A 57,671-nucleotide genomic window follows, 5' to 3' on the forward strand; every position below is an offset into this window, starting at 1 on the left:
CTGCACGGCGCACGCTAATCCATTCGCACCAGCCGGAGACGCCATCCTGCTGCGCCAATTCCTGAAACACATTGGTCAGCGCTAGCTTGAGCGTATTGTGCTCCTGCGTACTGCCCTTTTCCCGAAACGCATCATAATCTTGAATCTCAGCGACGATAAAGGCGTACTTCCATTCATCCGCCTGATCCGGTCGTCCGTGCAGATCAGGGAAAATACGCAGCTGCTCCAGCTCCTGCTGCAATTGCTCTGGCGGCTCGCCTTCAATCCAGTTCATGAACAGCCGACGGCGGCGAATGAGCAGATTCTCATGATGCTGGCGCTCATAATCGACCGTTTGCTTCATCAGGCTCTCCAGCGCTTCGTCGATCAGTGCCATTTCGTCCTTGCGCGCGGTTTCGGTGCCTGACAATTGCAGCGATTCGATCCGCTTCATCATCACCTGAATCGGCTTGTAATTTTTGCGAGTAATATAAATAATATAAGCAATCGACACCGCTACGACGAGCACGCCAATCAGCACCCAGATGTAGGAGATGACCGATACCCACGCAAACAATTGACCTGCACGCAGCCCGCTATCCAGATTCCAGTTCAACCGATCAGAATGCAGCTGAGTCAGCGGCTCGTCCTGCTCCGCTTCATCCTGCTCGGTCAGCGCGGGTGGATATACCTGCTGTCCGGCTGCATCGGTAATAGTCAGAAACGACACCTGCGGATTGACCATCGACGCCGCCAGCTGCTGCATTCCGTACACGCTCACATTGATCACAATCATCCCCTGATCGCCAAATGGCAGCGGCAATCGCTTGTGCATACTAATCACCTGACGACTTGGATCGCTGCCCATCTCGGCAAAGGAACGCATCGCCGACCAGCCCTGCTGCTCTGGTTCGGTCAGCGCCTGTTTGACGAATGGCTCATCTCGGAATCCACTTAGCGGCTGTAACCCTTGCACAGTCAGCACACTCTGATCGGCATCCCGATAAATGTAGATCGATTCCAGCAGATCGTTATTGTCCATCAATTGACGCAGACGCTCGACCGTCTGGTAGGTGACTGCCGTATCGCCAGAATCACGATCCGCTAGAAATTCATCATACGCTATCGACGTCTCTGCATCGCGCAGCACATCCATCTCAATTCCTTGCACCGACCGATCCATCGTATCCATCATATAACTGGTCGAGATGCGATCCGCCCGCGCCGTTTCCTGCCGCGAAATCTCATTAATGACGATAAACGACAGAAAGATCAGCATCGAGATCGTTAGCAGAAAAATCGGAAAATACGATAAAAGAAGACGACGATACCAGTTTTTTGACAGCAATGGGCTTCCCCCTCCCGTACACATGATCTGTCCCGCTGCACATTCCCGCCATGTTCTTCGCCGTGCTTTTTTATAACATAGGAGATCGTCATCTTACGTTCTGATTGTTCCATTTCGCCCAATTCCAGCTTCGTCAGGTGATATGATGTAAGGATTTCTCTGATTTTATCCTTTTTGCATATTGTATGTTCATATACCTGACTTCCGTAAATTGCTTACACTGACTTTTATTTTACACTTTTCTGCGTGGACTGTAGAGGGGATAAAGGGATTATATTTTTAAATCGACAAATTTCTCATATATGCAGAGAGGGAGAACTCCAGAAGATGCCTGTTTTACGTGGAAATGGAGTGGCGACTGCGTAGCGCCACATAGCCGAGCAATACCGCTCCCAACCCGGCGCTGATCACGCATGACAGATTCATCATCGCTGCACCGCCTGTTTGCAGCAAATACCCATTCAGCAGATTGCCCGCAATACCTGCGAGACCGACAAATACCATATTAAAAATACTCTGCCCGGTCGCCTGCATATGTTTGGCAGCGATACGGGACACATATTCCACTGCCGAGATGTAAAAGAATCCAAACGACAAGCCATGCAGCAATTGCACCGCTACCATGACCCACGGAACCGGAAACAGATACTGAATGCCCCAGCGCACAATATACGCAAATGCCGCGACCAACAGCATACGCTCATGCCCGAAGCGCCGAATGACACGCGCCGCGATTAGCATCGCCGGAATATTCGCTGCGGATGCGATGAACAGCCCAACACCCGCCATTTTCAGCGTGCCGCCCGCCTCTTGAAATGACAGCACAAAGTACGAGTTGAACGCCGTCAGTGTCTGATTCACCAGCAAACAGCCACCGAGAAAGCAGAGAAACATCCTATTGCCCAGCAGCGTCCGAATGCCCGCCGATAGCGATTGCGATAACACTCGACTCTCATCCGAACGGCGCGGTAACCAGAACGTCAGCGCCGCCGCCAGCAGATTGAACACCAGAAATGGAACCCAGATCAACGACACATCCAACCGACTAATATACAGCCCGCCCAGATAACTTCCCGCCGCCGTGCCAAGACTGCCCAGAAAACGAATCGCTCCATACGTCGTATACGCCTTTTGCGCCGCGACCAATGCATACGAATCCGACATCGGTGCCTGTGTTGCCGCAAACACCATCGATAACGTATATATAACCGTCAATACTAGAAAATACGGACTCTGGTAAAAGACCGACAATACCGCTGGCACTGCAACACTAAGCATTAGCACCAGCCGCATTTGTTGAAATCGGTCAACCAGCATGCCCCACACGGGTTGAATCAGAATCGAGATCAACGTCCCAATCGACATTAGCAGCCCAACCTGCGCACTGCCCTTTCCGCCATGCACCAGCATAGATGACAGATACGGATTGAACATGCCACCCGCCAACCCCGCCAGCAAATAAAACCCACGAATACGCAGCAGCGTCTGCCGCGCCTCGGCATCTACTTCCGGGCGCTCCGCAGCCTGCTTACGCACGCCCGCTTTCTCACCAAACAACGAACCCATTCCCATTTGCTCCTTTATCCAATGGAGTGCCTGCTCGTATTGGCAGGCTTTTTGTCTGTTTTCTGTACTCTGTCTATTTTCTGTAATGTGCCGTTTTGCTGTATTCTGTCTGTTTAGATTCTTATCTGTTTTCAAATGTAGTCTTCTCTATTGTTCTAATGCTTTGTTTATTGTGTGCATACAGTAAGGTTCTCATTCCATGTATCGAATGTTATTCGCTCAGATCTGTTCCCGTGCACCTGCTGTAATCGCGCCATACACTGCCCCTAGTGCTCCGGCTTCATTGCCTAGCTGTGCCGGGACAATCATACAATCAATCGGGATCAATGCTCGCGTCCGCCGCTGTAGCTCTGCCATATAATATGCCGATTCCGACACGCCACCGCCGACAACGATGCACTGCGGATTCAGCAGCGCAATGATATTCGCTAGCCCTGCCGCCATATAATCTAGCGGTTGCTCCATTATCGCCACTGCTTCTGCATGACCAGCCGCTGCCAGCTCCAGTACATGCACCGCCTGCACCTGCTCTACATTGCCGCCCGCTGCCTGCAAGACAGTATCAATACTTGGCGAAGACAAGTCGTGTTCTTGCAACCAGCGCCGCGCGTGCTCACCGATGCCCGTTCCCGATGCCAGCGCTTCAAAACGTCCAAATGCAGTGCTGCTTGCCTGCTGTGTCGCTGGTTCTCCCGGCTGGTGATCCACGACAAAGTACGAAATCTCGCCCGCCGTATAATCCGCTCCATGATACAGTTGCCCATTGATAATTACGGCGCCGCCGATGCCTGTACCGACGGTCACCATGACGAGATGACGACGCTCGGCCCCTGCTCCAAGCCAGCGTTCACCGAGTGCCGCGACATTCACATCGTTGTCGAGATACAGCACACCGTCGTAATGTGGCGCAATCCATTGCTTGAGATTGATTCCATCCAGCGGCAACGCGGGCACATGACGAATTGTGCCTTCTTCCGGGTTAACCGCACCCGGTAAGCCGATACCGATCCCTGCCAGCTGTTGCCGGGTCAATCCCTGCTGCTGCAATACTTCATCCAGCATAGCAAAGAGCCATGTCACAAAATCCGACGGTTCCGCCGTTTGCACCGTCGGTCGTTTACACCTCGCCGCAATCTGCCCGTCACGGCGAGCAAGGATAATCAGCGTCTTGGTTCCGCCAATATCAATGCCTGCATACCAATCAGAGGAAGATGTAGATGCTGGTGGGAGTATGATTCCGTTCTGCTGTTGCTGCATAATTTGCCTCCTATTTGTGTATGGATACGGGGGTACCGACAGCTAGCACGTCCTCGCGAATATGGACAAATGCACGCTGGACACCCGCCCGCGCTGCTCCGCGCATAACGGCACTGCCGCTCAGAGCGGAAGATTTCAACTGCGGCATCGCTGGTACAAACGATTGCAACGATTGCTGAAGCTGCGGAATGAACAGCTCCGCCTGACTGCCAATCGGTCCACCGAATATGATCATTTCCGGTGATAACAGCGCCGTCATCTGACTGAGCGGCAATACGAGTCGTTCCACATACTGCTGCACAATAGACTGCGCCGCTGGCTGTCCCTGTGCTGCCGCATCCAGCAATTGTTCTACTTGCCATCCATCCAGACCAGCATTCGGATGCTGTGCCGCATAATCTGCCATCAGCTCACGTAATCCTTCACTGCCAATCTGCTGCTCCAGTCGACGATGCTGACCCGATGAGCCAGCCGTCAGCGATGTAGCAGATTGTCCGATTTCACCAGCAGCTCCATGCAGTCCACGATACAGCTTATCGTCGATCATTAGCCCGGCGCCGACCCCTTCTCCAAGATACAAGTAGGCAAAATGGGCAGCGGTCTTCGCTACACCATATTGCTTTTCCGCAGCCGCTGCCAGATTGACGTCATTGTCCAGCAGCACTTCCATGCCGAGCTGCTTGGACAGTGACGTTGACGATAGCAAAGACATATATGGATTCAGCTGTGGCAATAACGTTTGAATCCGACCAGTGACCGGATCAACAACCGCCGGAATACCCGCACTGGCAAAACGAATATGCTGCGGCGTAATACTCAGCTGCTCGGCGCACTGGTGCATACGGGACAATAACAGCGATGCCAGATGCTGCTCATCGGGATTATCACCACACTCTGTCCATAACACCGGCTCACCCGCTACGACATGACCAGACAGATCAGCGATGCCAGTCGCGATGCCTTCCGGTCCAATATCTAGCACAAACAAATAAAACACATTCGCATTAAATTCCAGCACTTGCCCTTTGCGCCCTTGCTGATTGCTGTCCAGCCCAGTTTCACATATCAACTGACGATCCAACAATTGCTGTACCGCCGCTGATACCGTCGGTTTGCTAATCCCAGTACGACGGCTAATCTCTGCCCGCGACAGACCCGGGTACTGCACGATCAATTCCAGAATCAGATACTCGTTAAAATGACGAATCATCTGCGGATTTCCGATAGATGTTGGCATAGTTCCTCCTCCGTTTTCGTTTTCGTTTTCGTTTTCGTTTTCGTTTTCGTTTTCGTTTCAAATGAACATCATTCATCACAAAGAATAGCACCAAAACAAATGATTGTTTGCTGCATCGGAAGTGTGAGATCGCTATGTTTTTTTATATTAGTAAACTTTGTTTACTAATTCGGTTGGGTTTAGTATACGCCCGCTCTTTTGCGCTGTCTATTGTTATTTTCCATAAATCGTTTTTATTTTGATAGCAACGGAATCGGATGCTGAATTGGATGGGTGTTCTACTCCGGTCATTGGATCAGCTGCACCGCTTCGGGATTCGCTTGCATCACCCTTCAGGATAATGAGACAATATCATGTGCAATCCCAATGAACGATCTATTGATGCATAGGATAAACGACCATTTCGACATAAGCTACATACAGAGGAGGACTAACCTTGCAACTTCACAAAGGCGATACCTTATTCCGTCAGGGCGAAGACGGTCCACTATATCGGATCAACAGCGGATTGTTCAAAATCGTCCGGCTGCACGAGGACGGCAGTTTGTTGTTGTTCAATATTATCGTGCCCGGCGAGATGATTCCGCACCATTCGCTGATCAGTCCAACTAGCTATCACGGCACAGCTATTGCCCTGACCAACGCCGAAGTAGAAGTAGTTCACGCCGCTGATTGGTACTACCGACTAGAGCACGAGCCCGCTCTGTACCGCGAAGTAGCGACACTGATTCAGGACAAGCTGCGCATGATGCAGCAGCGCATCGACCAGCTCACTCGCACCACCCCGGCGGAAAAGCTAGAGCAGCTTCAGCACTGGTTTGCTACTTATCTCAACGATATCAGCCTCACCGATATTCTCACTCAGGACGAGATCGGTCAATTGATCGGTCTACGCCGGGAAACAGTCAATCGTTTGCTACGCGCGCAGACTCGGCAGCAATAGAACTAGGCTGCATAGAATCCTAAATAGAAACAAATTCGGCTCGTAAGCATTACGGAATGGTACTCAACTCAGCTAAACTGCTCCAATTTTATTTGAGCCAGACGATTATTTTATAAAATCAACCCTCACTTGCTCACGAAAAAAGTGGAACTCGAACACAAAAAAGCAGGCTTTCGGTTGAAAGCCTGCTTTTTCTTTACGGTTGGATTCACTATGGTTCGATTCAGCAAACCGTCTATATCGCAGTCTCTCACAATGTTGCGGAGACTCCGACTGCATACGCTGCCTCTCTCCCATCAGCTATCCAGTCCTGCGCTTAACGCACTTCCATATGCAGATCGCCCGGCTTTGCCCAGCCGATCTTTTTCAATACGCCGTACAGCGCCAGTGTAATCATCGCTGGCAATACCATCCCGATCAGCACGTATACCGTAAATGCACCCGCACCCTGAATCGCCAAAATATTCAACGGCGCAATCAACGAGTTCAATCCCAGACCTGCCAATTCGTAAGATGCTTGGAAATGGAACAGCAGCGTTGCAATCGGGGCGCAAATAATCGCGGAGATAAAGGTCGGAATGACCAAGCGCGGATTTTTGACCAGATTCGGGAATTGCACTTTCGGTGTGACCAGAAACTGAGCGATAAAGCCGCCCGCGTCATTTTGCCGTACCGACATCAGGGTAAACCCGACAAATTGCACAGTACAACCGATCAATGCCGCTGCACTGGATACCGGGTCTAATTTGAGAGCAATCGCAATCGCTGCCGACGATGCCGGAGACATGAGCAAAATACTCCACACGAGCGAGATCGCCATCGGTGCCAGCAGTGGATGACCTTGTACCGACGTCGTAATCGCCGCGCTGATCGTCGTCAGTAGCGGCGTCACCACTGCCGCTAATCCCGCACCGACCAGACCGCCGACAAAGACCGCACCTAGCGGAATCGCCATCATATCAAGCTTCGTGCGTCCGGTAATTCGTTTCCCTACGTATGTAGCTGCCGCAGCTGCCAGCACCGCGCTGATCGGCTGCCCGGTTACGAGCGTCATGCCGCCATCTGAATTTATATGCAGAGCTGCGCCGCCAATCGTACTTGCCGCCATTGCACTGAACAGGACGAGCGAGTTGCCGCCCAGCTGGTATGCAATGCCCGCGCCCAGTGCCGGTGCTAATAGCAACTTGGTTACTGTACCGATGGACACCAACGTATCCCAGCCCAAAAATTTGCCAAACGTTTCAAACAACAACCCGATCCCCAGCGTCACGAGAACCGCGTTTGCCATGCCTGCCGATGCCTTATACATGCGGCTGATGAGATACTCCTTCATTTTACCGTTTCCCCTTTATGCCAGTTCTACATGATGCAATTCCTTCCATTCCGATCCAACGGTGACATCAAGGAAATACATTTGCGTTCTGTAATCCTACATCAGCGATTTAACGCTGTAAACTATCATTTTTCAGAAAATACAGCAAATACACAAAATTTTCGCAATTTCATGCACATTCACAATTTCGACCAGAAAATACAAAAAAGCCGTCCCCAAGATGGACGGCTGATCAGACTTGCATGCATCAAGCCTGCTTCATGTTGCATCTTCCGTTGGCAAGCCGGTTCCAGGCGCCCAAGTGTTTCACCTCGAATCGGCTTGTCTGACGGATATGCAATTAAACGCTCGCGCTAAATAGGCTTCCGATGCCCATTTGTGCAAAGCTACGTTCTCTGGCTTCTTGTTGCTCTTGCTCTTTCGCCTTTTTGGCTTCACTGTTTTGCATTTTTTTCATAGCATCCAGTGTTGCTTCTTCGGTCGATTTCGGCTCATCCGTTGCGCTCGTTTGCTCGGTGGATGTGCTGTCTGTTGTGCCGTCGGACGAGCTGCTGCTGGAACCGGAACTTGCTTTTGCCTGTGCGATCTGGCGTTCAATCTGTTGAATTTGCTGCTGAATCTGCTTGATCTGTTGCTCCGTATCCGAACTTGTTTTGTCTGTGCCGGATTGAAGCTTGGTCAATTGGGTTTGCAGCGTTGCTTTTTGTTTTTCCAGCGCGGCCGTGTTGCTGGAAGATTGGGTCGATGAATAGGCCGACGCCGTTGTTGACGAGGTGGATGAAATGTTCATGGGAAAACTCCTCTGCTCCGTAGAATAACCCTCGTCTTGTTCCAGAATTCCCACTTTATTTATCGGCAGAATATGGTTGTTTATGTATATGAGGTTGGTTGAAAATCGGAAATTGGTGCAACAGTCGCTGCGGAAAGGAATAAGGGGACGTCCTCGGGTGGAGCCGCGGGAATCTTTGAATGGAGGAGAGAATGAAGATTCCCGCCCCTCCAAAATCGTCCTTTCCCCTTATTTCCTTTCCTCCGCTTTGTGCTGAAGCCAATATTCGATTTTAGCAGGGGAATTTGGCAGGGAGAGAATGGGAGTGGGAGTTCATGCATGCGGAAATTTTTACTTTTTTGAGTCGAGTAGGAGAAGTAATTAGGTGGGGATTGTTAATGTTTTGGTTTTAAGTTGTGGGTGTAGGTTACGTAAGGGTTAGGAATGTATATTGAGTTGGGAGGGTGTTTGGGATGAGTGGATTTGTTGAGGGTTTGCGGGAGGTTTATTTTGAGGATGATGGGGTTATTCCGAATTCGGGATTGCCTGTTTTGATGTATAGAGAGGTTTTGAAGGATCGGTTGGGGGATGTGGAGGCGGTTTTTAATGGGAATGGATGGTTGAATAGTTGGGTCAATGGGGTGTTTGGATATCATCATTATCACAGCAATTCGCATGAGGTGCTGGGGGTTGTGAGTGGCGAAGTGACGGTGCAGTTGGGCGGCGAGCAGGGGCAGGCGTTTACGCTGGTTGCTGGGGATGTGGTAGTGCTGCCAGCGGGAACGGGGCATAAGCGGTTGGAGGCTAGTGAGGATTTTCGGATTGTAGGGGCTTATCCGGGTGGGATGTCGTACAATACGCGTACTGGTGAGACAGGGGAATATGAGCAGGCGTTGGGAGAGATTCCGCAGGTGCCTTTGCCGGATACCGACCCGGTGTTTGGAGTAGATGGACCGTTGGTTCGGTTGTGGCGTGGGGAGAATTGAGGGTACAATTCGTGGGAGTCGTTATGGTGTAAGGAACCGCTCAGCATGGATGAGCAGGAATCCTTATATAGTGTACGTATAAAATAAAGACCCGATAGAGTTTGGACTCTGTCGGGTCTTTGGCGTTAGATCATGTGGAACCTTTTATTAAAACTTGAATTTGTCGACCATACCGCTGAGGCGTTCGGCGCTTTCGTTGGTCTTCTCGACTTCGGTGGATACGTTGCCTGCTTTTTCGAGAATGGCTTGGGCGGCTTCGGCAATTTCTTCGGTGGCGTTGGCGGATTCGTTATTGGACAGGGCGATTTCGTGGATCGCCTGTGCCAGATTTTGTACGGATGCGCTCAATTGTTCACTTGTCGCGCTGAATTCGCTCACCATGCGGTCGATGTCGCTCGCGTCTTGCATATAATAGTCGCTCGTCTTCTGCATCATATCGTAGTCGGCTGCGATCTCGGTAGTCAGCAGACCGATCAGGCGACCAGTGTATTGTTGCAGATTGTTGACAGAATCAACCACTTCTTCGGTGATGCCTTGAATTTGACCGACGGTATCGCGTGATGCGTCGGCAAGCAGGCGGATTTCGTTCGCTACGACAGAGAAGCCTCTGCCCGCTTCACCAGCACGTGCAGCTTCGATAGAAGCGTTCAGTGCAAGCAGGTTGGTCTGCTTCGTAATTTGCAAAATGGATTCGCTCAATGTTTTGATCATTTCGACCGATTTGGATTGCTCCATCGCTTCTTCTAGTCCCGATTTGATCTCATTGTAAGCTGTACCTGTATTGGCAATAGACGTCGTCAACTTCTCTTTCAATTCGGTAGCACGCAGATTGATCGCGTTGGCGTTCTCGGCTCCTTCTTGTGCACCACGGGCAATCGTTTCAATCGCCGTCTCAAACTCACGGGTGGATGCACTGATCTCCTGCGTCGATGCGGCAGTTTCTTCCATGCCTGCGGACATATTTTGCGTCGTTGCCGATACATCCTGAATGCTAGTAGACATGTCGTTAAATACACTGTTCGTATGCGCGTTGACAGAGCGCAATTGCTCTACTTCGCCGGAGACAGCCGTAATCATCGCACGAGTCGATTGCTGCATCTGATTCATCGCTTGCAGCAGTTGACCCGTTTCGCCGTTCAGATGCTTGTATTTCTCCGGAATTTCGGTGGAATAGTCACCTGCGGACATACGTTTCAGACCGGAAGATGCCAGTTGTACTGGGCGGATAATACCGCGTACAAGCAGGAACATGATGGTCAGTGCTACGATCAGGCTGATCACAGTTACGAGAATCATCAGCACGATCATCTCGTGAACGCGTTCCATATAGATGCTAACCGGCTGCATGGTCACGACGGTCAAACCAAGATCGCCGTCTTTTTGGAATACAGCCATATAACGCATGCCATTGATCGTTACAAAGCCGTTGCCGCTAGTGTTGGATTGAACCTGCGCATACATGCCTTCGGTATCGACTTTGCTCAGATTCAGCTTCATGACTTGCGATTCGTCTGGAGAAGCAACGACATCGCCATTGGCATTCAATACGATCGTATTCAGCGTATCGCCATCGCCTTTACGGACAACATCCTGTAACAGGACGTTGACATTCAGCGGAGATGCGAATACGGTTGGTTGGTTGTTGGTCGTGCCATTGGCTGCCGCAACGACATTTCCGATTACGATCACGGACGAGCCGGATACCGGAGATGTCATAATATCGCTAATGAATGGACCCGGATTTTGTTGTACTTTGGGATACCATGGGTCTTTTTCGGCTGTCGGTGTATAACCGACCGAACTGCCGCCGATTCCATCTACGTACAGCGCACCGTTATGCATGAAAAAGATATTCTCATACAAACCGCCGGAATCTTGCAATTTCTTCGTTATGTTCTCGCGAATGCGACTCAATTCTTCTGTATTCGGTGTACCTGTGCGATCCAGATTGTTGAAGAAGTCTACGTTGTACGGATCGTTCACAACGGATTCTGCTGCATTTTGTTGGGATTTGATGATGATGTTTAGTTCTTTAACTTTTTCGCTAACAACACTGGATAGTGACTGCATGTTGGATTGCTCATACGATTCGGTCATCCGGTAACCGACGATCAGCATAACCGCGATCATTGGAATTACGATACAGAGAGCCGAAATCCCCAGTATCCTCACGAAAAGACTGCCTGACCATTGCTTGAATGTACTCATAATATTGATGTTCTCCTTTGTATCTTCTATCTAAAATATGCTGTATACTTTCCGCCTATGCGTCGTCCGTCACAGAAACAATGAATATAGTCACTAGTATATGTTCAAGATTGTAACCTTGGTAGTGGTTCTTTAAGACTATATATCTGTTTATATCCTAAATAGCTTGCATTGAATCATTATTTCGATTTTAAGTAATTAAATTTTATAAAACATATTAATTTTCATGCTAAATAAGTCTATATATACATAAATAATCCGTTGTCAGCTGAAGGTAACCTTAAAATTAGCTAAAATATATTATTTTTCGCGTTTTTTTGCGTCTGAACAGAAACCGCTGGGGAAACCAATCGTATACACACGGTAAGATTACTGAAGGAGGTTATTCATATGGGTCTGATCAAGAGTATTATCAAACAAGTCATGAATTCCAAATCTTCCAAAAAACATAGTCATCGTTCCTATAGCAGCAGCGACCGCTATCGTCGTGGTGGTCACCACAACCAGTATAATCACAATCATTACAAGCGTCGTGGCAAAGGTAGCTCCTACAGCAGCAGTTAACGGATTGCATCTTTTGCTCTATAGACCGCATCCCACAACACAACATGGCATGACAAAAAAGCAGCCTCTCCCTCATCCAAAGGAGAAGCTGCTTTTTTTATATAGTCTACTTTGTACTTCACACTTCATTTCACTTCACTTCACTTCACTTCACTTCACTTCACTTCACTTCACACTTCGCACCAGCATGTCGATTGGCGACGTGCTGGTATGCTCCAACCAGCTGTATATTTTTACAACACTATTCTTCACGTATCCGCATCTAGTAAAGACAATGCCTGCCGCAGATCTGCCTGTATGTCTTCCAGCCGATCATACGGCGTATCCGCTTGAAGCAGCCGCCGAATCAACTGGTGAGTATAGGGATGAATGTCCAATTGCTGTTCCCAGCTGGCATTGTCCAGTAGTGGCTCTGATTCCGGTCTGCCTGTTCCATGACGATGTGTATTATCTTCCCCCTGCGCAACCGTTACCAATCGCTGCTCGTCAAAGCTGCTATACAACATATATAGCAGCAGATGACCCATCCCGTAAAAGTCGCTACGTACATGCAGTGAACGGCGAATCACTTTCTCCTGCTCATCTCCACTGACCAGCTCGTCCAACTGCTGCACAAGCGCTGGTGGCTCATCCTGATGCCATGTGAGCCCGAAGTCGATCAATTGAATCCGTCCTTTATCCCACAGCACATTGGACAGACTAATATCGCGATGCACCATCTGGCGCTCATGCATTTGCTGTACCAGTTGAGACAACTCCAGCATGAATTGCAGCGATTCCCGTTCTGTAAAAGAATGTTCTTGCTCAAATAGCAACTCGCCCATGTTATACCCGTTCATAAACGACATAACCAAACAACGCTGCTTACGATACACAAAATGATCCAGCAGTCGCGGCATCTGCGGATGATCCAGCGCCTGCATGGCACGTAGCTCGCGGTCATAGATCAGCTGCGCCCGATGATCGCCGCCGCGCAGAGGCTGGATCGTTTTCAGTACCACGTTTTTGCTATTATCAGACAGATCAAGGCACATATACGTAACGCCGTAGCTGCCCGTACCGAGCCGCCCTTCCACCTCATAACGCCCGTGAATGACCATGCCCGGCATAAAATGTCGCTCCTGCAACCAGCGGGACAGATGCCCAACCATTCGCTGTAATGCTCTCAACGCTCAACCAGCCTTTCTCTTTTGCAACATACGACCGTTTATTTCGGCAGCTTGCCCTTGTCCGTCTTCGTGCGGAACTTGCGATACAGCTTGCTGATGCTCTCCGGGGTCACGTCAATACCGCGCTCATACGCATACTTGACCGAATAACCTAGCGCCAGCGTGACCGATCCAGCGATACCGGCAGCGGCAACCGTCCCTGCGCCTGGGAACAGCTTCACCACCTGTGCAAACAACGTCCGTCCCAGATTCCCAACGATGGAAGCGATAACGATCTCCTTCGCCGCCTCGCGACTAAGTGGACGCTCATACAGCGTTGCCAATCGTGTAAGCAGCCCGATCTGGATCGCTGTCAGCGGAATAATGTCTGCACCCGGCAACGGAGCCGCGCCAATCGCTCCTGCGGACGTAGCTGCGCCGATGATCCATTTGTTGGCGACCGATGATTTTTCTTTGATCGTGCGGGCGAAGACGATGTCCTTACTTTTTTTTTTGAGCAAATCGAGAATGGCGTAGCGTAACTTCTCAATATTCTCGCCCGTGCGCGACGATACCGGAATCACCTCATAACGGTCGCCCGTTTCTTGCCGAATCCGGCGAACCAGTCGGTCGATCTCTTCGGCAGCGTCGATTTTGTTCAAGACGATCAGGATATCGCTGTTGATCTTCTCCAACGCTTCCAGCGACTTCTTCTCCGCTTCAGAAAAGACCGTGCCTGCGGCATTAAGGAAAAATAGCACCACATCCGTTTTGCGATAATATTCGCGCGTGCGCTCGGAATTGGCTGTATTCACATCGTTCAAGCCGGGCGTGTCGATCAGGATGATTTTGTCGCGATATGGATATTCCCGAATTTGAGTCGTCTCGCCCGGCTCCGCGCCGACACCGGCAACCTCGTCACCGATAATACGGTTAATGGTGGACGATTTGCCTGCATTCACATCACCGACCAGCGCGATCAGCACCTGCTGCTCCATCTGGCGGTTAATCTCATCCATTTCCTGATCAAATGCTTGATCCGCCCGGCGTCCGATATCCGCCTTGAGCTGCTTGTCCTTGAGATTCACGATGACTCCTCCGTCCGTTAAATAACTGAATTGGCTATAATTGATGCAAGACGATATGATGCAGAACGATATAGTGTGTGAAGCAATGGATCACATCTCAAACCGATTTTCTTCACTCTCGCTCATTTACTCCCAGTTTTCCAGTACCAGCTTACCAATCGTACTGCCGGATTCTAGCTGGGCATGGGCTTCGCGCAGATTAGCAGCGTTGATCGGTTCCAGTCGCTCCGATTCGGTACTGTGGAATATACCTTCATCCACCAGCAAAGCTACCTTTTGCAAAATACGCTGTTGCTCCTGCATATCCGCTGTTTCGTACTTGGCACGGGTGAACATGAACTCCCATGCAAATGAAGCACTTTTATCCTTGAGCAATCCAAGATCGACCGGCTCTGCCGTCTCCACAATCGAGCAGATACGTCCCTGCGGCGCAATGACTTCCGCCATGCCCTGCCAGTGCTGATCCGTATGATTCAGACAGAAAATATAATCCACTTCGCCGATGCCTAGCTCCTTCAGCTGTGGCAAGAACGCCTCGCGGTGACTGATCACATGCTCCGCACCGTGCGCCAGCGCCCATTCTTCCGTTTCCGAGCGTGATGCAGTGCCGATGACGGTTAAGCCCGCCTGACGCGCAATCTGGGTAGCAATGGAGCCAACACCACCGGCGGCGTTGATAATCAGAATGCTTTTACCTGTATTGTGCGCCGGATTTTCCGCTATACCAAGCCGATCATGAATGCCTTCCCATGCGGTAATTGCTGTTAAAGGCAATGCAGCTGCCGCGGCAAAATCCAGTCGCTTCGGCTTGTGCGCCGCAATCCGGTAATCGACCAGATGATACTGACTGTTGCCGCCCGGACGTGTCACACTACCGGCATAATACACTTCATCTCCCGGCTGAAATCCTTCCACTCCACTGCCTACCTGCTCTACGATACCAGCAACGTCCCAGCCGAGAATACGCGGCTGTTCCTCTACTTTATCCTTAGGCGCACGTAGCTTCGTATCGACCGGATTCACCGAGATCGCCTTCACCTGTACAAGCAGATCATGATCACCGGCAACCGGCTTGTCCACCTGCACATCCTGCAAGCTCTCTTCGTTCTCAATCGGCAAATACTGGGTGAGCCCTACCGCTTTCATTACAGTCATCATGGTATCCTCCTCTAATTTCCGTTCTATCTATGTGTAGCGGCATATACGCCAATGCATACTATCTATTTTCATTGTAAAAGAATAGCGACCCGCCAAACAATACAGTACGTTGTATAATACCCTTTTTTGCTATGGATGATGCCAACTTTTCCAAACTGGTACTTGGAATGGTGATACTGTTCTGACATTGTTCATTTTGCGATGCGGCTTATCTGTGATTCCACTGTTGCTGCGCAGGTCTGTGTTCCGCTGATCTCACATGCTACAATGCCAGTGTTTACAGGCGGTCTGATAACGACCACATTCCAAGGGACAGGAGTTGAAGTAGCCATGATCAAGTTATCCGTATTTACCGTATGTACGCCGGAGCTGACACCGGAGCAGCTCATCCAAGCAGCAGAAGCAGCAGGCATCCAAGGCATCGAATGGCGATATGCAGGTATTCCGCAAGAGGCTACGAAGGAAGCACCTTCCTTTTGGCGAAATAACCGCTGCTCCATCGATCCGCAAGGCGATGCGGCCATAGTAGATACCATTCGACAGCAAACAGACAAGCATCGCATACGTTCCATTGCACTCGTGCCATATGTAAAATGCGGCGATCTGGATGCGGCGGCACAGGCATTTGCTACTGCCAAACAGCTGGATGTGCAGATGATGCGAGTTGGCGTGCCATCCTACAATGGGGAGCGGCATATAGAGGATTTGCAAGAGGAAGCGGTGCGTTATCTGGATGCGATTCAGGATATGGCGCAACAGTACGGCATCAAGGCGCTGGTGGAAACGCATCACGGCACAATTGCCCCAAGTGCTTCGCTCGCATTGCGATTAGTAGAGCGCTTCAATCCGGCGCACATCGGCGTACTGTACGATCCGGGCAATCTCGTACACGAAGGGTATGAGCATCATCGCATGGGTCTGGAAATGCTCGGTCCGTATTTGGCGCATGTCCATGTCAAAAATTCCGCCTGGCAGCAGCAGAATGGACAATGGCAAAGTGACTGGGCACCGCTAAACGAAGGCATCGTGCGCTGGGCGCCTATCGTACGACATTTGCAACAGCTTGGGTACGATGGCTATCTTGGTGTGGAGGATTTTAGCGGTCAATGGGCGGGTGAGACGATGTTGCGCCATTTTACCGATACATTTCTGGCGCTACTACGGCAGGATCACGAACAGGAGGCGTTATTATGATGCAACCATCTGTAAGAGTCGGCGTGATCGGCATTGGTAATATGGGTAGTACACATGCACGCACCTTGCTATCCGGTGCGATTCCAGGTGCAGAGTTGACAGCAGTATGCGATATTCGCGAAAGTATGCGCACATGGACACAAGAACATCTATCGGAACAGGTTACGTTCTGGAGCGACTCCATCCAGATGATGGAGTCTGGTACGGTGGATGCAGTCATTCTCGCCACTCCGCATGACGATCATGCGCGGCAGGCAGTGATTGCATTTCAACATGGATTGCATGTACTGGTCGAGAAGCCCGCCGGGGTGAGTACAGCGCAGGTACGGGAAATGAACGAAGCGGCGGCGGCACATCCGCAAAGCGTATTCGCCATCATGTACAACCAGCGCACCAACCCGGTCTATGCCAAGCTGCGCGAGCTGATTCAGTCCGGTGAAGTAGGACAGATACGACGCATGAACTGGATCATTACGAACTGGTATCGTCCGCAAAGCTACTATAATTCTGGTGGCTGGCGTGCTACGTGGGGCGGCGAAGGTGGCGGTGTGCTGATCAATCAATGTCCCCATCAACTCGATCTGCTGCAATGGACGACCGGGCTGATACCGGAGCGCATCCGTGCCTTTTGCCGATTCGGACATTATCGCGATATTGAGGTCGAGGACGATGTGACCGCCTATCTGGAATATGCTAACGGAGCGAGCGCCGTCTTCATTACGACAACTGGCGAAGCACCGGGCACGAATCGATTTGAGGTGACTGGCGAACGCGGGAAAATCGTCATCGAAGACGATCAATTGACGTTCTGGCGGCTGCGCGAGCCGGAACCGCAATTCAATGCCCGCTACACTGGTAAATTTGGCAGCCCGGAATGCTGGCAATGCGATATTCCAATCAGCGAACAGGAAACCGGGCATCCCGGCATCATCCGTAATTGGATCGAAGCGATTATTACTGGCAGTTCTCTGTTGTCACCCGGGGTGGAAGGTATTAACGGATTAACGCTGTCCAATGCAATGCTGTTGTCTACATGGACAGACGATTGGGTGCAATTGCCGCTGGATGAGCAAGCCTTTGAGCAACAGCTGGAGCAGCGACGTCAGCAATCGGTATATCAGCCCGGACAGATCGTATCGGACGATACCGCTACACCTGCCGATCTAAGCGCGACATACAAATAACCGATTGAGATATGCAACATGCAAGTTCATCAATAGCATTCCATACGGAAAGGAACGATCTGGATGAGCAAGGATGGCATGTTTTACGCACCGACTACGGACTATCATCATGAGCCTGCATGTGCACCCGGCGAATTCGTCTTCGCGGCGGTGGCGTTAGATCACGGACATATTCACGGCATGTGCGCGGAGCTAGTCAATGCAGGGGGGACGCTGAGATGGATCTACGATCCTGATCCACATCGCGCTCAATCGTTGCAAAACAAACACCCGCAAGCGCGTATCGCCCCTTCGCTGGAAGCGGTGCTGCATGACGACGACGTTCTGCTCGTAGCAGCGGCAGCGATCACCTCGGAACGCGGTCCGCTCGGTATGCGTGTAATGCAAGCGGGCAAAGATTATTTTACCGACAAAGCCCCGTTTACCACATTGGAGCAGCTAGTAGAGGCGCGCATTGAAACGGCGCGCACCGGACGCAAATATATGGTCTATTACAGTGAGCGATTACATCAGGAGAGCGCGATCTACGCGCTTCAACTCATCCAGCAGCAAGCGATTGGCAAGGTGGTGCAGATTATGGGCACCGGACCACATCTGCTGGCAGCACAGCGACGACCGGACTGGTTTTTCCGACGGGAGCAATATGGCGGTATTCTGTGCGATATCGGCAGTCACCAGATTGAACAGTTTCTCACGTTCAGCTCGTCGCTGGATGCACAGATTAATTTCAGCCGGGTGGCTAATTTTCATCATCCGCAATATCCCGAACTGGAGGACTTTGGCGAAATCTCGCTGACCGGCAGCAGTGGCGCCTCCGGGTATATGCGTGTCGACTGGTTTACACCGGATGGGCTAGGGACATGGGGCGACGGACGGATGACGATCCTCGGCACAGACGGCTATATCGAGTTGCGCAAATATATCGACGTAGCGCGCGAACCGGGTGGCAATCATGTATATCTGGTGAACCATGAGGGTGAATATCATTTTGACGTATCGGGTAAGGTCGGCTATCCGTTCTTCGGTCAGCTGATCCGCGATGTGCTGGATCGTACCGATCACGCGATGACACAAGAGCATGCGTTCAAAGCGGCGGAAATTTGCCTACTTGCCCAGCAGCGTGCTTGGAATCGTCCCAATCCGATGCAAGGCTTTACCGATATCGAAGCCAATGGAACGATAACTCCACAATCTACGAACTAAAACCAATGGCAAATCCGGCAAAAGGTCTGTTCCTCCTCAGATGACATGCTACAATAGAAGCAAATGTAATCGTTATCATTATGGAGGTGCAGCACTCATGCCGGATGCACTGCGGATGGAGCAAGCAGTCACTCTCGGCTATCGGGAAACGCGTGCGTTTGAACCGGTGGCGGCGGACGGATTTCATTCCCATCTGCATTATGAAATTTACTATTTTCACGAAGGTCTGTGCACGTATATTGTTGGGGAACGCATCTACCAGCTGCATCCGGGCGATGTGCTGCTAATGCATGGTCGCACCTTACATCGTCCGCATCCACAGCCGGGGCATCCGTACGTGCGTTCTACGCTGCATTTTGACCCTGCGCTGCTGCATGAGTATGTACAGACGAGTTATGCTGACAAGCTGTTGTTGCCATTTGAACAATCTGGTGGCATTCGTTTGCAACTGACATTACAGGAGCGCAGCGATCTGGAAGTGCTGTTAGAGCAGCTCAGTCGGTTGTCACATGAGCCGCAGCAAGGTCAGATTCCACTGCCTTTTATGATGAAGCTATGCGATTTGCTGGCACTGCTTGCTGGATGCTGTGAGCGTCAGGAAAGCCCGGTTGTTCGCGAAGGCAAAGAGATGTATGCTCATCATATCGTCGACTATATCGAGCAGCATTATATGCACGATATGACGCTGGAGCAGATCGCCGACCATCTGCATCTGTCACGCTCGTATGCGTCCTCGCTGTTCAAGGAATGGACGGGCATGACGATTTTTAAATATTTGTACCACCGCCGGATCAATCAGGCAAAGCTACTGCTGCAATACCAACACGACCTACCTATCAGCGAAATCAGCCGCCGCTCCGGCTTCAAACAGCCCGCTCATTTTAGCCGCATGTTCCGCGAGGAAGTCGGTTGTTCACCGGAAAGTTATCGTTTGCGGTAGTAGTATGATGCGCTGTATTAGAAATATGTATGAGGCGAAAAGGTCATATTGATGTGCGAAGTCTATACACTTTGGCAGTCTCATTGAAGATGATGTAACACCCATATTGTATAGCAAAAGAGTCGCGTAGACGTTATTCTCCGTCCACGTGACTCTTTTGCTATACTCCAAACCATTCACATTAGCCGTGCTCGCTGTGCAACTCCGCACTTCGTTCCTTCGTATCAATTGTATCGCCTGTTACCCCGCGTTAATCCAGCCCGCTTTTTGCAGTAAACGACGAATCATACTTGCCGCCTGAGCACGAGTCACATGACTTTGCGGCTCAAAGCGTCCTTGATTGCCCTGTACGATTGCGCTTTTCGCAGTAGCAGCAACTGCCTTTTTCGCCCAGTTGGATACTTGTTTGCGGTCGGAGAACCGATTCAACTGCTGCTGCACCTGACTGTCCGACAGCGTAGTTGATTGACCGGTATAGTCCATCGCATGGCTCATAATCATTGCCGCTTCCTCGCGCGTAATATATTGATTCGGACGGAAATTGCCGTCGTTGTATCCTTCGATCAGCCCGTGATTGATCGCTGTTCCTACTACACCGGCATACCAGTCTGACGTATGCACATCTTTGGGCAAATGACTACTCTGCTCATCCGCCAAGCCCAGCGCACGCACCAGCATCGCTGCAAACTCCGCACGCGTCACTTCACGATCCGGTACAAAGTTACCGTCCTCACCGTTCACAATCAGCCGCGATGCCATATCCGTAACATCGTCCTTGCTCCAACTGGATGCTACATCGGGAAACGTCTTGCTGCTCTGCACCAGCGCATACATGCCGTCTGGTACAAAGCCGTGAATAACTACGTCATTAGAGCCGCTCGATGAACCTGCGCCGGATGTCGTTGTAGTAGAAGGATTCGCATTCTCTGTATTGGTGGACTGCCCTGCATGGTTGAGATTGCTTGTGGCAGCGGACTGACTTTTACCGTTGGACGCATTGGTAGTAGTACGATTCACTACAGTAGGTACCGGAATGATACGCTTCTGTACCGGATTCCAGCGAATAGCTGTCGTGATATTGACGTTAGAACTAGACGGATGCAGCGTAAGCTGTCTCCCCTTTTCAGGAACAGAAGGATTCGCATTGCCACTGCTATCTGTACCTGTACCTGTACCTGTACCTGTACCTGTCGCAGCAAACAGCATATTGGGATTGATAGCAACCGGAGCTGACGAACCACCTGTACCGGTTAGCGAAAATTGTACCGGCGTACCAATCGCTTTCATTCCTGCTTGCTGTTCTACCTGCTGCACTGCATTGGCTATATCCTCACTCACAGGCGCGATGCCAATATGAAGCGTAATATGTTGCAGAGAAGACGTGCTACCCGGTAATGACAGCAAAGCGTTGCGGCTCATCCCTGATACCGGTAGCTCATAGTCACCCAGCGGCGATTCCACTCGAATGCCGCCTTGACCGTCATATAACGCCTGCATTACATCCCCGTTCAGTACACAATCCACCGTCGTATAGCCTGATGGAATCACAATCGGCACTATCCGGTCGGAAGAAGATGCCAACTGCTGCACAATACTCTCCTTACGTGGCGTAACCGTCAGTTGACCGGGCGCAGACGATTGAGCGGTATACAGACCATTTCCATCTGGTAATGCCGTTGTACCAGAATTGACAGCACTCGAATCGGAGTTGGGAGTGTTTGAAATATTACTGGAATTGCTGTTGTTGCCTTCACTACTGTTTGCCGAAGATGTTCCTGTATTGCTGCCCGAAGTTGCATTGGTCGTATTGTTAGTCGTTGAACCTGTATTGGAAGTTGTCGATTCCGTTCCTGTTGTCGTATTTGTACCGATAGTCGCACCTTGCTGTGTACCATCCGCGCCAGCTCCATTGATGCTAATGTACGCCAAGCGAAACGCTGTCGACGGATCGTTATACAAACGTAAGGTCAGCCAGCCCTGTGCAGGTGTAAACGGCGTCTCCCCCTCTGCCGCATCATTCCAGACACCATTGCTGCCATCTGTAGAATTGAGACTATATTGCATGGAAGTCATCGTATATTCCAGAGCTGGGAGCGCTGGATCAAGCATAACGGATGCTAGTGACGGCGCCGTATTCACCGCCGGATTGTAAATGGTGTACTGCACCTGATACGATTGCGCCGATGCCAACGGCACAAGTAGCGAGAAAAGCATACATGCCATCAGCAGCATTGCAAATAGTCGCAAGCCGAAGGGAAGGTTGCGCACGTCCCTTACACTACTATTCAAACTACCTGTGCTGGACATTGACGATTGGAATATCCGATTATAGTCATTGTTCATATGATTTCGCTCCTATTTCATCTCGCTTGTTCTACTTCTATATAACGGGTGCTGGATGCAGAATCATAATGCCTGCTGGCGACTTTTGCACGTATCCATCGATGCTGGCAACACTCCACTCTCCGTCGGACTCTTTTTCCATTACATCACTAACGAAAAAGCAGACCGTCAAAGCATCTGATGTAACCATGCTCTCCATCTATCTCATAATTCAAAGCTTTTTTCCAGTCGGTGTTCGGCTGTCTCTTTATTTCCGTGTGTTTGCACATGCTGGAATGGGTATGTACATAACAGTACGTTTATTTCGCTGAATATCCTGATCAATACAATGAATCTGCAATTCTATGCAATATACACATCACGCAATCGAGGAGGATTTCACATGAAAGCAGTTATTATTGAACAATATGGTGACGAGAATCAACTCAAGCTGGCAGACGTACCCGATCCGAAACCGGGTTCCAAGCAGGTTGTCGTGAAGTTAAAAGCTACTTCCATCAACCCGATTGATTGGAAGCTACGCGAAGGGCACCTCAAACAAATGATGGATTGGGAGTTCCCGATCATTCTCGGCTGGGATGCCGCTGGTGTAATCACTGAAGTTGGCGATGACGTCACCGAATGGAAGATTGGCGATCATGTCTTCGCCCGTCCAGATACGACTCGTTTTGGCACATACGCTGAATATGTCGCGGTCGATGACAATCTGCTCGCTCCGTTGCCACCGGGTATCAGCTTTGCCGAAGCAGCTTCGATTCCACTAGCTGGATTGACTGCATGGCAGGCTCTATTTGATCACGGTCAGCTCAAGGAAGGCGAAAAGGTACTGATTCATGCCGGAGCAGGCGGAGTCGGCACACTGGCAATCCAGCTTGCCAAGCACGCAGGCGCACACGTCATCACGACCGCCAGCGCCAAAAATGCGGAATTTTTGAAATCACTTGGCGCGGATGAAGTAATTGACTACAAATCCACGAACTTTGCAGAACAATTGTCCGATATCGATCTTGTGTTTGACACGATGGGTGGGCAGATTCAAAAGGACAGCTTCAAGGTGCTCAAAGAAGGCAGCGGTCGCCTGATCTCCATTTTGGATCAGCCAGACGAGGAACTTGCCAAGCAGCACAATGTAACTGCCAAAGCAATCTGGCTGCAACCGGATGGCAAGCAGTTAGAGGAGTTTGGTAAACTGCTGGAACAACGCAAAGTGAATGCTATCGTCGGCACCGAGCTGCCGTTTTCCGAGGAAGGTCTACGCGAAGCTCACCGTCTCAGTGCAACGCATCATGCCAAAGGTAAAATTGTGATCACTTTTGAAGATGAGGTACAGTAAGGATATTTGCCCGTCATAACGGGAATCTGCGATCCGTACAAATGATAATAGAGATACAAACGCAGGACTGGACGTTCCGGAACGATGATAAACATTGCAAAACAGTAATCTGCATACCACCTGCGTTTACAAACTTGACGATTTTGCCCGCAGCCAATGCAGTATAATGGCTGTAACAAATCCATGTTTTATTAAGGAAGGTGCAGTATGATGTGGCTTATTAATCCGGCGACCGTATTTCCTGATCCACTGTTTCGTATCGTCTGGCTCCTGGAACTCGCCGTGCTGCTGGTGCTGATCATTGCCGCCATGCGGCTGACGCGCCGAGCATGGATCAGCGCTGCTATATTATTTGTTATTGGACTCGGCTCTACCTTGCCGGGCTGGATCTATCAGATGATTCATCCCGATTATATTGGAGCTTTGATTGATATTCCGTTATTGTTGATGTTCCCGCTCATGGCGGTTAGTCTAGTATGGGCGATTGTTGCATGGGTATTTCGCTGGTGGAGCAATCGGCAGGATGGCGAACGCAAAGTGAAACCCGCGTCGCAACCCTGATCGACGCTCATCCGATTCAGCGGATTGACGGATGACTGCATATGAAACATTGTAAATACCAAGAGCAGTCATCCCGGATGTAGCAGGACGCATGTCATCTACGAATGGGGTATCCAGACGTAGATTGTACTAGAAATATCGAAACGAAATGATATGAAAAACCGCCCCGGCGCAGGTGCTTGATCACCAGTCGCCGGGGCGGTTTGTTGTTGAAATATCCATATTATGAATATCGATTGTGCCTATCGAATGGATAGCAGCTATATATTCATCGCCTGCTTCACAGTACAGGTGCTTCAGACGAGCATATGCTGCACCGTGGAAATGGCGATTATTATGATCTACGTGGCAATTGTTATGCTTGCTCGTTCAGCAGTTGACGGATTGCATCGACGGTCGGAGTGAGCGGACGACCGAGTAATGTTTCAAAATCGCTTTGCTCCACGGCAAGCTCGCCTTCACGAATATCGTGCTGAATGCTAACCAGCATCGGGATCAGGAAGTCCGGCAGACCAGCGCCTTTCATAATCTCTGCATACGTAGCATCATCCACATGCTGTACCGGAATGTCTTTGCCCAGTGCTTCGCCCGCAGCTGCTGCTAGCTCGTCCTGTGTTAACAGCGGACCAGACAGCTCGTAAATGGTGTTGTCATGACCTTCACCCGTCAGCACAATTGCTGCCGCCGCAGCGTAATCGTCGCGTGTTGCCCAGCCTGCTTTGCCGGAACCAGCGGAAGTTACCCATGGTGCGCCCGCAGCTGCGGCTTGAATGCTGGACAGTTCATTTTCCAGATACCAGTTGTTGCGCAGGAACGAATACGGAATGCCCGTTGCTGCAATTGCTTCTTCGGTTGCTTTGTGTACTGGTGCGAGGAACAATTGGCTATCTGCCGCATTGCCGACGCTAGTGTAAGCGATAAAGCCGACATTGGCACGCGCTGCCGCTGCTACTGCATCGTTATGCTGACGGATGCGTGTCTCGTTATCGCCGTCTGCCGAGATGATCAGCAAACGATCCACATTAGCGAATGCCGCTTCCAGTGTCTCTGGCTTGTCAAAATCACCGTGACGTACGTCGATACCCTGCTCACGCAGATGTGCTGCTTTCTCCGGGTTACGTACGCTGACTGCCAACTCGCTGGCAGGTACTTTTCTGAGCAATTCATTTACCACTTTAGAGCCAAGATGTCCGGTTGCGCCTGTAATTAATATTGTCATATTCATATCCTCCTATAGTGTGAAAATGTAGGTATCGTAATTGTCGTTATAACCTAAGTGGTTACAACGAATGTATAAAATAAAAGCCTGTGTAGAGGCTCTCATTTCTGTCTGTTCCTGCTGTCTGAATATCCAAGATGATAAAAGATCGTGCGGGCTGCATCAAGATTGGTCTGCTCGTCATCTGCTTGATCGTATCTGGATCTGCTTGTGCTCGCAGCCATACGTTATATGGTTACGAATTGATTACTAAGCTGTGCCAGCGTCGTGCGGGCAAGCCGTTGCTCCATCGCCGTCTGCGCTTCACGTAATTCTTCCTGAAGCACCTGCTCAATATTGCGTCCGACAGGACAAGCGATGCTAGAATGATCGTGAATGCCGAACAGTTTATTCTCCTCCGTTACATGAACGGCGCGGTAAATGTCGAGTAAGGTGATCTGCTCTGGCTGGTGCAGCAAATACGCTCCGCCGATACCAGCGCGCACCTCGATCAGCCCTGACTTTTTCAACATGCCCATAATCCGGCGAATGACGACCGGGTTCGTATTGACACTTGCAGCGATAAAGTCGCCTGTGCATTCCAGCGGACATAGATGGATCAAGGACAGCGTGTGTACCGCCATTGAGAAGCGTGTACTGATTTGTTTCATTTTGTATCACCACCGTTGTAACCAGTATAGTTACACTAATTGCAAAAGTCAACAGCTTTGCAGAGACTACTTTTGATCAATGTTACATTTGCTAAACGGAATGAAGGATGTCATTATGTTACCAGAGTTATCGGATGGATCATAAATGATCATCTGCTACTACAAAGTGCAATCAACAGAAAAACAGTTTGCTGTCCATCGTCAGCAAACTGTTCCTTATGATCGATATGTCATTCATGTGTACATCATTCATGTTAGATAGGGAGTGCCTGCTCCAATTGTTCCGATATTCCTGTCCGCCGATCAACACTACTATTCCATCTCTCACAGCGATGCCGCAGAGTCCAGTTCTTGAGCGTCATGCTGCAATTTCTCCGCAGTTGTACGAATGATCAGCATTAAGGCACGCGTCATCAGATCCATCGGCAGCGACGGCAAGGTCGGCTTGTGTAGCGCCATCTGGGTAGAAGCTGGGAAATGAACGAATCCAGCACGTACGCCCGGGTGTCGCTGCTGCAAATAATCCAGCACACCATACATCGTATTGTTGCAAATAAACGTACCCGCCGTATTGGATACCGCAGCCGGAATTCCATTTTCCAGCAAACGGCACGTCATCTCGCGGATCGGCAAGGTAGAGAAAATACCATCCGGCCCATCCTCACGAATCGGCACATCCTGCGGCCTCGCATTCAGATTATCAGCATACTCTGCGCCCGGCTCAACATGTTTCACATTGACAGCGATTCGCTCCAGACTCACTGCGGTACGTCCAGCAGCCAGCCCACACATAATAATCGCATCCGGCTGAAAATCTTCGGCTTCGCGAATGAGTAACTCCACGCATTCATCATAATGTACCGGTAACAGCAGTGTCCGCAGTTCTACCTGAATATCCGCAAACGAATGGTCCTCGACCGCCTCAAGCAAGTACTCCGTCGGGTTGATATGATGCCCGCCAAACGGCTCAAATCCGGATACCAGTATTCTCATTGTCTCTACCTCCAGTTGGATGAATACAACGTTTGAAACCACATTCCCCATTTTGAATCAACATCATGCAAATAAAAAAAAGAATATTGTAAAGGAATATACTTTACCTTTATAAATATATTACCTCTGCTTTACAATTCGGGATCGTGAGCAAGTATTCCTGTCAACGGCTAACAAATTTTTCAAATGCCGTTTGGAGCAGTCGCGGTTCGGTTTATGAAGATTGGACAGATATTCAAGATGGATTTGACATTCTTCGCTGGGACGTTATAATTAAATTATGTTTTATCAAATATAATTTTGCGTAATGAAAGTGAGGAGATTTTTGTAATGTCTGTACATGACTATTCTGCCCTGACAATCGACAAACAGGAGAAATCATTATCCGACTATAAAGGGAAAACACTGTTAATTGTGAATACCGCGAGCGGCTGCGGCCTGACTCCTCAGTATGAAGGACTGCAAAAACTTTACGATACGTATCAAGATTCCGGCTTTGAAATACTGGGCTTCCCTTGCAACCAGTTCAAAGGACAGGAACCGGGCACCGAAGCCGAGATCAAGGACTTCTGCCAAGTGAATTACAATGTAAGCTTCCCACTGTTTGCCAAAGTCGACGTCAAAGGTGACGACGCTCACCCGCTGTACCGCCATCTCGTTGATGCAGCACCAGAGCCATCTCGTACTGGCGACATCGAATGGAACTTTGCCAAGTTTCTCGTTGACCGTGACGGCAAAGTTGTCAAACAATACCCTTCCCGCCTCGAACCTTCGGAGATCGAAGCCGATCTGCAAAAAGTACTGGCTGGCGAAGCGGTTTCCTGACGATAGTTTCCATATTCAGGGTAAATATAAAAGGATGCATATGCTTTACTACTTCACGATACCAACTACAATTCAGGAGGATGATGAACAATGGCACTGACATTCACAGATATGGTAACGCAAGCAAGAAACAACGTACCGGGCGTAACTTCCCAGGAAGCACGCGAGAAAATCAATGCAAACCCAGATACATTCGTGATTGACGTACAAGATGCCAAAGACGCTGGCGCATGTGGACTCATTCCAAGCAGCACGAACATCTCCCTCGGCATGCTGCCAATCCGCGCCGATCTCGGTCTGCCGGAAGAACTGCGCGACGAGCGTCTGAGTGATCGCAATCGTCCAATCCTCGTTACTTGTGGTGCTGGCGGTCAAGCAGCTCTGGGCGCATACGCGCTGAAGCTGATGGGCTTCACTGATGTAGCATACATCGATGGCGGCACAGCAGCATGGAAACAAGCTGGCTTTGACGTGGAAGAAGCGTAAGTAGCCCCCTCTACTTACGATGATATGCAAGACTGCATGACCTTACCGTGATTACCCCCTTTATACCCCAAAGCGTGATCATAGGATTGCCCTCGGAATCAGTTTCCGGGGGCTTTTTGGTATGTATTGTGCTTCTTCCTGTCAATAGAGTGTGCGCTCAACATGTGCCTCTTTCTACGATCTGCTTCGATGTAAGCCTTTTTATAAAATATTATATATTTATTTTCTCAAATTAGTTGTTATCCGCATTATATGTAGCAACAAATATGTTTAGCTCCGATAACTAAATGGGTAATGTTCTTCACAGCCGCGTGCCGCTGCGACAGATGTGTATGATGAGCATAAAGACTCTCCGTATCTGGCCTGATCGGCAGGTCGTTTGCTTGCATGCAGGAGGGTCATACTCGTATGGCTCTCGTTTGAATGGTCAAACGCTGGAGGTAGCAAATCTATTTTGCGTAGTAATGATTATGTTTCATGGAGCCTCACGTTTGGAGTTCACCATCGCTAGAAAGGGAGATGTATACATGAATCGCAATGTGACAATGATGCAATTTTTTGAGTGGCATGTGGAGGCTGACGGTTCACACTGGAAACGACTGCAAGAGTGGGCACCTGAACTAAAACGCGCAGGAATCGGTACGCTCTGGGTTCCACCAGTAACGAAGAGTAATTCACCGGAGGATACCGGGTACAGCGTATATGATCTGTACGATATTGGTGAATTTGACCAAAAAGGTGGAGTTGGCACCAAATACGGCACCAAAAAAGAACTGCTGGACGCAATTGCCATCTGCCATCGTCTCGGTCTCAACGTCTATATCGATCTGGTCATGAATCATAAAGCCGGTGCAGACGAAACCGAAGTATTTAAAGTAATTGAAGTCGATCGGAACAACCGCACCGAGGAAATCTCGGATGAACCGTTCGAGATTGAAGGCTGGACCAAATTTACGTTCCCTGGGCGCGGCGATACATATTCGCCTATGCAATGGAATTATCGTCACTTTAATGGAACCGATTTCGATAACCGTGAAGGACGAAATGGGATTTTCCGAATTGCGGACGGAGACAAACAATGGAATGAGAACGTAGATAACGAATTTGGCAACTACGATTACTTGATGTTTGCCAATATTGATTACAATATGCCAGAAGTACGCGAGGAAATGGTCAACTGGGGCAAATGGATGATCGATACAACACGCTGCGACGGCTTCCGTCTGGATGCGATCAAGCATATTAACCACGAGTTTGTACGCGAATTCGTGAATGAGATGGTCAACAAACGTGGACAGGACTTCTACATTGTTGGCGAGTTCTGGAATCCAGAGCTGGCGGCTTCACAGGAATTCCTCGATACCGTCGATTACAAAATCGATCTGTTCGACGTCTCCCTGCATTACAAGCTGCACGCCGCTTCCACATCGGGTAACTCGTTCGATCTGTCTACCATTTTCAATGATACGCTAGTACAGACACACCCGACGCATGCCGTAACATTCGTCGACAACCATGACTCCCAGCCGGATGAAGCGCTGGAATCGTGGATCGAAGACTGGTTCAAACCGCTGGCGTACAGCCTTATATTGCTGCGTCAGGACGGGTATCCGTGCGTGTTCTATGGTGATTATTTTGGAATCGGCGGCGAGAACCCGGTGCCAGACAAAAAAGACATGCTGAACTGTCTGCTGTATGCGCGTTACCACAAATCGTACGGTGAACAGGATGATTATTTTGACCATCCGAACACGATTGGCTGGGTACGCCGAGGCAGTGACGATATCGAGCGTTCCGGCTGTGCGGTCGTGTTGACTAACGGCGAGGAAGGCGAGAAACGCATGTTTGTGGGCGAAGAACGCGCTGGGCAAATCTGGATCGATCTAACAGGCAACCGCCGTCATCATGTGCAGATCGAAGAAGACGGCTGGGCAAACTTCCCGGTGAACGGTGGTAGCGTGTCTGTCTGGACATTGCCAGAAACCGATCTGACCGAGGAGCAAGTTGGCGAATATTACGAGTCTGGTCAACCTTGTCTGGCATTGCCAGAAGAAGGCATTTTGGAAGAAGGTTCCGATCTGCTGAATATCGAAGCTGCTGAACCTGTGGAAGAAGATCAGGAAGCTGACAAAGCGTAACAATCGTATGAATGTATATGGAGAATAGGATCACATCGTAGGAATCGTATGATCTGTGTATGATCATTCTATCTTCCCCATGTTGACTAGAGTAACTTGCAACAATTCTATACCTCTTACAAAAACCCGATCGCCGGAAGGAATTCTCCTCTGAGAATGCAACTTCCAGCGATCGGGTTTTCTTATATGCTATCCTACAAGTTCACTCATGAACAACGATGAACAGCCAACCAAAGACAATGTATTCAGGCGGGCACGAATACGATACGCTTCTGCGGATCGACAGGCGCAGTCCATACCTGTTCCACTTCAGATAACGGATAAGATTGCGTTGGAATACGCAGTGTACCAGAGGCGATACAGTCGATCAATGCCGGGAATGCTGCCAGATAACCCGCCGCCGTCACAGATCCTTGACCGCTACCGAGTATACGAAGATTCGCAGAGCGCAGTGCAGCGGAAGGAATCTGCGCCGCGGCACCTGCCATGGATCCGATCTGAATCCAATCCAGCGCACGACTGCGATCTTGGCGTCGGGTCAATATGGACATCACTGCCTGTTCCATCGGCGCGCCCCACAGATAATCGATTACTACATCCACTTCTGCTGCCGCTTTGCCCAGTCGTTCTGCTACATCGGATGCTTCTCCTTCTAGCGAAACGACCACATCGGCACCCAAGTCTGTTAATGCTTCTAGGCGCGCCTGATTACGTCCTGCGCCAATCACTTGCTCTGCTCCGAGCAACTTGGCAATTTGTACCGCCATCTGTCCCGAATTGCCAGTCGCTCCCATAATCAATACCCGACTACCCGGACGAAAATCAATCCGACTGCGCAGCGCCACCCAAGATGACATTGCCGGATTCATCGCTGCCGCAATGTGCACCGGATCAGCATCTGCCGGAATCACGACGCTCCGGCGGATATCGATAATCGTCCGCTCTGCCATCGAGCCAAGTGCAGCATCCTCCATCACAAAATAGACATTTCGCCCATCTTCCAACCTGCCTACACCATCTACACCAGGAATTAGGGGCAACTCCCCAGTGCTCGTATAATGCGAACCATCTGCCTGAGAGCGAACCCGTTGATGTAGCCCGGCGGCAAGCACATCAACATATACTTCATGTGGTTGCTGCAAGCTGCGAAGTTCGAACTCACCGTATTGTGGTGCTTTTGTAAAATCATGAACAATTGCTGCTTTCATTACAATCTCCTCCATATCGGATACGATAATTTGACTCATACAAAACCCGACTTACCTGCATATTTAATTTGTTACACAAACTATTATAGTTTGTCATACCAACAAAATAGATATTGAATATAATATAGTTTGTACCACAAACAAAGTCAATAAAAAGTTTGCATCGCGTACTATATGCATATTTCTATGTTATACTACACTCATCATTATACGTACTCGCTTCTCAGTAAAAGCACGTTTTAACGTAATATCGGTAATGATCATATGATGCAATACCACCTTCATATTTACATTTTGCTAGGATTGGAGTGAATACATATGCAACACCATCTGTCACCACAACCGAGTGAGACGCCACTGGTGGATCATCTTGTTCAGCTTACGTATTTGATACAGACGATTTTGCTGGAGGCGGGTACTGAGCATGATCTATCCTTTGTGCAAATTCGTCTGCTCGGCATATTGCGTGATCGTGAACCGGGTATGCAGGAATTGGCGCGTCATCTGAATCTGGACAAATCGAGCGTTACGGGGCTGATTAATCGCGCTGAGCGCCGCGGCTTGGTAGAGCGCATCCCTTCGCTCACGGATCGCCGAAGCTTCTCGGTTCGTCTAACCGACAGCGGATTGCACATTGTTCATACGGTCGGTGGCGAGATTGAACGGCGGATCGACGAAGCCGCATCCAAGCTGACGCAACAAGAGCGCGCACAGCTGATCAAGATCGCCGCCAAAATGATCCACCGCACCTGAGTCACGACGGCGGGAGTGAAGCTGTTTGGTATTTGGGTATACCGTATAGAAGGAATCTGCGGTAGATCAGGGTGCCGATGCAAATACGAGTCTTTTTCTTTCTTGTAAATGACGACAGGATTTGTCACTATTGTCTGCTATCCTGAATAGTGTACATAGAGAGATTGGAGTGAGCATCAATGGAGACGTTCAAGGAACGATATAGCGAGCATTTTTTGCAGCGATTTGTGGAGATTGTACATGAGCATACAGATGATTTTGACGAGAGACTGTTCCATGAGCAAGTGTATCGCAATGATTGGCAGGAGCTGGCATTCAAGCAGCGTATTCGGCGGATTAGCGAAGCGCTGACGGCGGCTCTACCACTGCCGTATGAGCAGGCGGTACAACTGCTGATGCAGATTGCGCCGCAGTGCCGGGGGGTAGAATATTTATTTTTCCCGGATTATGTAGAGTTGAATGGGTTGGATCACGTCGAGTTGTCGATGAAGGCACTTGAAGTGTTGACTGTGTATTCTAGCGCGGAATTTGCGGTACGTCCATTTATATTGCAATATCCGATCGGTATGCTGAGACAGATGAATATATGGGCACAGGACGATAACGAGCATGTTCGCCGATTGGCAAGTGAAGGTTTCCGTCCGCGATTGCCGTGGTCATTTCAGCTCAAACCATTTATCGCCGATCCTGAACCGACACTTGCGGTGCTGGAACAACTCAAGCGCGATTCGTCGCTATATGTACGCAAAAGTGTCGCCAATCATCTGAACGATATTGCCAAGGATCACCCGGAGCGAATCGCCGAGATCGCCCGCCAGTGGTACGGTCAGCATCTCTATACCGACTGGATCGTCAAGCACGGCTGTCGGACACTTCTCAAGCAGGATCATCCGCAAGTGATGAAATTGTTCGGTTATGTTGCCAGCGAGACAGTTACGATTAGCAATTTGCAGATTGGTGCGCAAACGGTGCCCATCGGCGGCGAGATCGATATATCCTTTATCCTGCATAATGAGGAGGACATTCCGCAAAATGTACGGATCGATTACGAAATGCAGTTTATGAAAGCAAACGGGCAGCAGGCACCAAAGCGATTCCGCTGGGTATCGCGTGACTTCGCACCCGGGCAGCATGAGATGCGCAAAAAGCATTCGTTCAAGCTGATCACAACGCGCAAATATTATGCAGGGCAGCATCATATCCATCTGTATGTAAATGGCGTGCAGGTCGGTGAAGTTTCATTTGAAGTAACGGATGCTCGTTAAATCGTACACAGGGTCGCGATGACGCTTCATGCCCTAATACTGCACACAACAAAACAACCTTCCAGCTCACCATGATCGGTGAATCGGACGGTTGTTTTGTTGTTTCAATCCGGCGCAAGGGCAGAGGGTTAGATGCACATACATAGGTACATCCTTCTCTCCCTTACTACGCTTGCACGTTACCGCCGGATGACATGTATTTGGTCCAATCGATATTAGAATGGGTCGTGTAATTAACGCAAGGTACGAATACGCTCTTCCAGCGGCTTGAATTCTTTGTCGCCCGGAGGTGCAGTCGGTTTACCAAACGGCATCTGCGCAACTAGCGTCCAGCTTTCTGGAATATCCCACTCTGCTTTGATCTTCTCGTCAATCAATGGATTATAATGTTGCAGCGTCGCGCCATAGCCTTCTGCTTCCAGCAGCGTCCAGATCAGATACTGGTGCATGCCGTTTGCTTGCTGCGACCATACCGGGAATTTATCCTGATACGCTTGGAATTGATCCTGCATGCCACGGATTACGGCTTCATCCTCGAAGAACAGGATCGTTCCGTACCCTGCTTTGAAGCTGTCCATTTTTTGCTGAGTCGGCTCAAAGCTGTCGGCTGGTACGATTTCTTTTAAAATATTCGTGGTGTAGTCCCACAATTGATCATGCTTGTCGCCAAACAGGATGATGATGCGGGCGCTTTGTGAGTTAAACGAAGACGGCGTGTGCAGCACAACATGCTCTACGATCTCTTGAACGCGCTCATCCGGTATAACAGCTTCCTTGCTGATGCCATAGATACTTCTTCTGTTCTTTATTGCTTCAAAGATTGCTTCGGTACTCATTACAGAATCCTCCTTTGAAATAAAGATAGAGTCTTGAAACTCTACATCCTTATTTAACCAGACCCACTGCAAAAAAATCAGTGACTATCTATTTTGCCACATGTTCCGAACATATACATTCATAACTGTACGATTCGACAGCAATCGAAAAAGAACCCCAAACCGTTTGGTAACGGCTTGGGGTTCTTGGTATGCTTGCCGTTGTGAAATAGGGCAAGCACACACTGTTTTGGTGCTGGATCAGAATTGATCCTCCTTGCGAGCATTCATCAGTACCTGTGCCGCTTCGGCACGAGTTGTGGATGCGGATGGATCGAAGTGTCCATCGGCGCGTCCGTTTAGTAAACCTTGTTGCTTCAGCGACGCTGCCGCCGCTTGTGCCCACGCCGGAATCTGCTGCTGATCACCAAAGGTGGCGGTCGTTCCCGCCGTCTGTTGTGCGGTCGCAGACGATGCCAACGCATTACTGATCATGACTGCCATCTCGGCACGCGTAATGGACGCGTTCGGACGGAAGGTGCCATTAGCATCGCCCTTGATCCAGCCCAGTTTGTAGGCGGTAGCGATGTCGGCTTTTGCCCAACTGCCGATAGAAGCCTGATCGGCAAAAGGCAGTGTGGCATCACTGACAGTCTGATCACCGGATGGCAATGCGCGCATCAGCATCACCGCGAACTCGGCGCGGGTAACTTTGGCTACCGGATGGAAGGTGCCATCGGCATACCCTTTTGCAATACCGAGTGTTGCCGCTGCACGGATGCTGTCCGCTGCCCAGTGACCAGCAATATCGCTAAAGTTCGTCGTCCCCTTCCCTGCACTACCCTCATTCCCTGTAGTACCATTGGTCGCAGAATTCGTTGGAGCAGTATTGCCCTGATCTGTCGAAGCTGCTTGTACTGCCATGACGGCAAAGCGGGTAAAGTGGTTCACGCTGACGCTAATATCGCTACCCTTCACGTCTCCGCCTTCCACTTGTACCCACGGTGCGCCTTCTGCTGTCTGGTAGAAGACCGCGACCGTTTCGCCAGTTTGGATGGAGGACGGATCGTATTGCAGCGTTAATTTGACCGGAACGCTGAAGTTATCCTGCATATTTTTCGTAAATTCATAGATCGGACTAATTGTGTGTACCGTCGATGCCAAGCCTTCGGCAGGAGTGGAGATTAATTTCACCTGAATATCCAGCGGCTGCCCAGCTGCGCCCTGCGGTACCTCCAGCAATACGCCCGAACCGAGTCGAACCTCGCCCGCACGACCGACCGGAATGATTACACGACCGTTGGTGGAGCGGATCGTCGACTGTCCATTGCTGGATGATCCCTGTCCACCACCATTGCCGCCGGTATTGCCTCCGTCTGTCGGAGCATTTACCTGCCATCCGGCATACAGTCGCAGATCAGCAATGATACGGTGATCTGCAAAGGTAAACGGCTGACTGTGCGCTGCATCCGCATACCAGCCAGTAAAGGTATATCCGCTACGTGTCGGATCGTTCGGACGGGACAATAGATCGCCGTAATGGGCGCTACCTTCCTGTACTGCCGTGCCACCATCCATATCATACAGAATCCGGTAAACCGACAATGTCCATTTGGCATGCAATGTTAGATCCGATGTCGCCGTGTCCGTTGCAAAGTCAAAGCGCTGCTGATGATCTGCATCGCTATACCAGCCGTCAAAATCATACCCGGTACGTACCGGATCGGCAGGACGCGAGAGACGGTCACCATAAGCGGCACTTTGCCCGCCTACATTGGTTCCGCCGTCTGTATCAAACGTAATCTGCTGCACGCGCAGTGCCCATTTAGCGTACAAGATCACATTGGCGACAATCGGCTGACTGAAGTCAAATGGTTGATTGTGATTCGTATCGGCGAACCAACCTGCGAAGATCATGCCATCGCGATTGGCTATCGGAATGCCCGGTGTAGTAAGCAGATCGCCATATCCGATATACACATCGTTTACTACCGTACCACCATACGTATCAAAATTGACCGTATACCGATTGCGCTCCCAGCCTGCATACAATTGCACATCGCTGCTAATCGGCAACACGCCAAATGAATAGGTATGCTTCAAGTCGGTATCACTGTACCAGCCCTTGAATGTATAACCGGTGCGTGTCGGTGCCGTTGGCTCGCTGACAGCATTGCCATAATTCAATTGTTGATCGCTGACCGGTTCACCACCATTGCTGTCAAAGCTGACGTGATAACGATTGATGTCCCAACCAGCATAGATTGTCGTCGCGCCCGTAATCAGCGCCTGAAAGTCAAATGGCTGAGTGCGTGCCGCATCGCGGTACCAACCCGTAAACGTATGCCCTGCCTGTACCGGATCAGCCGGACGCTGAATTGTGCCACCGTAATTGATTTTTATATCCGGTACGCCCGCCTGAGCATATACGTCAAAGCTGACTTTGTACGATTGAATAGTCCAGCCCGCATACAGATGCAGATTGTCATTCAATACCGTTTGGGCAAAGTCGAATGGATGCGTATGCGCCGCATCGGTATACCAGCCTGTAAAATCATAGCCGGTACGCGTCGGCGCTGCCGGTTCATTGACGATGCTGCCATAATTCAGCTGTTGACCGCTCACCGGGTCGCCGCCATTGCTATCAAAGCTGACATTATAACGGTTCACATCCCAACCCGCGTAGAGCGTCGTCGGCGCAGTAATCAGTGCTTGGAAATCAAATAACTGCGTATGTGCCGCATCCCGATACCAGCCCGTAAACGTATGCCCTGCCTGTAAAGGATCGGTAGGACGCTGAATGTTGCCACCATAATTGATATTCACATCAGGCAAACCGATATGTGCGCCATCGTCAAAGCTGACTTTGTACGATTGAATCTTCCAGCCTGCATACAGATCGAGACTATCGCTCAATACCGTTTGGGCAAAATCGAATGGATCGCTCGTCTGCGCATCCTTGTACCAACCGGTAAAGTCATACCCAGTACGCGTAGGCATCGTCGGCTGACTTACCGTGCTGCCGTAATCCAATTGTTGACTGCTGATCGGCACTCCGCCATTGCTATCAAACGTAACGGTATAGCGATTGATCGTCCATGCTGCATACAATGCCGTTGGTCCGGTAATCAATGATTGGAAATTAAATCGCTGTGTATGCGCTGCATCGCTATACCAGCCTGCAAATGTATAGCCAGTGCGAGCTGGTGGAGACAATTCAGCCAGTGGCTCTCCATACGAAACCGCTGTATTGGGCATAGATGGTCCGCCGCCTGTATCAAAGCTGACCGGGTACGCTTGTACTGCCCAATCCGCATAGAGCGCGAGATTGTCATGAATGACTGTTTTGTTAAAATCAAACCGCTGTGTATGTGCCGCATCGGTATACCAGCCGGTAAAATTGTAGCCGGTGCGCGTAGGCAACGGTGGTTCACTTGCCAGATCGCCGTAGTACAGACTTTGCGTCGACACTACCGTACCGCCCGCGCTGTCAAATGTCACCTGGCGCGGCTTGTAATAACTAAAGGCGATACGCGATACATTGCCGACTGCATCCGTTGCGATCAGCGTATAATTACCTTCGGTTTCAATCTTGCCACCACTGCTGAATGCAACATTGTTCAGCAGTACGGTGCCTTCATTAAACGTGATCGTTGGAGGCGATGTATACCGTCCACCGTCCTGTACGCCGCTAATCGCCGGAGGTGTCAGATCAATCGTAAAATGAACGGTAGTGCTGCCGTTCAGGTTTGCAGAGATTAGTGTATAATTGCCTTCCTTCGTCACTGGCGTGCCGCTGGCAAAATAATTACCGTTCAGCAACACGGTTGTACCGTTGGTGACGGGGGTGACCGGAGTGTTATAGACCTGCTGATCCACTACGCCGGTAACAACTGGCGGCAATGCCGCTTGAACATCGATATTGATCGTCGAATATCCATTCGCAAAGCCATAGTAATTGTAGGTCCGAATCGTAAAGCTGTCCGCACCGACATACGTGCTAACAGGCACATATGTAAAGCCACTGCCCGTATCCGTTACTTTACCATGCGATGCCTGCGTACGCAGCGATACACCTCTAGCATCGACACCGGTCAGCAAAGAGCTGCTGCTAATGTTGAGCGTCTGTTTTTGCGAAACTGAATACACAATAGTGCTGCCGCCTAGACTATTGGGTCCGCCGCCTCCATCCCGTGAAGGGTAAATACCGTTACTTACCGTATAATAATGCAGCGAATACGGATTGCTCTGCATATTAGGAGTACCAAACGTCTGCATACCGTCTCCGCCAAAACGCGAATACAGCAAAGAATACAACGCCATATTTGAGTTAATAAACAGTAACCCGCCGTTTGCTGTGATCCAGCTACTCTGCATATTGCTCAGGAACGGAATGGTTTCCCCCATATACTCATCCCCGGTGCCATTGCCGATATTATTACCGCTCTGGGCACCACCCGCGCTTGGTGAAACTGCAAAAAATAGCGGTGTATTAGGTAGCGGCGAAGCTAGCGACGGCAATGTAAATGTATCTGTAGATCCGGTATCCGTTGCCGATCCGATCAGACTGTACAGTGCAGGATACGCACTGGTAGACAACTGCTGACCGTTCAGTTTCAACCAATCTCCCGGCACAAAGTTGTAAGGAAACATACGTACCTCGCCACGCATCGCATTGCCAGCACTGTTTCCGTCTTCGCGCGAAGGATATATCCCTGTCGTCGCTATGTAATACCCCATGCCGTCCGGTACAGGCGCACTTGTCAGATTCGGCAGATTAAAGCTGCTTCGTCCGTCTCCTCCGTAGTTGTTGCCAAGCAAACTGTATAATGCCGCATTGCTAGTAATCTGCATACTTTGTCCAGCGGCAAATGACCAACCATACGGGGCAAAATTGTACGGAAACAGCGCGATCTCCCCGATATACGGATTTCCTGCTGCCGCTTGTGCCTGCCGTGCCGTATACGATCCGGCGGACAGCGTCACAAATGCCAGTATAAACACTAGCGCAATCTTCCAACTTGCGCGCCAGGCATAATGAATCATGCTGCACGAACCTCCTTTTAATAGATATTGTCATAACAATGTCCTCATGCTGCATGCTATTCATCTTGGAAAAGAGCAGGGTTGTCTATCTTATGTATGTTCCGCTGCATGTAACATGATTCGATACAATTAGTTTACTTGATGAATTACTAAAAAAATATACATAGCGAATAGCTATCCAGACTCATTTTTTTGCGTATGTATGCAGAATTTAAGATATTTGGGACGCATGTTCGTCATTTGGGCAAGGTTAGCGGGAGAATGATTGGTTTAATACAGGGTACAGATTCCAGATAGGGATCGTCTGACTGTGGCAACGAGGCAGATACTTCCCTTTACAACTGGACAGACATTTCGCCGCAAAGGAGTGAGCAGCATGATTGAAATCGGTCTGACCGGCTTTGGCGATCACCCGGAGCTGTACGGCAAGATCAAAGCGCCGGAGCGGCTGCCTACGTATAGCGAGCATTTTCCGATTGTCGAAATCGACAGTTCGTTTTACGCCGTACAACCAGTGAAAAATGTAACCAAATGGGTCGAGCAGACACCGGATCATTTTGGCTTTGTATTCAAAGCGTATCAGGGCATGACCGGGCATCTGCGGGGCAAAAAGAATTATTTTGATACAAAAGAAGAAATGTTCGAGGCGTTTCATGTATCGCTGCAACCGGCGATTGATGCGGGTAAGCTGCGCATGGCGCTGTTTCAATACCCGCCGTGGTTTGATTGCAATCGTGATAATGTGGAGACGCTGCGCGAAACGCGCGAGTTGATGAAGGATATTCCGTGTGCACTCGAATTCCGCAATCAGTCGTGGTATATGCCGGAGTTCCGCGAGCGGACGTTAGAGTTTATGCGCAAGGAAGATTGGATTCATACGATTGTGGATGAGCCGCAAGCAGGTTCAGGATCGATTCCAATCGTAGCCGCTGCCACCTCTCGTCAGGCGACCTATGTACGGATGCACGGACGCAATGTGGACGGCTGGCACAAGAGCAGTCATCCCGACTGGCGCAAGCTTCGTTATCTGTACAAATACAGTACCGAGGAACTGACCGAATGGCGCGACCGACTGCTATCCTTGCAGGATCAGAGCGAGCATGTGTATGTCGTCTTCAACAACAACTCCGCTGGCGATGCTACGCCAAATGCGAAGGAACTGATCGGTATGCTGGCGGACAAGGATGTACTGTCTGAGAAGCACGATATAGGAAGTTCATAGGCACGTATGGACTGCTGACCATTTTTGCATAATTGATCATTGTCATCACATTTTTTCGCAAAAACGTCTTTTATAATTATATCTATCTTTTAGGATTGTAAAAAAGTGGTTCTCGTCCTTCCTACTATGAGGCGAGAAACACTTTTTTTACGATGATTGTGGTGACTCTGCCACCAGTTGCTTACGATGAATATGTTCAGTACCGGCATCGCAGGCGGTCTGATAATACCAGCATTTGTGATTAATCACGTCCATCGTTTTCTTCAATTCTTCCATTTGGGCTTCGACAATCGCTTTGCGTTCGATAAACATATCGTATCGCTGCTTCAATGTCGTATCCCCTTCCGAACACCAATCAATGAAAATTTTAATCTCCTTGATCGGCATTCCCGTATCCTTCAAGCATTCGATAATACGCAGCGCCTCAATATCCGAATCCTTGAACAGACGAATCCCACCCGCTGTCCGTTCTACAAATGGCAGCAAGCCTTCCTTATCATAATAACGCAGCGTATACGAGGTGAGATTTAACATCTTGGCAACTTCGCCAATGGAATAATGTCCCATGCTTCTGCTCCTTTTCTCTAGCTATAAACTTCGAGCCAACTCTATCTTCTGCTTGCGATTCTAGCACTGGATATAGCACATGTCAAAGCCATGATTCGGCTTCCTTTTCTAATATTCATACCAAAAAATTTAAATCCCCCTATTGACTTAGAGTTAACTGTAAGGCGTAACATGACCTTGCACAGCCCACTCAGCTTGCAAAGGAATGCGCGTATATTGTCACGGGCATTCGCAACGCGATTGCATGAATGAGTATGAGGCTGTATCGTGCATCTATTTCTTTGAGGAGGTTTTATTAATGGTAACTGCAAAAGCGCGTGCTGTTGGAGGTCCAGACCAATCCTTTCACGCTACGGAAATTACAAGACGCGAGCTGGACGTACATGATGTTCTGATCGAGATCAAATATGCTGGCATATGCCACTCTGATATTCATACTGCCCACGGTGAATGGGGACCTGTTCATTATCCGCTCGTACCCGGTCATGAGATTGCCGGTATCGTTACGGATATCGGCTCCGAAGTGAGCAAATACCAAGTTGGTGACCGTGTCGGTGTTGGCTGTATGGTCGATTCCTGTGGTACATGTGCGAATTGCCAAAAAGGCGAAGAGCAATATTGTCTCAACGGCAATGTGCCGACTTATGCAGGCGTAGACAAATACGGCGAGCCGACGCAGGGCGGATATTCATCTCATATCGTCGTTACCGAGGAATTCGTTGTGCGCATTCCTGACAATATTGAGCTGGACGCCGCCGCTCCACTGCTGTGCGCTGGTATTACTACGTATTCTCCCCTGCATCACTGGGGTGCAGCTCCTGGTAAACAAGTAGCCGTTGTGGGTATGGGTGGACTTGGACATATGGCGGTGCAAATTGCTCATGCTATGGGTGCTGAAGTGACTGTGCTGTCACAAACGCTGAGTAAAAAAGAAGACGGTTTGCAGCTCGGTGCCGATCATTATTATGCAACCAACGATGAAGATACATTCAAAATGCTTGCCGGACAATTTGATCTGATCATCAACACCGTTAGCGCAAGCATCAATTTGGATGCGTACTTCTCCCTGCTGACACTGGACGGCACGCTGGTCAATGTTGGTGCGCCGGGAGAGCCGCTATCGCTGAATGTGATGTCCCTGATCGGTCATCGCCGTTCGTTTGCCGGCTCTATGATTGGCGGTATCCGTGAAACGCAGGAAATGCTGGATTTCTGTGCTGAGCACAATATCGCACCCAAAATCGAAGTCATCTCCGCCGACCGTATCGACGAAGCGTATGAGCGAGTACTGGCTTCCGATGTAAAATACAGATTCGTGATCGATACTAGCACGCTGTAAAGAAGCTACGGCTTCTGGATACATTCTTAGATCCGAATCTGCATGGGTATCTGTGTCTATGTTGGATATTTTGATCTGTTTCTATATGTAATTCTGTTGTCGTCTAGCTTCATTACGACGTTGACTTCAATCCAAATGGAGGCGCATGAATGATGGAAATGAATGAGTTTATCGAATTTTGCAAACAAGGGAATCCCATTGCGGGAGAAGATACAGAATTGCATACGTTGTTGACGCGTTGCAGCTACGACGCGCAGCGAATCACAATGACGCTCAACAATACGTATCATTCCCGCGAGCAAATCGTGGATCTATTCAGCGAGCTGACCGGTACAACCGTTGATCCGTCCTTCATGTGCTTCCCTCCGTTTTATACCGACTTTGGCAAACATATTACTATCGGCAAACATGTTTTTTTGAATACAGGCTGTTCCTTTCAGGATCGGGGCGGTATTACGATTGGCGATGGTACGATGATTGGGATGAATGTGACGATTGCGACGCTGAACCACGGCTTGCCATTAGCAACGCGGAATACTACGTTTGCTGCTCCGGTTGTGATCGGTGAGCAGGTATGGATCGGCTCTGGCGCAACCATTTTGCCCGGTGTCACGATTGGCGATCATTCCGTTGTTGCAGCCGGCGCAGTTGTTACCAAAGATGTACCGCCGGATAGCGTCGTTGCTGGAGTACCTGCCAAGTTTATGCGCAGCATTGATGAGGAAGAATTATAACCTTAATTACATTATATTCCATTAAATATATTTTTTTGATATGATATCATCAACTCAAATGAAGAGGTGATACATATGAAAAAGTATATAGCCATTTTGGGACTAACTGCTATTCTTGCATTATCTTCGAGTTCTGTCATTTCGGCTAAGTCTGTTGAACCGACTGGGTGTTCCAGTCAATCAAATGCTTTTTGTTGGATGGATCTTTAAGTTTGTAACAAAAAAGAGGCAGAGTATATACTCTGTCTCTTTTTCGTTAATCAGTATTCAGTTCTTTATGCAATTCTACTGTCCTACGATCAAACTAGTTCATTTATATCGTTAGGACAATAGATCAATCGCTGATTGCGGTACAAAAACCTTCTCGCCGTTGTACACAACATTACCATTCAATCGTACATTTTCGCCGTTCAAAGTTACGATACTTTTAAATACAGGCAGGCGCAAAGTATCGTCGCCTTTGGTTACGACCAGCACTGGATTCTTCTCATCGCTGTTATCCCAGCTCACGCTTGCGCCGCGAGTTGTAAATGCTTGCTCGGCAGGCACGAACAGTTCTTGTGTCGTTTCGTCCAGATTCACGCCAAGCGCCGCTTCCATGTAGCGAGCGATATCGCTATTTTCCACCAGCCCACTTAGCTGCTTGCCACTCGGTGCGTATGAATACAGCACGACATCACCGCCCGTATGTCCACCGCTCGTCCAGCCGATATGGGCACGTTTGCTAATGATCGGACCTACGGCGTAGTTCATACTGCCGGATTTGGCAGCCTTGATGTCGGCAATCTCATCAGCAGTCAAATCGGTAATACCGAAGTTCTCGCTCACCACCTGCTCAATATTGCTACGGTCGCTGTTGAACAGCTTCTCCAAGCCTTCACCAGTCACTTTTGCTTTTTTGAGCGGTTCGATAAAGGTCGACAATGGCAATTCATCATACGTTGTCGTTGTATCTCGGTCGCCGATGGTCAGACCGCCATTGTGGTGATCTGTAGAAGCAATCACGAGCGTATTCTGATCTTCTTTGGCAAAGGCAAGCGCTTCGGCAACTGCTTTGTCAAAGGCATTCACATCGCTGATGATGCCGATTGGATCGTTCGCGTGCGCTGCCCAATCCACTTTACTGCCTTCGACCATCAGGAAAAATCCATCCTCGTCCTTGGACAAGACTTCAATCGCTTTTGCCGTCATTTCCGCTAGACTTGGCTGCTTGACCGGATCACGATCCATATCGTACGCCATCGCTTTGTCAGCGAACATGCCCCATACTTTGCCGTTGTTGGTGGCTTTCAGTTCGGCGGTATTGGTCACAACATTGTAGCCAAGACTGTGAATGTTACCGATCAGATCCTCGCCATCTTTACGTCCAGCTGCTGTAAAATATTGCGCCCCGCCGCCCAGCACGACATCGATACCGGCATACACTTGCTGTTCACTCAGTGCATCGTAATTGCTGCGATCCGGGTAGTGCGCGCTGAATGCCGCTGGTGTTGCGTGCATAATCTCGGAAGTGGCGATAATGCCAGTCGACTTGTTCGCCAACTTGGCAGCTTCCAGAATGTTAGCAACCGGCTTCTTCTGATCGCCTGCCGCAATCGCATGCAAGCCCGGCATCGTATTCTGATCCGGTAACACACCAACATAACCAGTATGTGATTTGTGCCCGGTCGCAAACGCCGTACCTGCTGGTGCAGAATCGGCAATCGCTGCATCGGCGGAATAGGTGCGTACTAGACCGCTCGCCATCTCATCCAATGCCAACATCTCGCCACCGTTATACCAGCGCGCCAGTGCTGTAGCATCCTGCGCCATACCGTCAGGAATGAGCATGATCACATTTTTCGCTTTGATCTCCGGCTGCTGTTTGGCTGCCGCCGCTCCCGTTCCTGCTGGAATCCCGAACAGCATCGCCGCCGTCATAACTCCTGCCATGATGGGTGCCGCTTTTTGCATACTACGTTCACGCATGTTTGTCCAATCCATCCTTCATCTCTCCTTTATGTGTAGGCATAATGAATATCCGAATCCACTCGCATATTCTATGTAATTTCCCTGTTGCCGAGATTCATCGTACCAGCCAACAATCAACGCTATGTACGGCGAAATAGGGGCTAAATGTAAAAAAAGAGCCGTTTTGTCAACGTAACGTCAACAAAATCGACTCTGTATCGCTATAGTTGCATATTTTTTAGGTCACTTTTTACAAAATCAAGGATTGGCTTGTCTGCTTCTTCTGTATTGATTGTTTTCTCTTGTTATAACTTTATTCGTACAACAATAATGAATCTCAAAACAATAAGATTGCATGACGATGGCTGCATAGATAGATCTTATGGTGATCAATATTGCAATTGCTTTGACTTGCGGAAGTTGGACGGCGATACGCCGACACGCTGGGTAAACAGATTTACAAGACTACGACCGTTATGATATCCAACCTCGTAAGCGATTTCATTTACAGATAGCGAAGTTTGCAACAGCAGCTCCTTGGCGCGGTTGATCCGGGTATGGATCACATAGTCCAGCGGTGAGAAGCCGGTTTGCTTTTTGAAGCGATGAGCAAAATAGTACGGGCTGAGATGTGCTGCTTCCGCCAGCGATGACAGACTGATCGGCTCGCCGATATGCTCTTTTATATAATGAATCGCTGCCTCGACCGGATCTTCCTTGGCAGTAAACTTCGTTGGTGGTACGGCAAGCCGTTCGATCAATTTGTAAATACGCAGCGACGTCTGGAAGAACGATTCTTCACCTTTTTTACGATGAAATTGGACCAGATCAAACAGCTGCATCCCAATGGACGCACAAGATTCATCCTGAATGAGCGAGCCGCGCTGCTCCCGAATATGACGCACCAGCTCATGCGCATTGGAACCTTCAAAATGCAAATAACAAAACTCCAACCCATCGCGCGCATGGTAATAATGCGGCTGAGTACAATCGAGCAGCACGACATCGCCTTTGCGTGCATCAAATGATTGCCCGCCTGCTTCGACATGCAGCTCACCTTCGCGAATGTATAGGATCAACAAATAATGATACGATTGACGCTTTTTAAAATAATCAGCAGTACAGAAATAATGACCGCACCACGTCGGATAAAAACACAATTCCCGCTGACCCGACGAAGGCGAGAAAGCAAAACATGCCGATTGCGGCAGGACACCTGGATCTACACTTTTCATACATATCCTCCTTTGTGCGACGGAGTAAATACAGCAATATTGATGAATTCTTGAGCAAGTTGAGTAGGTTATGCCATCTTTTATCCAGTATATAATTCAACTGTGGCAAAAGAAAGCTGCAATTGCAATCCAATCTCATATCGTATAGATCCTATACTGCTGAAAGGTGGAATTCCTTATGTTAAATGGTGAAAAACAAATTGCAAACCCACTACGCTGGGCGATGGTAGGCGGCGGACGAACCGGGAATGTCGGCTACAAACACCGTCTAGGCGCACTGCGCGATAATACAGCATTTCAACTCGTTGCCGGGGCATTCGATATCGATGCAGAGCGTGGTCGTAGCTTTGGCACCAATCTGGGGGTAGAGCAAGAACGATGCTATGCTGATTACCAGACAATGTTTACCGAAGAAGCGAAGCGGGAAGATGGCATTCAGGTCGTAACGATTGCTACACCTAACTTTACCCATTACGAAATTACGCGCGCTGCACTGGAAGCTGGGCTGCATGTCATTTGCGAGAAGCCTTTATTTTTCAAAGTAGAAGAAGGAGAGCACATCAAAGCGCTAGCAGAGCAGCACAACAAAATCGTCGGCGTGACCTACGGCTTCTCCGGCAGTCAATTGCTGCTACAGATGCGGCAAATGGTGCAAAACGGCGATCTGGGCGATATTCGGATGGTGGAGCTGCGCTATACGCATGGCTTTGGCTGTGACGAGATTGGCGACAAAACCAATGAAGGGCAAAAATGGCGTGTCGATCCTGCCAAGTCCGGTCCCTCCTTCGTACTGGGCGACATCTCCACCCATACCTTTTACATGTCAGAGCTAATCTGTCCGCATCTGAAATTAAAAGAAGTGTTGTGCGACCGCCAAAGCTTCGTCGGTAGCCGTGCACCGCTGGAAGACAACGCCTATGTGCTAATGCGCTACGAAGGTGGAGCGGTCGGTCGGATGTGGGCGTCAGCGGTCGATGCAGGCTGTATGGATGGACATCGGATTCGTATTATCGGCTCCAAAGCATCGGTGGAATTTTCGGACAATCAGCCCAATGAACTGCTGTACCAGATTCAGGGACAACCGATTCAGAAGCTCATTCGTGCGATGCCATATCTGTATGACGAATGCAATGCGGATGAACGTCTGGGCGCACTCCATGCCGAAGGACTGCCAGAATCGTGGGCAAATCTGTATCTCAAATTCGCACTGGCGATTGATGCCAAAGAGCGCAATGATTCGGAAGCGCTTGCAAAATTAATATATCCCGGCATTGACGCAGGCATCGAAGGCATTCGCTGGGTTCAAACGTGCGTGGAATCTGCCGATCAGGGCGGCGTCTGGGTAACGTACAACTGAAGATGTATATTCCATTTCAATCCAACAGGAAAAGGGGACTTTACTATGCAACTGGCAATCTGTACGGATGTATTTGCGGAACTTTCATTGACCGATATGCTCGACAAGGTGAAAAGTCTGGGCATTGACGCGGTCGAGATGACGGCTGGCGGTTGGGGGGCACGCACTCATGTGAATACAGCGGAACTACTCGCGGATGAGTACAAGCTGACAGCCTTTCAAGCGGAGCTGGACAAGCGCGGTATGCGTATCTCTGCGCTGAATACGTCATGCAATCCGCTCTGGCCTTCGGAAACGGGCAAGCAATACGAGCAGTCTATGTACGACTGTGCAGTGCTGGCAGGCAAGCTTGGTGTGACCAAACTGGTGGCGATGGCGGGACTGCCTGCCGGTTCGCCTGACGATACGACGCCGAACTGGATCACCTCTACAATCTCGTGGCCGGACTTTATGGCACCAGCGTATGAATATCAGTGGAACGTAACGATTGCCTTTTGGAATCAATATATCGCCCATTGCAAACAGCATGGCATTCAGCAGATTGCCATCGAGGAATTCCCCGGAACGATGGTCTGGAATGTGGAGACGCTGCTCAAGCTGCGCCATGCGACCGATCATATGCTCGGCATCAATCTGGACCCGTCGCATATGATCGTCCTTGGTGCCGATCCGATTGCGGCTGCGCGCGCATTAAAAGGAGCGATTTTTCATCTGCATGGCAAGGATGCGCGGATTGAGCGCGGATTGGCAGATGTGAACGGACTGCTGGAGCCGAAGCCAGTGACAGAATCGGCAGAGCGGACATGGAATTACGTCGCGGTTGGCTGTGGTCAGGATCTGCAATGGTGGAAGGAATTCTTCTCTGTCTGCCGGATGATGGGCTATAACGGCGATGTCGCGCTGGAAATGGAAGATATGACGATGTCGGTGGAAGCAGGTGTACTCACGTCGATTGATGCTTTGAAGCAGACGATCAGTAGATAACGATCTCTATGTTGAAATGAACTCTAACATGTAAGCGGACACACCAATATTGCCGAGGAACCGGAGGCTTGAATGATGAATACGGAACTGGACGCACGAACGAGAAGGAAAATGACCTTTATTGCTATGATTGTGGCACTGGGCGGGCTACTGTTCGGCTACAATACAGGTGTGACGAACGGTGCCATATCATTTATGAAGCTTCCAAGCGAACTAGATCTGACGCCATTTACCGAAGGGGCGGTCGTCAGTGTATTGACACTTGGCGCTGCAATTGGAGCGATTTTTGGCGGTACGCTATCGGATCGGTTTGGACGGAAAACCGTCATTTCGTATCTAGCTGCCATCTTTTTGATCTTTTCGGTACTGTGTACGCTGGCACCGAATGTACTCAGCATGATCCTGTTCCGATTTGCACTTGGGCTGGCGGTCGGTGGGGCTTCTGTTACTGTACCGACCTATCTGGCAGAAATCTCAACTGTTGAGATGCGTGGCAAAATCGTTACGGTCAACGAGCTGATGGTCGTCAGCGGGCAATTTCTCGCTTTTGTCGTCAGTGCGATTCTTGGCACAATTTTCGCCGAATATAGCAGCATCTGGCGCTACATCCTGCTCGTTGCCGCACTGCCCGCTGCCGGGCTGATTATCGGACTATTTCGTATTCCAGAGTCACCACGCTGGCTGTTTCATCACAAAGGACCACAAAGCACGCTGGCTGCTCTGAACAAAATCAGACCTCAGCATATCGCTCAAGCGGAGATCGACAGTCTGGGCAATATACCGATTCCTTCACGCGAACCAAAGCAAGCCTTCTCAGTCAAAGAGTTATGGTCGCCGCCGTTCCGCCGTCTGCTACTAGTCGGCATGTGTCTAGGTGGTATTAGCCAGCTGATCGGGATCAATGTCATTATGTATTATGGCACTACGATTCTCGGTGAAGCGGGCTTTGGCAGTACCGCTTCCCTATATGCCAATACGGCTAACGGTCTGATCTCGGTGCTTGCCGTTGTTGTCGGTATGAATCTGATGCACCGGGTGGATCGGCGCAAGATGCTGATTGTTGGTATTGTGGGCACGCTGGTATCCATGTTTGCCATTACGTCGCTGCTGTGGACGATGATGGGTTCGCCGATATTACCATATTTGGTTATTGGTTTGACTGTCGTCTTTATCGCGTTTTTTCAAGGATGCATCGGTCCGATTGTCTTCCTGCTGCTATCCGAGATGTTTCCACAAAAGCTACGCGGCTTCGGCGTCGGACTATCTACGTTTGCGTTATGGATGTGCAACTTTGTCGTCTCGTTCGTATTCCCTCTATTGTTATCGGGAATTGGTCTTGCACATACGTTCCTTATTTTCACGCTGTTCAATGCTGTTGGACTGCTGTTTGCGATCAAATGTGTACCGGAAACGCGCGGCAGAAGTTTGGAGCAGATTGAACGCGAACTGCACGCTCCACTTTCCAAACAACCAGTGACAGAGTAAACGCAATCGAATAGGGAGCAACTACACACCAATGCCCGGCAGTGCGCGTGATCACATGCGTACTGCCGGGCATTGGATTTTGCAATGATGGATCAAGGTTCAATGATTATTTCCCATTCACGATCCGTTTGTATGTCTCAATCGCCTCTGCACGCGATTGCTTCAGATCGACGATGGCATCCGGGCGCGGCTGGTGAATTTCTTTTGCTGACAAATCCTTCAGCTCTGGCAGCCATTGGCGGATATACTCGCCTTGCTCATCGTATTTGGCAGACTGGGTAACTGGATTAACCACTCGAAAGTACGGCGACGAATTGGCGCCTAGTGATGCGCACCACGTCCAGTTGCCACGGTTGATAATATTGTCATAGTCCAGCAGCTTGCGGCGGAAATACTGCTCGCCCAGCGTAAACGGACATTGCAAATTTTTGGTCAAAAACATTGCGCACAGAATGCGCAGCCGATTGTGCATCTGACCCGTTTCGTTCAGCTGACGCATCGCTGCATCAATCACAGGAATACCCGTCTCGCCTTTGTACCATGCTTCAAAATGCTTATCAGTCAGCGGCGACAGATCGAATGTCTTCTCATATTGAAAATAATCCTCGTCATAGATCGCCAAATACAGATAGAAGTCGCGGAACGAAATCTGCCGCACCCATTCCTCGCTCTGCTTGTGCTGAATCGCTTCGTTGTACATTTGCCGAATCGAGATCGCGCCAGTCACCACATGCGGATTCAACTCACTCGACGGATCGATGGAATAATAGTCGCGCTCCTCGCCATAATCCTGCACTTTGTCCTTGAGAAAATGCTCCAGCTTCGGCTGTGGATCATCGGCAGGCTCGTAATCATCCAATGAGAACGGCAGATCAAACTTAGCAGGCCAATCCACCTGCTGCTTGCTGACACGCAGCTCCTTGAGCGATACAGGCGACACGGGATTATGATGCTGATCCAAGAAATCGAGCCATTTGCGATGAAAGGGCGCGAATACTTTGTAATAGCCACTTTTACCAGTAAAATCAGCGAATGGCTCTACATCCAGCATCATATGATCGACCAGCAACGTAAACGCAACGTCCGCATCTTCTGCCACTTTGCGCAGCTTGCGGTCGCGCTCCTTGGCGTACGGTGTAAAATCGCGATGCGCCACCACCTCGTCGATATCCAGCTTGTCCAGTACGTATTCCAGCACTTCCTCCGGCTTGCCATAAGCGATCTGCAATTCCCGCTGATGGCGATGATACTGGCGAATGAGCCGCTGTACATGCCGCATGAAATTAACACCGCTATGCTCTTTTTCCCGATGCTTTTTCAGTAAAAAGGGATCGATAATGAGTAGATGGATACTCTCATCTCCAGCTTCTTTTAAATAGTCAAAGCCTGCCAGATCGTGAGTACGCAGATCTTTACGATGAATAAACAGCTTCAATTCGTTGTCCTCCTGATGTTCGGAATGATTGCCGCAGCAGCGTGACCGCTAGGGGAGCAGATATGACGTTGCACCCATACGTTCATAGTTCCTCTGCCAATAGTGCTTATCTTGTATATATACACCTTTTTGGCGATCATGCCACTTGTTCGATACGCGGAAATGTGTTCATATGCGCAATATATAGACAATACATAGACATGACAAACAGGCAAAACGGTACCATCTGCACCGGATCACCTGCCTTTTGTATACATGTAGCGTAAGTCGTACCTGCATACGATAACAAGCTAAACCGCCGACTCTCCATCATAACAGTCATCACTATATGAACAGGCAACCGCCACAATCTCATTCATCATAGCGCCAGTCTGCTCAGTACGTCCGCTAACGGCATATCCTCCATCGAATCCAGACGCAGATCATGATGCTCAAATGGCAGCAGCGCAGTGACCGGATTCGGCACAATGGCACAATGCAGACCTGCCGCCTTCGCCGCCCGCAACCCGTTTAGCGAATCCTCAAAAGCGACCGCTTCGTTCGCCTGAATGCCTAGCTCATCCACTACACGCAAATACAGCTCTGGATCAGGCTTCACCGCAGACACATCATCACTCGTCTTGATCACTTCAAAATAATGACGCAAGCCAAGCCGATCCAGATAATATTCAATCCATTGACGATCCGAGCTGGTGGCAAGCCCGATGCGCAGTCCAAGCTGCTTCGCTTCTGCCAAATAATCCGCTACCCCACCGCGCGCCTGAATCAACTCCACGCGTGCTGGGATCATCTCCGCCACTTCCCGCTCAATCTCCAGTCCAATGCCCGGCTTACCCAGCGTCGTCTCGACATACTGGCGAAAATCATCGCTATGCGTACCGACGCTAGGTGCAAACTGCTCCAGCGTCAGCTCTAGCTCATGACGTGCCAGCACTTCTTGATAACATTCAAACCAGACCGTTTCCGTATCCAGAATCAGCCCGTCAAAATCAAACACAACCGCCTTGATCATACGTATGAAGTTCCCCTTCCTATCCCTGCCGATATGCGATCAGGTGTATCGTTTATTGATAAGAATGCTTTCCCGTGACTAGTCAGCGAAACTGCCTTTTTGACCATGTGGCTATTATTGTGGAGAACAGAGCACAGCTTGTCAACTGGTGTTAGCTTTTGTTTAACATTAGACAACGCAGGGTAATAATGATCAGGCTTCAATCAACACCTGAATATCAAAAATATCAAATGATTCCATCATATGAAGAGGAGATGTTCAACATGACAAACCATAAAGATAGCGGTCTGGGCGATAAAGTAAAAGGTGCCGTATCCAAAGCAAAAGGCGAGATCAAAGATCAATACGGTAACGCTACCGATAATGCTTCCCTGCAAGCTGAAGGTAAGCTGGACAAAGCCAAAGGCGAAGTTCAACAAAAAATCGGCGAAGCCAAAGATCGCCACTAAGTTCGCAACACCATCTACAATGATAGCAGTCCATCGTACCCGTCATTTTGCAATCGCTGCAAGATGAACACATCGCAACGGTCTGCCATACGATATAGCCAAAAACCGCCACAACCTTTTACAGGTCAGTGGCGGTTTTTTTGCTTTTATTTCACTGCTCTTATTCGCTTGCTTTCATTAATCCTGTGCTCAGTTCAGCCATTCGATAACTTGCTCTACGGTTCTTCTCGCTTTTGGACGCAGCTCTTTGTCTGTACGGTAGCCAAATGCAGCCATGACGCTGACGCCGAATTCATTAGCATCCATAATGCCTTCTGCTGCGAGCAGTTTATCCACTTCGTTTACCTGAAATCCTTCGATAGGACAGGAGTCGATGCCGATCTCTGCCGCCGCAGTCATCATATTGCCCAGTGCAATATACGTCTGTTTGGATGCCCAGTCGAACAGGCTGCGTTCGCTTTCCAGAATGTTCAGATCGCGCTCCTGAAATTCACGGTAGCGACCTAGCACCTGATTGAAGACTTCTTCTGTCATCTGTTTTACTTCCAGCATTTGCTCACGCAGATACGCGGAATCGTAACGGACATTTTTACGCGCCAGAATGATTACAAAATGGCTTGCTGTCGGCAGTTGTCCCTGTGCGCCCCATGTCACTTCGCGCAGCTTGCTGCGCAGCTCTGGATTTTGTACGACGAGGAATTTCCACGGCTCTGAACCGACCGAGCTTGGTGACAGACGTCCGGTTTCCAGAATGAAATGGAAGTCTTCATCAGAAATTTTGCGATCAGGATCAAACGATTTGGTCGCATGTCTGAATTCGTACGCCTTCAGAATCTCCTGTTTTCTCTGTTCATTGTTCATGTATGGTTCCTCCTATATATTCAACTATTGATAACATACTTACTTTTAATAACAATAGCCAGTATAAATTATTGTGTTGTTCATCGTCAACTACTTCCTGCACACTTTCATGCTTCCTTCATGCCACCGTATCCTAGTTCCAATGAGAACGAACGCATGTCGCAATGATATGTTGTGCTAACAAAAAAGCAGTTCTATCACAACGCTATTGAATGAACGCGCTGGATAAAACCGCTTTTGCTAGAGAACGGAATGACTTTACAGATTTTGTTTCACTCATCTAATCCAAATAATACCATTGTTTATACAACGATTAGATCAAATGCCTCTGTTATCTGCTTCCTTTAGCTAGTATCATTTGGACAGAACAACTGTATATCCACCAGATTCAGTAGCCTCAAATTGCACACCATATTTGTATTTATCACCATAAGGAATCACAGTTGAATTGACATAATGCTGAGTACCATCTGCAAGCTGCACTAAGATTTTCAACTTTTTAAGTTGACTCGCATTCAATGTGTTATCTTCTACTGGCAAGATCATCCCGATAGAATGATTGGAATGTCCACTCAGATGTACGCTCATCGTCAATCCTTGTCCACCAGAAGGGCGTTGAACCGTTGTATCAATGTGTAACGCTACATTCGTATCCTGCTTTACCTTTTGCAGTGTAGTCACCGGCAGTAGAATTTTGCCATACAGAGCATCAATACGTAATCCAAAATTAGCGCTAGACATTAACTTTGCTCCGCGATCGGTTAATGTTAGCGAGAGATCTGCTGTTTTCAGCGAATCATTGTTGGCAGGCATATTGAAGATCCCTGTATCTCCACCATCTTTGCGCAGCATATCTGTTGTAAGCGCAGCTTCCTTCGTACCGATAATCACTCGATCGCCCAGCCACTCATTGGGAGTAAGATGACGTTCTACCGCAAGACTGACCGGACGCGAACCACCTGCTTGATTACTAACTACAATAGCTGGCAGCACCGAGACTGCCGGATTGCCCGGCGCATCCGGGAAGACTTGTACCGGAACAGGTGGTGTTGTCGGAATGAATACCGATGAATCATCCACAGATACTACATTATCCACCGCATCAGGTGAAGGTGCGTGCGCAACCGGATAACTGGCAGAATAGACCGTATCGTCCCGTTGAAATAAAGAAATAAATGTAGGTGCCAGCACAAGGACGACCAACAGTACCATTGCACTGATCATTCTACTCACATTGTTGTTCAATTTGTTGCCTGCTGTCTTCAGCTTTTGCCAGATATTCATACCGTTATTCTCCTTGTTGACCGATTCATTTACGTAATCCGGTAAAAATGAGTAAAAAGCGACAGAGGGACGGGCAGAAAGAGCTATATCAAATGATTTCCGCAAAGGAAAATCGCAGATTCTGTTCATCGTATAGTTCTCATTATACATTACAATTATCATGTATAGTGGTAAAAATGTAATAAATAGTAATTTAGTCCCATTTCCTAATTTTAGGATGTATTCATATTATTTATACGGCTAATTCATAGGTTTGGTTGATAGTTTTTGTAGAATTTGCAAAAATAGTTTTGAGCCTTTTGTAGAAGGGTAAACAAGAGGAACTCTCTTTGAGGAGGTACATGCTTATGGGATTTATGGAAAATTGGAAAGCACTTCAGAAGTATTCTGCTCAATCGGCGGAACGGTTTTTGACCATCTATCTGAACACTGAACCAACTGCCAACACCCAGCCAGAATGGAAAATACGCCTCAAGAATGGTTTTAAGAAACTCGCCGAGTACACAGAAGCTGGAGAAGAACGCAGATATCTGGATATGCTGCTGGAACTTCAGTCCAAAGTGGAAGAACGCATTGAGAACAGCAGAACCGAGATGAAAAAGGGCTTAATCATCGTAGCCGATTCGTCAGGCGGACTGTTTTTCTGCGAAAAAGTGCAGACCGGCGTACCTAACGCGTTTTATTTCGAGTCAGAGCCACATCTGGAAGAACTGGAAGCACTCATGTCGCGCTGCCCAGCGGCTGGTATCGTGCAGCTCAGCAACGACACCGTAACTGTACTCGATAGCCTGCTGTGCGAGATTAACGGCGAAACGTATTTTGAATGGGATCTGGTGCATGATGAATGGCGCGAACGTTCCAGCCAGAATACGAGTGATCTGAAGTCAGCAGTCAACAAACAACGGGAAAATTATACCGAACAATGGGAAGTCATCCGTCCGCGCTGGATCAAGCGGCTGGTGCCCATCATTGAACAACTGGCACGGGAGCATCAATGGGAAGAGATTGTAATCAGCGGTGAGAAGCAGCTGGCTTTCCAAGTGAAAGAAGCGCTGAATGCGCGCATTTCCGTCCATGTTGTACCCAAAAACCTTAGCAATATGAAATCCCGCGACGTATTACAAGAAGCGTACGCTGTCCTGCATTCGTAATTCGCGAGAGATTCCTTCTAACATCGACAACAATAGCCCTGCGGCAGACCGAATCTCTATTCTCGGTGTGCACGACAGGGCTTTTTACGTCTGAATAATAAGAACGTTTGTTCTCTACCATCTATTTGTGTTATGCTGTCTGCAACAGATACAATGCGTATAAGGATTGTTTGACATCATCGTTTGCACAGCACGCGTGTTACATAGAACTCAGAATGTTGTAAGGAAGTTATGGAGGTGAAGTTCATGAACATCACAGTCACCGTCAAAAGCCCATCCCGGCGCAAGAGTGGTCTTATACAGCAAACTCTCTCTCTCCCCTCTGCCCCCGCACATCTGCGTCAACTGATCGGCATGATTGTGCAGTCCGAAATTCAACGTTTTAAGGACAAACAAGAAACCTCTTCCTTGATGCCCTACCTGACCGCACCCGAGATTGAGAACAGCGCCCACACTGGCAAAATCGGTTTTGACGATATCGTGAGTGAAGCTGTACCGGATGAACAACAGGCGCTGGACGCGGCATGGTCGGCTTTTGAAGATGGCTTATACCGGGTGTTTATCCGGGAGCAGGAATGGACGAATCTGGATGAAGCACTGGATATGCAGGAAGGCGATACTATCGTATTCGTTCGTCTTGTGATGCTATCCGGTAGATTGTGGTAACTGTGTCATTAACGAAAGGAGCATGAATCGTGGGAAATTGGAATACATTAACCGATGAACTCGTTCGGCAATTGCAGCAGCGTATCGGACAATTGGATGAACAGCAGCAACAGCTGGCACAATGGTGTGTTACGTTGACTGGCGAATTTCACGCCTCATATGAACCGGAGATTCAACAAGCATTGCAGCATGAATTACAG

49 protein-coding genes (2 of these 49 only partly in view) are annotated in these 57,671 nt (G+C 49.3%); 24 read left to right on the forward strand and 25 right to left on the reverse strand.

What is annotated here, in order from left to right; genetic code table 11:
• The 4 genes from ACDE64_RS22115 to ACDE64_RS22130 all read right to left on the reverse strand — a co-directional run.
• A protein-coding gene (locus tag ACDE64_RS22115; RefSeq protein WP_411348329.1) for a helix-turn-helix domain-containing protein crosses the window boundary here: on the reverse strand, window positions 1-1,327 show its 5' portion. It extends 959 nt beyond the left edge of the window; the window shows 1,327 of its 2,286 coding nt (coding positions 1-1,327); it begins with the start codon at window positions 1,325-1,327; its stop codon lies beyond the left edge, outside the window.
• Window positions 1,328-1,663: 336 nt separating this feature from the next.
• Window positions 1,664-2,893: an MFS transporter gene (locus ACDE64_RS22120; protein WP_411348330.1), complete on the reverse strand. Its 1,230-nt coding sequence runs from the start codon at window positions 2,891-2,893 to the stop codon at window positions 1,664-1,666.
• Window positions 2,894-3,112: 219 nt separating this feature from the next.
• Entirely contained in the window at window positions 3,113-4,150 is a 1,038-nt protein-coding gene (locus ACDE64_RS22125) for an ROK family protein (RefSeq protein WP_411348331.1), read from the reverse strand.
• A 10-nt stretch (window positions 4,151-4,160) separates the two neighbouring features.
• Window positions 4,161-5,387 carry an ROK family transcriptional regulator gene (locus ACDE64_RS22130; RefSeq protein WP_411348332.1) on the reverse strand — a complete coding sequence of 409 codons (1,227 nt, stop codon included), beginning with the start codon at window positions 5,385-5,387 and terminating at the stop codon, window positions 4,161-4,163.
• Window positions 5,388-5,823: 436 nt separating this feature from the next.
• Here ACDE64_RS22130 and ACDE64_RS22135 point away from each other — a divergent pair, with 436 nt between their 5' ends.
• Window positions 5,824-6,330, forward strand: coding sequence for a Crp/Fnr family transcriptional regulator (locus ACDE64_RS22135; RefSeq protein WP_411348333.1), 507 nt, complete (start codon window positions 5,824-5,826; stop codon window positions 6,328-6,330).
• A 316-nt stretch (window positions 6,331-6,646) separates the two neighbouring features.
• On the opposite strand, the gene ACDE64_RS22140 is transcribed toward ACDE64_RS22135, so the two are convergent.
• Window positions 6,647-7,663: a PTS transporter subunit IIC gene (locus tag ACDE64_RS22140; RefSeq protein ID WP_411344224.1), complete on the reverse strand. Its 1,017-nt coding sequence runs from the start codon at window positions 7,661-7,663 to the stop codon at window positions 6,647-6,649.
• A gap of 340 nt (window positions 7,664-8,003) precedes the next feature.
• Window positions 8,004-8,453: a FlxA-like family protein gene (locus ACDE64_RS22145; protein WP_411344225.1), complete on the reverse strand. Its 450-nt coding sequence runs from the start codon at window positions 8,451-8,453 to the stop codon at window positions 8,004-8,006.
• Window positions 8,454-8,905: 452 nt separating this feature from the next.
• Here ACDE64_RS22145 and ACDE64_RS22150 point away from each other — a divergent pair, with 452 nt between their 5' ends.
• Entirely contained in the window at window positions 8,906-9,418 is a 513-nt protein-coding gene (locus tag ACDE64_RS22150; protein ID WP_411348334.1) for a cupin domain-containing protein, read from the forward strand.
• A 147-nt stretch (window positions 9,419-9,565) separates the two neighbouring features.
• On the opposite strand, the gene ACDE64_RS22155 is transcribed toward ACDE64_RS22150, so the two are convergent.
• A complete protein-coding gene (locus ACDE64_RS22155; RefSeq protein WP_411348335.1) occupies window positions 9,566-11,626 on the reverse strand; it encodes a methyl-accepting chemotaxis protein in 2,061 nt (686 codons plus the stop codon).
• A gap of 390 nt (window positions 11,627-12,016) precedes the next feature.
• On the opposite strand from ACDE64_RS22155, the gene ACDE64_RS22160 reads away from it, so the two are divergent.
• Entirely contained in the window at window positions 12,017-12,190 is a 174-nt protein-coding gene (locus ACDE64_RS22160; RefSeq protein WP_411348336.1) for a hypothetical protein, read from the forward strand.
• Between the two features lie 248 nt (window positions 12,191-12,438).
• On the opposite strand, the gene ACDE64_RS22165 is transcribed toward ACDE64_RS22160, so the two are convergent.
• The 3 genes from ACDE64_RS22165 to ACDE64_RS22175 form a co-directional block, all read right to left on the reverse strand.
• Window positions 12,439-13,359 carry a serine/threonine protein kinase gene (locus tag ACDE64_RS22165; protein ID WP_411348337.1) on the reverse strand — a complete coding sequence of 307 codons (921 nt, stop codon included), beginning with the start codon at window positions 13,357-13,359 and terminating at the stop codon, window positions 12,439-12,441.
• Between the two features lie 38 nt (window positions 13,360-13,397).
• Window positions 13,398-14,426 carry a GTPase gene (locus ACDE64_RS22170; protein WP_411348338.1) on the reverse strand — a complete coding sequence of 343 codons (1,029 nt, stop codon included), beginning with the start codon at window positions 14,424-14,426 and terminating at the stop codon, window positions 13,398-13,400.
• A 126-nt stretch (window positions 14,427-14,552) separates the two neighbouring features.
• Entirely contained in the window at window positions 14,553-15,581 is a 1,029-nt protein-coding gene (locus ACDE64_RS22175; RefSeq protein WP_411350371.1) for a zinc-binding alcohol dehydrogenase family protein, read from the reverse strand.
• A gap of 333 nt (window positions 15,582-15,914) precedes the next feature.
• Here ACDE64_RS22175 and ACDE64_RS22180 point away from each other — a divergent pair, with 333 nt between their 5' ends.
• From ACDE64_RS22180 to ACDE64_RS22195, 4 genes are all read left to right on the forward strand, one after another.
• Window positions 15,915-16,778 (forward strand): sugar phosphate isomerase/epimerase family protein, encoded by an 864-nt coding sequence (locus tag ACDE64_RS22180; RefSeq protein WP_411348339.1) that lies wholly within the window; start codon window positions 15,915-15,917, stop codon window positions 16,776-16,778.
• A complete protein-coding gene (locus ACDE64_RS22185; RefSeq protein WP_411350372.1) occupies window positions 16,778-17,962 on the forward strand; it encodes a Gfo/Idh/MocA family protein in 1,185 nt (394 codons plus the stop codon). The genes ACDE64_RS22180 and ACDE64_RS22185 overlap by 1 nt, the downstream gene beginning before the upstream one ends.
• A gap of 63 nt (window positions 17,963-18,025) precedes the next feature.
• Window positions 18,026-19,165 carry a Gfo/Idh/MocA family protein gene (locus ACDE64_RS22190; protein ID WP_411348340.1) on the forward strand — a complete coding sequence of 380 codons (1,140 nt, stop codon included), beginning with the start codon at window positions 18,026-18,028 and terminating at the stop codon, window positions 19,163-19,165.
• Window positions 19,166-19,262: 97 nt separating this feature from the next.
• Window positions 19,263-20,105, forward strand: a complete 843-nt coding sequence (locus tag ACDE64_RS22195) for an AraC family transcriptional regulator (protein WP_411348341.1) — start codon at window positions 19,263-19,265, stop codon at window positions 20,103-20,105.
• A gap of 240 nt (window positions 20,106-20,345) precedes the next feature.
• Here ACDE64_RS22195 and ACDE64_RS22200 read toward each other — a convergent pair whose 3' ends face one another.
• Both ACDE64_RS22200 and ACDE64_RS22205 read right to left on the reverse strand, forming a co-directional pair.
• The gene (locus ACDE64_RS22200) at window positions 20,346-22,448 is read right to left on the reverse strand and encodes an S-layer homology domain-containing protein (protein WP_411348342.1); all 2,103 of its coding nucleotides are present in this window, start codon (window positions 22,446-22,448) and stop codon (window positions 20,346-20,348) included.
• A 37-nt stretch (window positions 22,449-22,485) separates the two neighbouring features.
• Window positions 22,486-22,638 carry a hypothetical protein gene (locus ACDE64_RS22205; RefSeq protein WP_411348343.1) on the reverse strand — a complete coding sequence of 51 codons (153 nt, stop codon included), beginning with the start codon at window positions 22,636-22,638 and terminating at the stop codon, window positions 22,486-22,488.
• 192 nt (window positions 22,639-22,830) lie between these two features.
• Between ACDE64_RS22205 and ACDE64_RS22210 the strand changes: the two genes are divergently transcribed.
• Window positions 22,831-23,781 carry an NADP-dependent oxidoreductase gene (locus ACDE64_RS22210; RefSeq protein ID WP_411344235.1) on the forward strand — a complete coding sequence of 317 codons (951 nt, stop codon included), beginning with the start codon at window positions 22,831-22,833 and terminating at the stop codon, window positions 23,779-23,781.
• Between the two features lie 207 nt (window positions 23,782-23,988).
• Window positions 23,989-24,342: a hypothetical protein gene (locus ACDE64_RS22215; protein WP_411344236.1), complete on the forward strand. Its 354-nt coding sequence runs from the start codon at window positions 23,989-23,991 to the stop codon at window positions 24,340-24,342.
• 355 nt (window positions 24,343-24,697) lie between these two features.
• On the opposite strand, the gene ACDE64_RS22220 is transcribed toward ACDE64_RS22215, so the two are convergent.
• The 3 genes from ACDE64_RS22220 to ACDE64_RS22230 all read right to left on the reverse strand — a co-directional run bounded on the left by ACDE64_RS22220 (window position 24,698) and on the right by ACDE64_RS22230 (window position 27,204).
• Window positions 24,698-25,561 (reverse strand): SDR family oxidoreductase, encoded by an 864-nt coding sequence (locus tag ACDE64_RS22220; protein WP_411348344.1) that lies wholly within the window; start codon window positions 25,559-25,561, stop codon window positions 24,698-24,700.
• 227 nt (window positions 25,562-25,788) lie between these two features.
• Window positions 25,789-26,211, reverse strand: coding sequence for an Rrf2 family transcriptional regulator (locus tag ACDE64_RS22225; protein WP_411348345.1), 423 nt, complete (start codon window positions 26,209-26,211; stop codon window positions 25,789-25,791).
• Between the two features lie 324 nt (window positions 26,212-26,535).
• Window positions 26,536-27,204 carry a pyroglutamyl-peptidase I gene (locus ACDE64_RS22230; RefSeq protein WP_411348346.1) on the reverse strand — a complete coding sequence of 223 codons (669 nt, stop codon included), beginning with the start codon at window positions 27,202-27,204 and terminating at the stop codon, window positions 26,536-26,538.
• A 330-nt stretch (window positions 27,205-27,534) separates the two neighbouring features.
• Here ACDE64_RS22230 and ACDE64_RS22235 point away from each other — a divergent pair, with 330 nt between their 5' ends.
• The 3 genes from ACDE64_RS22235 to ACDE64_RS22245 all read left to right on the forward strand — a co-directional run bounded on the left by ACDE64_RS22235 (window position 27,535) and on the right by ACDE64_RS22245 (window position 30,653).
• Window positions 27,535-28,029, forward strand: coding sequence for a glutathione peroxidase (locus ACDE64_RS22235; RefSeq protein WP_411344240.1), 495 nt, complete (start codon window positions 27,535-27,537; stop codon window positions 28,027-28,029).
• Window positions 28,030-28,119: 90 nt separating this feature from the next.
• The gene (locus ACDE64_RS22240; RefSeq protein ID WP_411348347.1) at window positions 28,120-28,515 is read left to right on the forward strand and encodes a rhodanese-like domain-containing protein; all 396 of its coding nucleotides are present in this window, start codon (window positions 28,120-28,122) and stop codon (window positions 28,513-28,515) included.
• A 527-nt stretch (window positions 28,516-29,042) separates the two neighbouring features.
• On the forward strand, window positions 29,043-30,653 hold the full coding sequence (locus ACDE64_RS22245; RefSeq protein WP_411348348.1) for an alpha-amylase: 1,611 nt from the start codon (window positions 29,043-29,045) through the stop codon (window positions 30,651-30,653).
• A gap of 245 nt (window positions 30,654-30,898) precedes the next feature.
• Here ACDE64_RS22245 and ACDE64_RS22250 read toward each other — a convergent pair whose 3' ends face one another.
• Complete coding sequence (locus ACDE64_RS22250) at window positions 30,899-31,861, reverse strand: quinone oxidoreductase family protein (RefSeq protein WP_411348349.1); 963 nt, start codon at window positions 31,859-31,861, stop codon at window positions 30,899-30,901.
• A gap of 318 nt (window positions 31,862-32,179) precedes the next feature.
• Between ACDE64_RS22250 and ACDE64_RS22255 the strand changes: the two genes are divergently transcribed.
• Together ACDE64_RS22255 and ACDE64_RS22260 are read left to right on the forward strand one after the other, a co-directional pair.
• Window positions 32,180-32,614 (forward strand): MarR family winged helix-turn-helix transcriptional regulator, encoded by a 435-nt coding sequence (locus ACDE64_RS22255; protein WP_411348350.1) that lies wholly within the window; start codon window positions 32,180-32,182, stop codon window positions 32,612-32,614.
• Window positions 32,615-32,793: 179 nt separating this feature from the next.
• On the forward strand, window positions 32,794-33,879 hold the full coding sequence (locus ACDE64_RS22260) for a DNA alkylation repair protein (RefSeq protein ID WP_411348351.1): 1,086 nt from the start codon (window positions 32,794-32,796) through the stop codon (window positions 33,877-33,879).
• A 233-nt stretch (window positions 33,880-34,112) separates the two neighbouring features.
• Here ACDE64_RS22260 and ACDE64_RS22265 read toward each other — a convergent pair whose 3' ends face one another.
• Both ACDE64_RS22265 and ACDE64_RS22270 read right to left on the reverse strand, forming a co-directional pair.
• Complete coding sequence (locus tag ACDE64_RS22265) at window positions 34,113-34,715, reverse strand: nitroreductase family protein (RefSeq protein ID WP_411348352.1); 603 nt, start codon at window positions 34,713-34,715, stop codon at window positions 34,113-34,115.
• Between the two features lie 240 nt (window positions 34,716-34,955).
• Window positions 34,956-39,740: an InlB B-repeat-containing protein gene (locus tag ACDE64_RS22270; protein WP_411348353.1), complete on the reverse strand. Its 4,785-nt coding sequence runs from the start codon at window positions 39,738-39,740 to the stop codon at window positions 34,956-34,958.
• Between the two features lie 376 nt (window positions 39,741-40,116).
• Between ACDE64_RS22270 and ACDE64_RS22275 the strand changes: the two genes are divergently transcribed.
• A complete protein-coding gene (locus ACDE64_RS22275) occupies window positions 40,117-40,962 on the forward strand; it encodes a DUF72 domain-containing protein (RefSeq protein WP_411344247.1) in 846 nt (281 codons plus the stop codon).
• A 147-nt stretch (window positions 40,963-41,109) separates the two neighbouring features.
• Here the strand turns inward: ACDE64_RS22275 and ACDE64_RS22280 are convergent, their stop codons facing one another.
• On the reverse strand, window positions 41,110-41,529 hold the full coding sequence (locus ACDE64_RS22280; RefSeq protein ID WP_411344248.1) for a MerR family transcriptional regulator: 420 nt from the start codon (window positions 41,527-41,529) through the stop codon (window positions 41,110-41,112).
• Between the two features lie 298 nt (window positions 41,530-41,827).
• On the opposite strand from ACDE64_RS22280, the gene ACDE64_RS22285 reads away from it, so the two are divergent.
• A complete protein-coding gene (locus ACDE64_RS22285) occupies window positions 41,828-42,868 on the forward strand; it encodes an NAD(P)-dependent alcohol dehydrogenase (protein ID WP_411348354.1) in 1,041 nt (346 codons plus the stop codon).
• 152 nt (window positions 42,869-43,020) lie between these two features.
• A complete protein-coding gene (locus tag ACDE64_RS22290; protein ID WP_411350373.1) occupies window positions 43,021-43,602 on the forward strand; it encodes a sugar O-acetyltransferase in 582 nt (193 codons plus the stop codon).
• A gap of 321 nt (window positions 43,603-43,923) precedes the next feature.
• Here ACDE64_RS22290 and ACDE64_RS22295 read toward each other — a convergent pair whose 3' ends face one another.
• Window positions 43,924-45,555 (reverse strand): alkaline phosphatase, encoded by a 1,632-nt coding sequence (locus ACDE64_RS22295; RefSeq protein ID WP_411350374.1) that lies wholly within the window; start codon window positions 45,553-45,555, stop codon window positions 43,924-43,926.
• A gap of 386 nt (window positions 45,556-45,941) precedes the next feature.
• Window positions 45,942-46,787 (reverse strand): helix-turn-helix domain-containing protein, encoded by an 846-nt coding sequence (locus ACDE64_RS22300; RefSeq protein WP_411348355.1) that lies wholly within the window; start codon window positions 46,785-46,787, stop codon window positions 45,942-45,944.
• 178 nt (window positions 46,788-46,965) lie between these two features.
• Between ACDE64_RS22300 and ACDE64_RS22305 the strand changes: the two genes are divergently transcribed.
• The 3 genes from ACDE64_RS22305 to ACDE64_RS22315 all read left to right on the forward strand — a co-directional run bounded on the left by ACDE64_RS22305 (window position 46,966) and on the right by ACDE64_RS22315 (window position 50,613).
• Window positions 46,966-48,144 (forward strand): Gfo/Idh/MocA family protein, encoded by a 1,179-nt coding sequence (locus ACDE64_RS22305; protein ID WP_411348356.1) that lies wholly within the window; start codon window positions 46,966-46,968, stop codon window positions 48,142-48,144.
• Window positions 48,145-48,189: 45 nt separating this feature from the next.
• Entirely contained in the window at window positions 48,190-49,128 is a 939-nt protein-coding gene (locus ACDE64_RS22310; protein ID WP_411348357.1) for a sugar phosphate isomerase/epimerase family protein, read from the forward strand.
• 72 nt (window positions 49,129-49,200) lie between these two features.
• Complete coding sequence (locus ACDE64_RS22315) at window positions 49,201-50,613, forward strand: sugar porter family MFS transporter (RefSeq protein WP_411348358.1); 1,413 nt, start codon at window positions 49,201-49,203, stop codon at window positions 50,611-50,613.
• Window positions 50,614-50,719: 106 nt separating this feature from the next.
• Here the strand turns inward: ACDE64_RS22315 and ACDE64_RS22320 are convergent, their stop codons facing one another.
• A complete protein-coding gene (locus tag ACDE64_RS22320; protein ID WP_411348359.1) occupies window positions 50,720-52,048 on the reverse strand; it encodes a cryptochrome/photolyase family protein in 1,329 nt (442 codons plus the stop codon).
• Window positions 52,049-52,406: 358 nt separating this feature from the next.
• Complete coding sequence (locus ACDE64_RS22325) at window positions 52,407-53,060, reverse strand: HAD family hydrolase (protein WP_411348360.1); 654 nt, start codon at window positions 53,058-53,060, stop codon at window positions 52,407-52,409.
• Between the two features lie 263 nt (window positions 53,061-53,323).
• Between ACDE64_RS22325 and ACDE64_RS22330 the strand changes: the two genes are divergently transcribed.
• A complete protein-coding gene (locus ACDE64_RS22330) occupies window positions 53,324-53,509 on the forward strand; it encodes a CsbD family protein (protein ID WP_411344256.1) in 186 nt (61 codons plus the stop codon).
• Window positions 53,510-53,698: 189 nt separating this feature from the next.
• On the opposite strand, the gene ACDE64_RS22335 is transcribed toward ACDE64_RS22330, so the two are convergent.
• Window positions 53,699-54,370, reverse strand: coding sequence for an NAD(P)H-dependent oxidoreductase (locus ACDE64_RS22335; RefSeq protein WP_411344257.1), 672 nt, complete (start codon window positions 54,368-54,370; stop codon window positions 53,699-53,701).
• 354 nt (window positions 54,371-54,724) lie between these two features.
• The gene (locus ACDE64_RS22340) at window positions 54,725-55,654 is read right to left on the reverse strand and encodes a hypothetical protein (RefSeq protein WP_411348361.1); all 930 of its coding nucleotides are present in this window, start codon (window positions 55,652-55,654) and stop codon (window positions 54,725-54,727) included.
• A gap of 347 nt (window positions 55,655-56,001) precedes the next feature.
• Here ACDE64_RS22340 and ACDE64_RS22345 point away from each other — a divergent pair, with 347 nt between their 5' ends.
• The 3 genes from ACDE64_RS22345 to ACDE64_RS22355 all read left to right on the forward strand — a co-directional run.
• Window positions 56,002-56,805, forward strand: a complete 804-nt coding sequence (locus tag ACDE64_RS22345) for a VLRF1 family aeRF1-type release factor (RefSeq protein WP_411344259.1) — start codon at window positions 56,002-56,004, stop codon at window positions 56,803-56,805.
• Between the two features lie 246 nt (window positions 56,806-57,051).
• On the forward strand, window positions 57,052-57,471 hold the full coding sequence (locus ACDE64_RS22350) for a hypothetical protein (RefSeq protein WP_411348362.1): 420 nt from the start codon (window positions 57,052-57,054) through the stop codon (window positions 57,469-57,471).
• 29 nt (window positions 57,472-57,500) lie between these two features.
• Window positions 57,501-57,671, forward strand: the 5' portion of a protein-coding gene (locus tag ACDE64_RS22355) for a DUF4132 domain-containing protein (protein ID WP_411348363.1). 5,013 nt of this gene lie beyond the right edge of the window; 171 of the gene's 5,184 nt are visible here — the first part of the coding sequence; it begins with the start codon at window positions 57,501-57,503; its stop codon lies beyond the right edge, outside the window.

Origin of the sequence: Paenibacillus sp. WLX2291 (genome assembly GCF_046603665.1) — a bacterium.
Classification (GTDB): Bacteria; Bacillota; Bacilli; order Paenibacillales; family Paenibacillaceae; genus Saccharibacillus.

What these genes read in the sequence shown, in the direction of transcription:
- ACDE64_RS22120 (WP_411348330.1), bottom strand. Translation starts at nt 2,893, where the DNA reads ATGGGTTCGTTGTTTGGTGAGAAAGCGGGCGTGCGTAAGCAGGCTGCG.
- ACDE64_RS22125 (WP_411348331.1), bottom strand. Translation starts at nt 4,150, where the DNA reads ATGCAGCAACAGCAGAACGGAATCATACTCCCACCAGCATCTACATCT.
- ACDE64_RS22130 (WP_411348332.1), bottom strand. Translation starts at nt 5,387, where the DNA reads ATGCCAACATCTATCGGAAATCCGCAGATGATTCGTCATTTTAACGAG.
- ACDE64_RS22140 (WP_411344224.1), bottom strand. Translation starts at nt 7,663, where the DNA reads ATGAAGGAGTATCTCATCAGCCGCATGTATAAGGCATCGGCAGGCATG.
- ACDE64_RS22145 (WP_411344225.1), bottom strand. Translation starts at nt 8,453, where the DNA reads ATGAACATTTCATCCACCTCGTCAACAACGGCGTCGGCCTATTCATCG.
- ACDE64_RS22150 (WP_411348334.1), top strand. Translation starts at nt 8,906, where the DNA reads ATGAGTGGATTTGTTGAGGGTTTGCGGGAGGTTTATTTTGAGGATGAT.
- ACDE64_RS22155 (WP_411348335.1), bottom strand. Translation starts at nt 11,626, where the DNA reads ATGAGTACATTCAAGCAATGGTCAGGCAGTCTTTTCGTGAGGATACTG.
- ACDE64_RS22160 (WP_411348336.1), top strand. Translation starts at nt 12,017, where the DNA reads ATGGGTCTGATCAAGAGTATTATCAAACAAGTCATGAATTCCAAATCT.
- ACDE64_RS22175 (WP_411350371.1), bottom strand. Translation starts at nt 15,581, where the DNA reads ATGACTGTAATGAAAGCGGTAGGGCTCACCCAGTATTTGCCGATTGAG.
- ACDE64_RS22180 (WP_411348339.1), top strand. Translation starts at nt 15,915, where the DNA reads ATGATCAAGTTATCCGTATTTACCGTATGTACGCCGGAGCTGACACCG.
- ACDE64_RS22185 (WP_411350372.1), top strand. Translation starts at nt 16,778, where the DNA reads ATGCAACCATCTGTAAGAGTCGGCGTGATCGGCATTGGTAATATGGGT.
- ACDE64_RS22190 (WP_411348340.1), top strand. Translation starts at nt 18,026, where the DNA reads ATGAGCAAGGATGGCATGTTTTACGCACCGACTACGGACTATCATCAT.
- ACDE64_RS22195 (WP_411348341.1), top strand. Translation starts at nt 19,263, where the DNA reads ATGCCGGATGCACTGCGGATGGAGCAAGCAGTCACTCTCGGCTATCGG.
- ACDE64_RS22200 (WP_411348342.1), bottom strand. Translation starts at nt 22,448, where the DNA reads ATGAACAATGACTATAATCGGATATTCCAATCGTCAATGTCCAGCACA.
- ACDE64_RS22205 (WP_411348343.1), bottom strand. Translation starts at nt 22,638, where the DNA reads ATGGTTACATCAGATGCTTTGACGGTCTGCTTTTTCGTTAGTGATGTA.
- ACDE64_RS22210 (WP_411344235.1), top strand. Translation starts at nt 22,831, where the DNA reads ATGAAAGCAGTTATTATTGAACAATATGGTGACGAGAATCAACTCAAG.
- ACDE64_RS22215 (WP_411344236.1), top strand. Translation starts at nt 23,989, where the DNA reads ATGATGTGGCTTATTAATCCGGCGACCGTATTTCCTGATCCACTGTTT.
- ACDE64_RS22220 (WP_411348344.1), bottom strand. Translation starts at nt 25,561, where the DNA reads ATGACAATATTAATTACAGGCGCAACCGGACATCTTGGCTCTAAAGTG.
- ACDE64_RS22225 (WP_411348345.1), bottom strand. Translation starts at nt 26,211, where the DNA reads ATGAAACAAATCAGTACACGCTTCTCAATGGCGGTACACACGCTGTCC.
- ACDE64_RS22230 (WP_411348346.1), bottom strand. Translation starts at nt 27,204, where the DNA reads ATGAGAATACTGGTATCCGGATTTGAGCCGTTTGGCGGGCATCATATC.
- ACDE64_RS22235 (WP_411344240.1), top strand. Translation starts at nt 27,535, where the DNA reads ATGTCTGTACATGACTATTCTGCCCTGACAATCGACAAACAGGAGAAA.
- ACDE64_RS22240 (WP_411348347.1), top strand. Translation starts at nt 28,120, where the DNA reads ATGGCACTGACATTCACAGATATGGTAACGCAAGCAAGAAACAACGTA.
- ACDE64_RS22245 (WP_411348348.1), top strand. Translation starts at nt 29,043, where the DNA reads ATGAATCGCAATGTGACAATGATGCAATTTTTTGAGTGGCATGTGGAG.
- ACDE64_RS22250 (WP_411348349.1), bottom strand. Translation starts at nt 31,861, where the DNA reads ATGAAAGCAGCAATTGTTCATGATTTTACAAAAGCACCACAATACGGT.
- ACDE64_RS22255 (WP_411348350.1), top strand. Translation starts at nt 32,180, where the DNA reads ATGCAACACCATCTGTCACCACAACCGAGTGAGACGCCACTGGTGGAT.
- ACDE64_RS22260 (WP_411348351.1), top strand. Translation starts at nt 32,794, where the DNA reads ATGGAGACGTTCAAGGAACGATATAGCGAGCATTTTTTGCAGCGATTT.
- ACDE64_RS22265 (WP_411348352.1), bottom strand. Translation starts at nt 34,715, where the DNA reads ATGAGTACCGAAGCAATCTTTGAAGCAATAAAGAACAGAAGAAGTATC.
- ACDE64_RS22270 (WP_411348353.1), bottom strand. Translation starts at nt 39,740, where the DNA reads ATGATTCATTATGCCTGGCGCGCAAGTTGGAAGATTGCGCTAGTGTTT.
- ACDE64_RS22275 (WP_411344247.1), top strand. Translation starts at nt 40,117, where the DNA reads ATGATTGAAATCGGTCTGACCGGCTTTGGCGATCACCCGGAGCTGTAC.
- ACDE64_RS22280 (WP_411344248.1), bottom strand. Translation starts at nt 41,529, where the DNA reads ATGGGACATTATTCCATTGGCGAAGTTGCCAAGATGTTAAATCTCACC.
- ACDE64_RS22285 (WP_411348354.1), top strand. Translation starts at nt 41,828, where the DNA reads ATGGTAACTGCAAAAGCGCGTGCTGTTGGAGGTCCAGACCAATCCTTT.
- ACDE64_RS22290 (WP_411350373.1), top strand. Translation starts at nt 43,021, where the DNA reads ATGGAAATGAATGAGTTTATCGAATTTTGCAAACAAGGGAATCCCATT.
- ACDE64_RS22295 (WP_411350374.1), bottom strand. Translation starts at nt 45,555, where the DNA reads ATGCAAAAAGCGGCACCCATCATGGCAGGAGTTATGACGGCGGCGATG.
- ACDE64_RS22300 (WP_411348355.1), bottom strand. Translation starts at nt 46,787, where the DNA reads ATGAAAAGTGTAGATCCAGGTGTCCTGCCGCAATCGGCATGTTTTGCT.
- ACDE64_RS22305 (WP_411348356.1), top strand. Translation starts at nt 46,966, where the DNA reads ATGTTAAATGGTGAAAAACAAATTGCAAACCCACTACGCTGGGCGATG.
- ACDE64_RS22310 (WP_411348357.1), top strand. Translation starts at nt 48,190, where the DNA reads ATGCAACTGGCAATCTGTACGGATGTATTTGCGGAACTTTCATTGACC.
- ACDE64_RS22315 (WP_411348358.1), top strand. Translation starts at nt 49,201, where the DNA reads ATGATGAATACGGAACTGGACGCACGAACGAGAAGGAAAATGACCTTT.
- ACDE64_RS22325 (WP_411348360.1), bottom strand. Translation starts at nt 53,060, where the DNA reads ATGATCAAGGCGGTTGTGTTTGATTTTGACGGGCTGATTCTGGATACG.
- ACDE64_RS22330 (WP_411344256.1), top strand. Translation starts at nt 53,324, where the DNA reads ATGACAAACCATAAAGATAGCGGTCTGGGCGATAAAGTAAAAGGTGCC.
- ACDE64_RS22335 (WP_411344257.1), bottom strand. Translation starts at nt 54,370, where the DNA reads ATGAACAATGAACAGAGAAAACAGGAGATTCTGAAGGCGTACGAATTC.
- ACDE64_RS22340 (WP_411348361.1), bottom strand. Translation starts at nt 55,654, where the DNA reads ATGAATATCTGGCAAAAGCTGAAGACAGCAGGCAACAAATTGAACAAC.
- ACDE64_RS22345 (WP_411344259.1), top strand. Translation starts at nt 56,002, where the DNA reads ATGGGATTTATGGAAAATTGGAAAGCACTTCAGAAGTATTCTGCTCAA.
- ACDE64_RS22350 (WP_411348362.1), top strand. Translation starts at nt 57,052, where the DNA reads ATGAACATCACAGTCACCGTCAAAAGCCCATCCCGGCGCAAGAGTGGT.